This window comes from Pseudoalteromonas sp. SWXJZ10B (assembly GCF_015864475.1).
Taxonomy (GTDB): domain Bacteria; phylum Pseudomonadota; class Gammaproteobacteria; order Enterobacterales; family Alteromonadaceae; genus Pseudoalteromonas; species Pseudoalteromonas arctica.
On record NZ_JADYXD010000010.1, the window covers coordinates 57,672 to 115,342 of the forward strand.

Below are 57,671 nucleotides of genomic sequence, written 5' to 3' on the forward strand. Positions count from 1 at the left end.
TTGGCGAAGGTAAAGAAGCAGGCTACAAAGAAGGCTTAGAACAAGGTAAAACACAAGGTCTTGAAGATGTAAAACCATTAATTGAAGAGCAGTTAACAAGTTTAAAAGCCATTTTAGAGGGGCTAACTGCACCGCTAGATAAAGTGGACGAACAAGCTGAAAAGCAATTAGTACAACTTGCTAGCATGTTGGCGGAAGCTGTTATTTATCAAGAAGTAAAAACATCGCCTGAAGTGATTTTACATACTTTAAAGCAAAGTATTGATTCACTTAATGCGGAGCAAGAAAAAGTACGAATCCATTTAAACCCCGAAGATTTAGAACTCATAAAAGAGAGCTACGGCGAACAAACCATTATTGATAATAACTGGCAATTAATGGCAGAGCCCACTCTTGAGCGCGGTGGCTGTGAAGTTAAAACAGCGCAATCGTCACTCGACATGACCCTTAAAACACGTGTCAAAGAAACGTTGGATAGTTTTTTGCATAATAGTGGTATCTAACTATTTTATTGGCGTGTTATGTCAACTCAACGTGCACCTTTAAGCGAACGCTTATCTCAATATCAACAACATATTAAAACCCCGGCGCCTGCTGTGGCAGGTATTTTAACGCGTGTTGTTGGCCTTACCCTTGAGGCTAGAGGTTTACGTGCACCCGTTGGTAGCCAATGTAAAATAGAAACTATGAACGGCTTTGTAGACGCCGAAATAGTCGGTTTTAACGATCAAACTTTGTACTTAATGCCTAACGACCACATCTCTGGTGTATTACCTGGTGCGCGTGTTATTCCTCAAGTAAATAATTTAGGTTTACCTGTAGGGATGAGTTTATTAGGCCGCGTGGTGGATGGTTTAGGGCGACCGCTAGATGGCTTGGGTAAAATTAATGCTGAGCATCATTTAAAGTTTGCGCAAAATACTATAAACCCGCTTTCAAGAAGACCAATCACTAAGCCTATGGATGTAGGTGTGCGTGCTATTAACTCGGTTATCACAGTAGGGCAAGGCCAGCGTATGGGCTTGTTTGCAGGCTCTGGTGTGGGTAAATCAGTACTTCTCGGTATGATGACCCGAGGTAGCGAAGCTGATGTCATTGTTGTTGGCTTAGTCGGGGAGCGTGGCCGCGAAGTAAAAGAATTTATTGAAGAAATACTCGGTGTAGAAGGGCGCAAACGCTCAGTTGTTGTCGCAGCGCCTGCTGATTCATCACCACTTATGCGTTTAAAAGGCTGTGAGAGCGCCGTAACTATTGCAGAGTATTTTAGAGATCAGGGTTTAAACGTATTATTGTTACTCGATTCGGTAACGCGTTATGCAATGGCACAACGTGAAATTGCACTTGCTGTTGGCGAGCCGCCCGCTACAAAGGGTTATCCGCCTTCGGTGTTTGCTAAATTACCTGCGCTGGTGGAGCGTGCTGGTAATGGCGGTGAAGGGCAAGGTTCAATTACTGGCTTTTTTACGGTGTTGAGTGAAGGCGATGATATGCAAGACCCTATTGCTGATGCAGCGCGAGCTATATTAGATGGACACATTGTACTATCGCGTGATTTAGCTGACAGTGGGCACTATCCCGCTATAGATATTGAAAAGTCGATTTCGCGTGTTATGCCTCAAGTTGTTTCTGAGCCGCATATGCAACAAGCCCGAGTGCTTAAACAAGTGTATTCAATGTATCAACAAAACAAAGACATGATTACTTTAGGCGCTTATCAAAAAGGGACCGATCAAATGCTCGACCAAGCTATAAATATGATGCCAAGAGTGAATGCATTTTTACAACAAGGTATGCGAGATGTCATTAGTTACGATGATGGTCTGCAAGGACTTGCTCAGTTATTAGGACAAGCATAATGGCTAAAAACAAACTCGATTTATTGCTCAAAATTGAAAATGATAAAGAAGAAAATTTGCGCATGAGTTACTTACAAGCCAATCAAAACTTGCAAGCAAACCAACAAAAACTACAAGGTTTAAACAATTTTAGACTTGAATACTCTCAGCAGTTACACCTAAAAGGTAAGTCGGGTTTATCTAGTGCAGGGTTTGGGCAGTACCATGCTTTTATAGCTAAAATTGAAGAGGCAATTCGCCAACAAGCAAGTACCGTAAATACCGCTAAACAAGTAGTTACTCAACGTAAAACGCTGTGGCTTAAGCAGCAAATTAAAGCTAAAGCAGTCGCCAAATTAATCGAAAATCAAAAACTCAAAGCAAATGCGTTAATGGCAAAAAATGAGCAAAAAATGTTAGATGAATTTTCAGCTAATCAGTTTTTTCAACGTCGTAAAGCTTTGTAATTCAGGCACGTTAATTGCTTTATTACTTAGTGGAATTCAACTTTTGGCGGTATGCGGTGGCATATTGCCGTAATGGTATTAGGTGATTTATGGCGATGAATAACATTTCGTTTTTAGTTTCTTCTGAAAAAGATTCACTGTTAGCTTTTAAAGACAATAGCTTAGCTAATGGCGGAGAAAATTTAGGCGATGAATTTTTAAGTAAGCTAAACGAAGCGCATAACTCTATGGAGCCTTTGCTTAAAGGCAATAAAAATCCCGATGCCGAAAACTCTATTGCCATACCTAAGCATAAACAGCCAGAAGAAAATGAAAATCTGAGCGTAAAGCTAGATGAAGTAACAACAGATGAAGTTACTTTTGTGTCTGTTGAGATGCTTGATCAAATTAATTCAGCACAAGCAATGAGCACTTCGGTCAATAAGCCGTTCGATGCAACTAACAGTTTAGAATCAGAAAATGCAGAGCTAGAAGCTACACAAGCAGAGAATACCGAAATAGAAAACACAGAAATAGAGAATTCAGAATTACAAAGCACACCAATAATTGCATCCACTAATACAAGTGATGAAGTATCGGCTAAAGAAGCGAATACAGCCAGTGTAGTGCAAAATCCAATTGCCACTAATGTAGACTCTAAAACGGCTAAATTAACTGATTCAAAAAGCGATAACTTTAGCTCACCATCTTTGAATTCATTACCATTAAATGAAGGCAAGCATCGGAAAAGTGGTGTTGCTGAAGCTATTGAAGGGCCATTAAATTCTATAAATAAAAAGCCCGATGACAGCATTGGCCCTATATTAGAAAAACCTGAAGTTGTCTCAACCTCAATGAGTTCTAGAGAGCAAATAGGACAAAATAAGTCTGCTGATGAAAATAATATAGTTTTGCCAACACTCACCGACAAAGCGGGCGTTACTCAGTCTTCTTCAGCCGCAACTGAAGCTGATAATAATGCAGCAATAGATACGTTAATGACTAAAGATGAGAGCTTAATTAAAGCTAATGATGTTATTGCTAGTTTAACGCTGGAGCAGCGCTCACAACTTAACGCGCAAATTAAGGTATTAGAAAATACTGATTCAACCAGTAACGCAACTAGTAGCACTTCAAATCTTAAGCAAATGCTTGCGCAATTTATTACTGATAATGAAGAAGCACAGGGTAGCGTAGCTAAACACTCTTTTAGCGCAGAAATCAATTCACTTAATACAACTGAAAAACAAAGCTTATTAACGCAATTAAACGCTTATATTAAAACAGAGCAGCCTAAAGGCGAGCAATTAGCAGTGCTTAAGCAAACAGTTAATGAATTAAAAGCTTCAATTGAAATAGGACTTGCCGATACCGCTAAGGCAGACTCAAAAACGTTTGTAGCGTCAGAGACTCCTAACACAGTATATAATCCACAAAAGTTAAGCTTAAAGACATCAACAAACGAAGAGGCTGATTTAAATAAAGCCGTAACAACCTCAACTAAGCGTGATGATTTATTAAAATCACTTGAAGAATTACAAAAAGATGCCCTTAAAAAAATAACTGCAGAACAAACTCCTGTACGCGTGGCACAAGTATTTACGCAAATTACAGCTGCTTTAAATACTCAGCAAGTGAGCACATTAAGCCAATACGACTCATTAAGTTACGAGCAGAGCTTACTTGATACCCAAATAATACAAACTCAACAATTACAAAGTACATCGCAAGTTAAGCAAGTAAGTATTGATCCTGGTGTAATGCAGGCAATTAATATTGTTAAAAGTGATGCAGCTAAATTACTGCAAGAGCGCGTTAGCTCAATGCTGAGCATTAATAACAAAGAAGCAGAAATTCGCCTAGATCCTCCCGAAATGGGCAGTATGCAAATACGTATTCGTAGCGATGCAGAACAAGCGCATATAAACTTTGTAGTACAAAACCAGCAAGCCAAAGAAGCACTTGAACAATCAATGCCGCGCTTACGTGAAATGTTAGCGCAACAAGGATTAGAGCTTGGTGAAAGCACTATTTCTTATGGGCAATCAGGTGGCGAAACTGCTGAGCAAAGTGAGAGTGGACCCCAAGGTAATTTGGCTAATAATAAGTCAGTTAATGATGAAAACGACGAGCAAGCAAATAACACTGCACAAAGTTCTCGACAACAAACTTCATCATCAATAGATTACTATGCCTAAGTGCTGCTATTATAATAACTAAAACAAGCAAGTACCTTTGCGATTAAAGGAATCATGATGGCTGAAGAAACAAGTTTAGAAATTGAAGAAACCGGTAAAAGTAAAAAGAAACTAATAATAATCATAGTAGCTGTACTACTTATTGTAGGCGGTGCTGCAGGTTACTTTTTTATGTCGGGTTCGGATGCGCCAGTTGAAACCTTAGATGAAGAGACTGCGATGTCAGCAGATGCACCTTCTGCTGCAGTTGGTGATTCAGCTGAAATAGGCAGTGCTTTATATGTGTCAATGCCACGCCCATTTGTATTTAACGTGCCCGGTTCAAGTCGCGACAGAATTGTGCAAATTAAAGTACAGTTACTAGTACGTGGCGAAGTAAATGAAGAAACAGCCAAAAAACACATTCCACTAATAGAAGGGACGCTACTAAGCGTGTTTTCTACTACAACTGCTGATGAGTTAAGTACGAGCTCTGGTAAAGAAACACTTCGTTTTTCTGCACTTGAAAAGGTACAAAAAGCCTTAATGGATGTTGAAGGCAGCAAAGTAATTGAGCGGGTATTGTTTACCGGCTTTGTGATGCAATAAGGGGTTAGCGTGAGCGATTTATTATCCCAAGACGAAATTGATGCGCTATTACATGGCGTTGATGACGTTGAAGAGGAAGATATACACGAAGGTGAAGATGGCGGGGGAAGTACGCTTCAGTACGATTTTTCTTCGCAAGATCGGATCGTGCGTGGTCGTATGCCGACGCTGGAAATTGTTAATGAACGCTTTGCTCGTCATATGCGAATTAGCCTATTTAACATGATGCGCCGCACCGCAGAGGTGTCTATTAACGGCGTGCAAATGATTAAGTTTGGCGAGTATATTCATACTTTATTTGTTCCAACCAGTTTAAATATGGTGCGTTTTAGACCTTTAAAAGGCACTGGCCTGATTACCATGGAAGCACGACTTGTGTTTATATTGGTAGATAACTTTTTTGGTGGTGACGGGCGTTATCATGCAAAAATAGAAGGCCGAGAATTTACTCCAACAGAGCGCCGAATTGTACAAATGCTCCTTAAAATAATCTTTGAAGATTATAAAGAAGCTTGGGCACCGGTTATGGATGTATCGTTTGAATATCTCGATTCTGAAGTAAACCCAGCTATGGCTAATATTGTAAGCCCAACTGAGGTTGTGGTTATTAGTTCTTTCCATATTGAGCTCGATGGCGGCGGCGGCGATTTTCATATTGCACTTCCGTATTCAATGCTTGAGCCAATTCGAGAGCTGTTAGATGCGGGTGTTCAGTCTGATACTGAAGATACTGATTTGCGTTGGAGCAAAGCGCTTCGCGATGAAATAATGGATGTAGAGGTTGAAATATCAACTCAGTTGCTTGAAGTTGATTTAACCTTAAAACAAATTATGGAACTCAAAGCCGGTGATATTATTCCGGTTGAAATGCCTGAGCATATAACCGTATTTGTTGAAGAACTACCTACATTTAGAGCCAAAATGGGTCGCTCTCGCGATAATGTTGCGCTTCAAATTAGTGAAAAAATTAAACGACCTGATTCAGTTAAATCTGAGCTGCATGTATTTACCAAAGGCGGCAAGAAAATTGACTCAGATGCAGAATTAGCAGAACTAGAAGATGATTTACACCTCTCTGACGGTGTAGACTTAGACTGGTAATTGATTAAAAGGTTAAAAGTATGAGCGATGATCAAGACACAATGGATGAATGGGCAGCAGCATTAGCAGAAGCCGAAGCTCCAGATGATAGTAGCGAAGCACATGTTGCAGAGCTTGATGAGTTAAGTGATTCAAAACACGAAATGAGTGGCGATGAAAAACGAAAACTCGACACTATTTTAGATATCCCCGTTACTATTTCAATGGAAGTAGGACGCTCTAAAATTAATATTCGTAACTTATTGCAACTTAACCAAGGCTCTGTTGTTGAGCTTGACCGTGTTGCGGGCGAGCCGCTAGACGTGCTAGTTAACGGTACTTTGATAGCCCATGGTGAAGTAGTTGTAGTAAACGACAAGTTTGGTATTCGCTTAACTGACGTGATAAGCCAAGTAGAGCGGATCAAAAAACTACGATGAGCTTATTAGTTGCTTTAACGAGTTCCGTTTTTTCAAAAGCAGATGTGGCAACACCTACTGGAGATATACTCTCTATGGTGCTGTCGCTTGTAATGGTGCTAGTACTAATTATTGTGCTGGCATTTTTTGTTAAAAAGCTTAATCCAAATTTAGCAAACAGCGATGAATTTAAAGTAGTCAGAAGTCTACCTTTGGGTTCTCGCGAGCGTTTAATGGTTGTTGAGATAGATAATGCTCAGCATTTACTTGGTGTAACTCCCCACAGTATTAATTACTTACACAAGTTAGAAACCCCATTAAGTGAAAAAGAACTACCTGAACTCGCTAAACGATTTGGTAAACTTTTAAACCCGCAATCAAACCAAAATAAAAAGAATTAAACCTATGACAAAGTGGCTGCTTATTATTTTTGCCATGGTGTTTGTACCAAGTGTAAGCGCAGAAGGAATTGATGCGCTTACTATTACAACAAACGCTGATGGCACACAGGATTACTCAGTAACGTTACAAGTTTTAGCAATTATGACGGCGCTGAGTTTTATACCGGCTGCCATAATTATGATGACCTCCTTTACACGAATAATTGTTGTACTCGCCATTTTGCGCCAAGCAATTGGCTTACAGCAAACACCGTCAAACCAAGTGTTATTAGGGATGTCGCTTTTTCTAAGTATTTTTATAATGTCGCCTATTTATCAGCAGGTAAACGAGCGAGCTATAGAACCTTACTTAAATGAGCAGGTTACTTCAGTACAAGCTTTAGAGCTGGCTAAAGAGCCAATGAAAGCCTTTATGCTTTCACAAGTGCGTTTAAAGGATTTAGAAACGTTTGCTAAAATTGCCGGTTATGATCAGCTAGATTCGCCACAAGATACACCGTTAATAGTGCTTATACCTGCCTTTGTAACCAGCGAATTGCAAACCGCATTTATAATAGGGTTTATGTTTTTTATCCCATTTTTAATTGTTGATTTAGTGGTCGCCTCGGTATTAATGGCGATGGGTATGATGATGCTTTCACCCATGATTGTGTCCTTACCGTTTAAAATTATGTTATTTGTACTTGTAGACGGTTGGAGCTTAGTGATGGGGACTCTAGCCAAAAGCTTTGGTTTAGGGACTTAGTATGCAAAGCATTAACATGACCCAACAATAGGAGTACAACATGGAACCGGAAATTTTTGTTGATATCCTAAGTGACGCTCTTTTTTTAGTTATTAAGCTGGTGTCTGCAATTGTAGTCCCAGGCTTAATTATTGGTTTAGTTGTTGCTGTGTTTCAGGCCGCAACGTCTATCAATGAACAAACATTGAGCTTTTTACCTCGTTTATTAATTACCATTAGTGCGCTTATTGTGGGTGGGCATTGGCTTACTCAAGAGCTAATGGACTTTTTTACTCGCCTAGTATTACTTATTCCTGAAATTGCAGGTTAAACGTGGAATACCCCTTTGCTGTCGTTATTCAATGGTTGAGCGATTTTTTGTTGCCGCTGGTACGCATTAGCTCAATGATTATGATTATGGCTGGTTTGGGGGCTAAAAATGTTCCTACACGTATAAAAATGGGTTTATCGGTTGTTGTAACTTTTGTTGTAGTTCCTGTTCTGCCGCCAGCTACATTCACTAATTTATTTTCGTTTGAGATGATTTTAGTCGTTATTCAACAAATGCTGATTGGTGTTGCTATTGGTTTTGCATCTATACTTTTATTAAATACCTTTGTGTTAGCAGGGCAAATACTCGCGATGCAAACCGGTTTAGGTTTTGCTTCGGTTATTGACCCTTCTAATGGCGCGAGTGTGCCTGCTGTGGGCCAGTTTTTCCTTATTTTGGCCACCCTATTATTTTTTGCTTTTAACGGTCATTTAATGATGATTCAAATGGTGGTGCATAGTTTTCAAGTGCTACCCATTGATGGCACATGGTGGTCTGTAGATCATTACTGGGACATAGTGACCTGGGGTGGCTGGATGTTTACTACAGCACTTGTACTCTCACTTGCGCCGCTTACCGCGATGCTCGTTATTAATATGTCGTTTGGTATTATGACGCGTGCAGCACCGCAATTAAATATTTTCTCTATTGGTTTTCCGTTTACCTTGGTAGCGGGACTTATTATTATTTGGGCGACACTAGGTAACTTTGTTACTCAGTTTGAGTTTCAATGGTTAAAAATGGTTGAGCTAATGTGTACTTTAGTTGGTTGCTCACCTTAGGAGAAAGTCATGTCTGAAGACTCAGGACAAGAAAAAACAGAAGAACCCACATCCAAAAAACTTGAAGAATCTAAAAAGAAAGGCCAAATAGCGCGCTCAAAAGAGCTAGGCACCATGTTTGTACTTATTTTTTCGGCTATATCGCTTTTGATGTATGGGCCAGAAATTGGCAAAGGTTTATACAATGTAATGGGCCGAACCCTTAGCTTAAATCGCAACGAAGCCTTTGATACCACTAAAATGTTTGCCGTATGGGGAGAGGTTGCAGACGCTTTAATGTTTCCTATGGCTATGTTTGTATTAATTATAGTTTTGGCTGCATTTATTGGTAATACGTTATTAGGTGGTTTTAATTTTAGCTGGGAAGCCGCTGCACCTAAAGCAAGTAAAATGTCGCCAATGAAAGGCTTTAAACGTATGTTTGGCCCGCAAGCGGCTATTGAGCTTGTAAAGTCACTTTTAAAATTTGGTTTGGTTGCAAGTTTTGCTATATTTTTAATTAATACCTATTTTGATGAAATACTGCATTTAAGTTTAGAAAGTGCACCAGGTAATATTATCCATGCCTTAGAGATTTTAGGCTGGATGTTTTTAGGCCTTTCATGCACTTTAATTATTATTGCGGCTATTGATGCACCATTTCAAAGTTATAACCATAACAAACAACTTAAAATGACAATGCAAGAGATTAAAGATGAGTATAAAAACTCTGAAGGTGACCCACAAATAAAAGCGCGTATTAGGCAAACACAAAGGCAAATGTCGCAAAATCGTATGATGCAAGATGTCCCTGACGCTGATGTTATTGTTACCAACCCAACTCACTACTCAGTAGCATTAAAATACGATACAGAGCGCGCAGGAGCGCCAATAGTGCTTGCTAAGGGTATCGATGAAATGGCGATGCAAATTAGAAAAGTAGCAATAGGGAATGAAGTACCTATTTTAGAATCCCCTATGTTGACCCGAGCGCTTTATCATACGGCTGAAGTAGGAGAGCAAATACCCGATCAGCTATTTACTGCAGTAGCGCAAGTTTTAGCGTATGTATTTCAGCTTAAGCGCTTTAATAAAGGGCGCGGTAAACGTCCAACTAAGCTCAATAACAAGCTCCCAATCCCCGATGCCTACAAGTATTAAACCGTTAACTTAGTAACTTGGAATAGTTATTGCTAATTCTACGTAGTGTCAATTTTTTGAAATTGTAGAATTATGAGTTTTAAAGCGGTATTACAACAACTTAACAGAGACAAAAAAGACTATGCCAAAGGGGTAGGTACTCCTTTGCTTGTGCTTGCAGCCTTGGGAATGGTGATCTTACCGTTACCGCCATTTTTACTCGATATCCTTTTCTCGTTTAATATTGCCCTCGCATTAGTGGTTTTACTCGTGACTGTTTACACGATGAAGCCGGTTGAGTTTGGTATATTCCCCTCTGTATTACTAATCGCTACGATTATGCGTTTAGCGCTTAACGTTGCCAGCACTCGAGTTGTATTACTTGAAGGTCATAATGGTGGTGATTCTGCCGGTAAAGTAATTGAAGCGTTTGGCTCAGTTGTTATTGGTGGTAACTACGCAGTTGGTTTGGTCGTATTTTTAATCCTTATTATTATTAACTTTGTGGTAATTACCAAAGGTGCTGGGCGTATTTCTGAGGTATCTGCACGTTTCACCCTTGATGCAATGCCGGGTAAACAAATGGCAATCGACGCCGATTTAAACGCTGGTTTTATCAGTGCTGAGCAAGCGCGTGACCGCCGCGAGGAAGTAACTCGCGAAGCCGATTTTTACGGCTCAATGGATGGTGCGAGTAAATTTGTAAAAGGCGATGCCATTGCAGGTATTGTTATATTAATCATCAATATTGTTGGTGGTTTATTTGTCGGTATGATTCAACATAATTTGAGTTTTGGCAACGCAATGGAAGTATATACATTACTTACCATTGGTGATGGCTTAGTTGCTCAACTCCCTTCTTTACTGCTTTCAATTGGTACCGCGATTGTTGTAACACGTCAAAATGAGTCGCTCAATATGGGTGATCAATTTAAGAAACAACTAGGTAACGAAAAATCACTCTTTATTGCTTCAGGTATTTTGATCATCATGGGTTTAGTGCCTGGTATGCCGCATTTTGCTTTTTTAAGTTTAGGTGCGTTATTGGGTTATTTAGCTTACTACACACAGCAAACTAAGTTAAAAGCCGCTGCAGCAGAAGCCGAAGAAGCCGCCAGTGGCGGAAGCGCTGCAACAGGTATTGCCAATAAACAAGAGCAAAAAGAACTTGGTTGGGATGATGTTCAGCAGGTTGACGTAATTGGCCTAGAAGTAGGTTACAGATTAATTCCGTTGGTAGATCAATCTCAAGGTGGTGAGCTACTTAATCGTATTAAAGGTGTACGTAAAAAGCTTTCTCAAGAACTTGGTTTTTTAGTACCACCTGTTCATATTCGCGATAATTTAGAGCTTGATCCAAATGCTTACAGAATAACGCTAATGGGTGTTTCAACCGGTGAAAGCGAACTTAAACATGGCGACGAGCTAGCGATTAACCCAGGGCAAGTATTTGGTCCTATTAAAGGGGTTGAAACTAAAGATCCTGCGTTTGGCCTTGATGCAGTATGGATCAAGCCTGATCAAAAAGATGAAGCGCAATCACTAGGTTATACCGTTGTAGATTCAGCCACGGTAGTCGCCACTCATATTAGCCAGTTATTAACTAACAGTGCGGCGTTGCTACTAGGGCATGAAGAAGTTCAAAACCTGCTTGATATGCTTGCTAAAAGCCATCCTCGCTTAGTAGAAGGACTAGTACCTGATGTGCTGCCATTAACTGCAATTGTAAAAGTACTGCAAAATTTATTGAATGAAGGTGTAGCTATTCGCGATATGCGCTCAATTGTTCAAACCCTTGTTGAGTATGGTCCGCGTAGCCAAGACCCTGATGTATTAACGGCTGCAGTGCGTATTTCTCTGCGTAGGTTAATTGTTCAAGATGCGGTTGGTATGTCATCAGAAATCCCTGTCATAACCTTGGCACCTGAGTTGGAACAGATGTTGCATCAGTCATTACAAAATGCAGGCGATGAAGGTGCCGGTATTGAGCCTGGACTTGCAGAGCGACTTCAAGTGTCATTGACACAAGCGCATCAAAATCAAGAAATGGCCGGTGAACCTTCTATATTGCTAACGTCAGGAATGTTACGCACTGTGTTATCTCGTTTTGTTAAGTACACCATTCCAGGATTGAGAGTGATGTCTTATCAAGAGGTACCAGACGAAAGACAGATCAAGATTGTTAGCTCTGTAGGCCAACAATAAGATTTTAACAGGGGTTGAATCATGAAAATTAAACGTTTTTTTGCTAAAGATATGCGCACAGCACTTAAAGAAGTTAAAGATGAGTTAGGTGTTGATGCGGTTATTATGTCAAATAAGAAGCTGGCTAACGGTGTAGAAATTGTAGCGGCAGTTGATTATGACAAAGCAGCCCCTAAAGTAGCAGCGCAACCACAACGTACTGCAGAGCCGCGTGCTCAAGCACCACAGCAAAGTATGCATAATTTTGTAAAACCAGAGCCTCAGCGTGCCAAACCAGAGCCGCAGGCAAAAGTGGCTGACAGCCTACAGGCTTTGTTAGAGCGCCAATCACCGCGTCCTCGCTCCCCTGAACTTGCATCAATGTTTTCACAATCAGGTATTGATACTACCGATAACTATCAAGAACCAGTTATGGAACAGCGTACTAAAAATATGTTTGCTCCTGAAAATGCAGCGCCAGTTCGTCCACAAACTCAAGCGGATAGCTTAGGTTTTGATGATTTAGACAGCGACTTTGATGATTTAGATAGTCCAGTAACGGCTCGCCAACAAACACCCAATAATGAAAGCGAAGAAATGACAACAATGCGTGAAGAAATGAACGCAATTCGTCAATTACTTGAGCATCAAGTATCAGGCTTAATGCAGCAAGATATGGCGCGTCGCGATCCAACACGCGCTTGCATGGTTGACCGCTTAGTCGGTATGGGTATTGATAAAGAAGTAGCGCAACAAATGGCATGTTTTGTACCTGATGATGTATCTCGTAAGCAAGGCTGGAAAGCGTTGTTAACGATGGTCGAAGATCAAATGCAAACAACCAATAATGAAATACTTCGCCAAGGTGGTGTATATGCGTTAGTGGGTCCAACAGGTGTTGGTAAAACAACAACAGTTGCTAAGCTTGCAGCTTTAGGCGCACAAAAATATGGCGCTGATAAAGTGGCCTTAATAACCACTGATACATACAGAATTGGTGCTTATGAACAGCTTGCTACTTACGGCCGTATTATTGGTTGTGGTGTAAAGCAAGTTAAAGATGCTAATGAATTAGCTGAAGTTTTATATCATTTACGAAATAAACGTCTAGTATTAATTGATACAGCAGGTATGAGTCAGCGAGATTTACGTTTAACTGAGCAGTTAAACACGTTAATGCGTAACCAACGTGTGGATATTCGCAGCTACTTAGTACTAAGCGCGACGGCACAAATTAATGTATTACAAGAAACAGTACGTCACTTTAAAAAAGTACAGTTAAGTGGTTGTATTTTCACTAAGTTAGATGAATCATTAAGTTTGGGTGAGATTATTAGTATTGCGATTCAAAATCGCCTTCCAATAGGGTATCTTACTAACGGTCAACGAGTGCCAGAAGATATTCGTGTTGCAAATGCTGAAAAACTAGTGAAAAAGGCTGAGCAGTTATATTTAAAAAGAACAAAAGCACAACATTCAAGGCACCAAGCAGTGGCGCCAAGTACAGTAGGGATGTATGATTAACACAGTATTAGATCAAGCAAGCGGCCTGCGCAAAATGAGTCAAAACAATAACAACGGCGTAAAAGTTATCGCTGTAACCGGTGGTAAAGGTGGGGTGGGGAAAACAAATGTTTCTCTAAATACCGCTATTGCACTAGGGCAACAAGGTAATAGAGTATTAGTGCTGGATGCTGACCTAGGTTTAGCAAACTGTGATGTGATGCTTGGTTTACGTGTAGAGCGCAATTTATCACACGTTTTGTCAGGTGAATGTGAGCTTGACGAGATTTTAGTTGAAGGGCCTGCTGGTATTAAAATTGTACCTGCTACATCGGGCTCGCAAAGTATGGTTGAATTATCGCCATCTGAGCATGCCGGGCTAATTCGTGCATTTAGCGAATTGAATACCGAATTTGATATTTTAATTGTAGATACAGCCGCTGGTATTTCAGACATGGTGCTAAGCTTCTCACGAGCAGCACAAGATGTAATGGTTGTAGTGTGCGATGAACCAACATCAATAACCGATGCTTACGCACTTATTAAAGTATTAAGCCGCGAGCACGGTGTTTATAAGTTCAAAATTGTTGCCAATATGGTCCGCAGTATGCGTGAAGGCACTGAATTGTTTGCAAAACTATCTAAAGTTACCGATCGCTTTTTAGATGTTTCAATGGAGCTAGTAGCAACGGTTCCTTATGACGAAAATATGCGCAAAGCAACACGTCGCCAAAAGGTGATTGTTGAGCTCTTTCCAAGTTCGCCAGCCGCTCTCGCGTTTAAAGCGCTGGCGACAAAAGCAGTTAAATGGCCAATACCAAATCAACCATCTGGGCATTTAGAGTTTTTCATTGAGAAACTAGTAAACGGCTAATTATGACAACATTGGTGAATAGAGCTATGGGATATCAATCAACACAAAACTTAAATGTGATTGTTGAGAAACATGCATCACTTGTTAAAAAAGTGGCATGTCATCTAATTGCTCGATTACCACCTAGCGTTCAGCTTGATGATTTAATTCAATCAGGAATGATAGGTTTAATAGAAGCTTCAAAAAACTTTGATGCAACAAAAGGCGCAAGCTTTGAAACCTTCGCCGGTATTCGTATTCGCGGGGCTATGCTTGATGAAATGCGCCGTGGTGATTGGGCTCCTCGTTCAGTACACCGTAAAAGCCGACAAGTTGCAGAAGCAATTACTGGGCTCGAAAGCAGTCTGAATCGCGAACCAACAGATACAGAAGTTGCTGAAAAACTTGAAATTTCACTCAATGAGTACCATCATATTTTAAATGATGTTAATACCAGTAAAGTATTAGGTATAGAAGACCTTGGTGTAGATGAGGATGTTATTACTCCCGTAGGCCAAGATTTAGCGCTAGACAAACCTTTTAATAATGTTAAAAATGATCGGTTTAATGAGTCTTTGCTAAATGCAATAAAGTCATTACCAGAGCGTGATGCAATGGTACTTTCTTTATACTATAACGATGAAATGAATTTAAAAGAAATAGGACATATACTCGATGTAAGTGAATCGCGTGTAAGTCAGATACATGGTCAGGCGATGATTAAGCTTAAAGCTAAAATCAATGACTGGATAAACTAGTAGTAAGTAAACTAAGGTTAATACCTCACTGGGGGATGTTTTGGATAAAAACATGAAAATTCTTGTAGTTGATGATTTTTCAACGATGAGACGAATTATAAAAAACCTATTACGTGACTTAGGTTTCACTAACGTTCAAGAAGCTGATGACGGGTCTACAGCTCTGCCTATGTTACAAAATCAAGTATTTGATTTTGTGGTTACAGATTGGAATATGCCGGGAATGCAAGGTATTGACCTTCTAAGAGCAATTCGTGCAGATGATAAGTTAAAACATATCCCTGTATTGATGGTAACGGCAGAAGCTAAAAAAGAACAAATAATTGCTGCAGCGCAAGCTGGCGTTAATGGTTATATTGTTAAGCCATTTACGGCTGGAACATTAAAAACTAAATTAGAAAAAGTATTTGAACGCTTAGGCTAATGATGGGGGAGAGGCTTATGTCAGCACCAGCTGCGCCTCAAATAACGTTAGAACAAGCTCGTCAACTCGTCATTTATTTAGAAAACGATGAGCAAGATAAAGCTAATCAGTTGATTTTAGAGACAGCTTCGCAAGAGCAGTCTAAATTATTTGCTGAAGTTGGGAAGTTGACTCGTCAACTGCACGAAGCACTTAAAAGCTTTGAGCTTGATACTCGCTTAACTAACATAACGACAGATGCGATTCCAGATGCTAAAAAGCGGCTTAATTATGTTATAGAAATGACAGAAAATGCGGCTAATAAAACAATGGATGCTGTTGAGGCTAGTTTACCTATAGCTCAGCAACTTGCAGATGAAATATCTCATATCAAACCGACATGGGATCGTTTAATGAGCCGGGAGATTGAGCTTGGTGAGTTTAAACAACTTTGCCATAGTATCGATAAGTTTATGAATAACTCTCATCATAAAACGGATGAGCTTCAAAGCTTAATGACAAATGTACTAATGGCTCAAGACTATCAAGACTTAACAGGTCAAGTTATTCGCCGTGTTATAGAACTTGTTAGAGAAGTAGAAGAAAGCTTACTTCATCTTTTAACAGCGTTTGCTGAACAAGATGACAGTGACAACACAGCGAATAAAGTAGAACAACAAAAAATAAAAGAACCAGTTGCCACACAAACTTTAGCAGGTCCTGAAGGCCCTATTATTGATAAAGAATCGCGTAATGATGTTGTATCTGATCAAGATGAAGTCGATGATCTTTTATCAAGTTTGGGCTTCTAAGAGGAGAGTAACTGCATGTTTGAAGTCGATGAAGATATTTTACAAGACTTTCTTGTAGAGGCAGGAGAAATCCTAGAGCTTTTATCTGAACAGTTAGTTGAACTGGAAAATAATCCAGAAGATACCGAGTTACTAAATGCCATATTTAGAGGCTTTCACACTGTAAAAGGTGGTGCAGGCTTTTTAGCTATGACAGAACTTGTTGATGCTTGCCACGGCGCTGAAAACGTATTTGATTTACTACGTCAAGGCGTGCGAACGGTCAATTCAGAGTTAATGGATGTTATTTTACAAGCGCTCGACACCATTAATGAAATGTTCGCGACTATCCAAAATAGGGATAAGCCAGAACCAGCAGATCCTGAGTTACTTCAAACCCTCCACATTTTGGGCCTACCTCCAACAGAAGCCGAGCTTAACGGAGTCGCTTCAGAAACTGACGTTGAACAACCTCTTGATGAAGTAGTTGATACGCCAATAGCTGATGAGGAAGATCCATTTGCATTTGATGAAATGTTTAGCGGAACTCCTTCGGTTAGTGATGCTGAAATAAACGAAATCACTGAAGATGAATTTGAAAACTTACTTGATGAACTACACGGTAAAGGACAAGGTCCTGCAGTTGAAAAGCCAGTAGCAAGTAGTAGTGATTTTAATGGTGATATTACTGATGATGAATTTGACAGCTTATTAGACGAGTTACATGGAGTTGGCAGTTTTGGTGAGGTTGCGAGTAAAGCACCTGAGCAAAGTAGTGTAGTTAAAGCACCTGTAGAACCAGCTAAACCAGCGTCAAATACTGCTAATTCATCAGATGATGAAATTAGTGATGATGAATTTGAAGCGCTTCTTGATGAACTTCATGGTAAAGGCACTGCACCTAAATCAATAGAAAGCACTCCAGCTGTGAAACAGCCCAATATCCCAGCTAAACCAGCTGCAAAAGCGAGTGTGCCTGTAAAAAAACCAGAACCTGTAAAAGCACCCGCTTCTAAACCGGTAGAAAAACCGGTTGCTAAAGCAGCGCCAGCAACGCCTAAAAAATCAGCGCCACCAGCAGCAGAGACGACAGTTCGCGTAGATACAAAACGACTTGACCAAATTATGAATATGGTTGGTGAGTTAGTACTTGTGCGAAATCGTTTGGTTAGTTTAGCGACCAATTCAGACAGTGAAGCAATGGGTAAAGCAATCTCTAACTTAGATGTAGTGACTGCTGATATTCAAGGCGCGGTTATGCAAACGCGAATGCAACCAATTAAAAAGGTATTTGGTCGTTTCCCTCGCGTAGTACGCGATTTAGCACGCAGCTTAAACAAAGACATTGACTTACAACTTGTAGGTGAAGAAACCGATTTAGATAAAAACTTAGTGGAAGCACTAGCCGATCCGCTTGTGCATTTAGTTCGAAACTCAGTTGACCACGGTATTGAAATGCCAGCTGTTCGTGAGGCTGCCGGTAAGCCTAGAACAGGTAATGTTACTTTATCAGCGTCTCAGGAAGGCGACCATATTTTGTTGACCATTAAAGATGATGGCGCTGGTATGGATGCTGAGAAACTGAAAAAAATAGCAATTAGTAAAGGCGTGCTCGATCACGATCAAGCGAGTCGACTTTCTGACACTGAAGCATACAACCTAATTTTTGCACCTGGCTTTTCTACAAAAGAAGAGATATCTGATATTTCAGGTCGTGGTGTTGGAATGGATGTGGTGAAAACTAAAATCACCCAATTAAACGGCTCTGTAAGTATTCAATCTGAGTTAGGTGTAGGTACTATTTTAGAGATAAAAGTACCACTTACCTTAGCCATATTACCGACCTTAATGGTAATTGTTGGCGCACAAACATTTGCGTTACCACTTGCAGGTGTTAGTGAAATATTCAACTTAGATTTAACGAAAACAAATGTGGTTGATGGGCAATTAACAATTATTGTGCGTAAAAAGGCAATACCGTTATTCTACCTCGAGCACTGGTTAGTTAAAGGCTCAGATCGTTCACAGCGAAAAGCAAAAGGCCATGTAGTTATTGTGCAAATTGGTACGCAGCAAATTGGTTTTGTTGTTGACTCATTAATTGGCCAAGAAGAAGTAGTGATTAAGCCGCTTGATGCGTTACTTCAAGGAACACCAGGTATGGCAGGTGCTACAATAACTTCGGATGGTGGCATTGCACTGATTTTAGACGTTCCAAACATGTTAAAACATTACGCAGGCTAATAATAAAGTAGGTATATATTTAATATATACCTACGCATAAATTTAATAAGAGAGCTAAATGGCCGTTAAAGTTTTAGTTGTTGATGATTCAAGCTTTTTTCGCCGCAGGGTAAGCGAAATTCTTGAGCAAGATAGCGACATACAAGTTATAGGCTTTGCTGTGAATGGCAGAGAAGCTGTTGAAAAAGCAGCTCAGCTACGTCCAGATATGATCACTATGGATGTCGAAATGCCTGTGCTTGATGGTATTAGCGCAGTTAAAGAGATAATGGCGAGTAATCCAACGCCTATCTTAATGTTTTCATCACTAACACGTGATGGCGCAACAGCAACGTTTGATGCGCTAGATGCTGGAGCAATGGATTTTTTACCGAAAAAATTTGAAGACATCGCTCGCAATAATGAAGACGCTATAAAGCTTTTACAAAATAAAGTGAAAGATATAGGGCGAAGACGTTTACCGCGAACGTTTAAGGCTGCAACACCACCTAAGCCAGTAATATCAACTAAACCGATAACAAGCTCACTTTCGCAAAGAACAAACACACTAACGCCTTCGATAAAACAACCCGATAGAAGCTTTCAAAGAGCAGCCCCTACAACATCGTCAGGTTCAAATATTGCCTCAATGCGAGCAAGTGGAAAGCAATACCAGCTTGTGGCTATTGGCACTTCTACAGGTGGCCCTGTTGCACTACAAACTATACTGACTCAATTGCCAGCTAATTTCCCTCACCCTATTTTACTTATTCAGCATATGCCTGCGGCTTTTACACCTGCTTTCGCAGCACGCTTAAATGGTCTGTGCCAAATAAAAGTGAAAGAAGCGCAACAAGGTGACCGCTTACAACCAGGAACGGCTTATCTAGCGCCTGGCGGACAGCAGATGATGGTAGAAGGGCGTGGTGCAAATAGAACACTGCGCGTATTTGAAGATCATAGCGAGAGAATAAGTTATAAACCGAGTGTAGATGTAACGTTTGCCAGTGCAGCAAAAACGTATCAAGGCGATGTGCTTGCTATTGTTTTAACAGGCATGGGCGCTGATGGACGTGACGGTGCAAGAATGTTAAAGCAAACGGGTGCAACTATTTGGGCACAGGATGAGAAAAGCTGTGTTGTTTATGGAATGCCTCAAGCCATTGCTAATGCGGGGCTTTCGAGTGAAAGCTTAGCATTAAGCGATGTTGCAGCACGTATCAAGAGAGAGGTAGGTTGTGGATAAACTCTCAATATTTGGACTATTTGTAGCACTGGGTGCAATAGGTCTAGGTTACTCTTTAGAAGGCGGCGTTGTTTCTGCTTTATTTAATGGTCCTGCCCTTATTATTGTATTAGGCGGCACGCTTGGCGCTGTTATGTTACAAACATCAGCAAGTACCTTTAAAAAAATGCTAAATATGAGCTCTTGGGTTTTTGTTGCGCCACAATATGATATTGAAGATGCAATAGAGCAAGTTAAGCGATGGTCTCATAAGGCACGTCAAGAAGGTTACTTAGCGCTTGAAAACGAAGCGCTAGCTCACCCAGATGCATATGCAGCAAAAGGTTTAAGCTTGCTTGTAGATGGCTGCTCAGAGCAAAAAATACGTGACACGCTTGAAATTGATTTACTGCTAGAACGCGATCGCTTGCTTGAAGCCGCATGTGTTTATGAAGCGATGGGGGGCTACAGTCCTACCATTGGTATTTTAGGTGCTGTGCTTGGTTTAATACAGGCAATGTCGTTTATTACCGATCCACAAATGCTTGGTGCAGGCGTTGCAACGGCATTTATCGCGACCATTTATGGTGTTGGTTTAGCTAATTTATTGTTTTTACCTATGGCAAATAAGTTAAAACAGCGTGTAGAGCAAAAAATGCTTTACCATGAAATGCTTGCCGAAGGTGTGATTGCGATAAGCGTTGGCGAAAGCCCAGTAAATATAGAATTAAAGCTTGAAGCCTACCGTGTAGAGCGTCCTAATTTAGTGGACGAATAACATGCTACGCCGACGACTTCGTCACTCTGCTCCAAAAAATCAACATACAGAGCGTTGGCTTGTATCGTATGCCGATTACATGACCATTATGTTTGCTTTTTTTGTGGTGCTGTATGCGATAGCGATCAACAAAGAAGAACAATTTCAAATATTGTCAGACTCCCTTGAACACGTTTTTGATAAATCTGCCCGCCAGCACTCCCAGCAAGGTGAGGGCGTCAATGGTAATGGAATATTGACTGATAGAGTGACACCTGAACAAGAAGTTCTTTATGGTGAAAGTATTTTAAAAGAAGAACAAGGTCCAGAGTTACTCGATGGTCAAAGTGATACAAGTAACATACAACAGAAATATTTAGGTAAACCACTTGATAGCTTACTTACTAAACTGCAGTCAGCGCTTATTGATGAAATTCGTGATGGAGAAGCCAGTTTAGAGCTTAATCAAGATTGGCTGATTATAGAGCTAAGCTCAGGTATGTTATTTTCAAGTGGTAGCTCAGTTGCACACTCTAGGGCAAAGCAAGTCGTCAAAATTGTTAAAGATATTATTGCTCCAGTAGATAACTATATTAGGGTGCGTGGCTATACTGATGATGAAAGTATTCGCAATGAAATATTTCGCTCAAATTGGGAACTCTCGGTTGCTAGAGCAACATCTATTTTAGTAGAGCTGGAAGCATTAGGTATTAACTCTGCCAGAATGGCGATAGAGGGTTATGGTCAATATTCACCTTTTGTAAGTAACGATACAGAACAAGGGCGAGCAGAAAATCGTAAAGTTGTTATTGCACTTTCTAAGTATGGTTTACCATCAATACAAGACATTAAAGGTGATGAACAAGCTGTTAAGCCAGTAGCGGAAGAGCCTGAAATTGAGCTCCCTTCAGATGACGATACAATAAAAATAATTCGTTTGCCTCATGGTGGTATTCGCATAACAACGCGCAATGAACAGTAATTAGGATGTAATGTGAAGATTTGGACTGTCGCAAATCAAAAAGGTGGTGTTGGTAAAACAACAACAGCAGTGAGCCTTGCTGGTATTTTAGCTTTGCAGGGTAAGCGTGTGTTGCTTATTGATACAGACCCTCATGCATCACTCACTTATTACTTTGGCATTGACTCAGAAGATTTGGAAGTCAGTGTATATGATATTTTTGCGCGTGGCACGAGCATGCAAAGTGAAGAGATACTTCAAGCTTTATGTCCATCAACACTTGAAAACCTAGATATTTTACCTGCAACAATGGCGATAGCCACGCTTGATAGAAGCATGGGTAATAAAACAGGTATGGGATTAATACTAAAAAAAGCGCTTGCAAAAATCAGTGAACATTACGATTATGCCATTTTAGATTGCCCCCCAGTTTTAGGGGTGTTAATGGTTAATGCGCTTGCAGCAAGTGAGCGAATTTTAGTGCCAGTGCAAACGGAATTTTTAGCACTGAAAGGGCTTGATAGAATGATGCGCACTATGGAATTAATGCAAACCTCTCAAGCGAAAGATTATCAATATACTATAATCCCTACTATGTATGATAAACGAACAAAAGCATCGTTAGAAGCATATAAAACACTGCAAAGTACGTATGGTGATAAAGTCTGGCCAGGTGTGATACCGGTAGATACTAAATTTAGAGATGCAAGCTTTGCGCAAAAAGTGCCTGTAGAGTATTGTCCTCGTTCGCGTGGTGTATACGCATATAAAGCACTGCTAGAATATTTAATTGAACAAGGTTAATGAATGAGTAAGCAATTATTTGCTAATGAAAAAGTAATGAAACAATACCTAGGGGCTTTGTTATGTGAAGACGAGCCTGTAGATAACCTTGAGCCAGTCGCAAAATTACTTGAGCAAATGCCACACGACTCGCAGCAAGAACATATTCATTTAAAACCAAAAGAACAGATAAAAGCGGCAGAAAAAATATTTGATCAAGATTTACTTAATTCTGAAATTAAGCCAATAGTTGAACCGATTTTTGAAGCCGCAAAAGTTAATAAAGCCATTGACGATGAAGTAATAGAGTCGATAAGTACGACTACAGAAGAACCAGAACCACAGATTATAACCACCAGCCAATCTGACTATTTTGATGGTGAATTTCAGGCATTATTTTTTGAAGTTGCTGGTTTAACATTGGCTGTGCCATTAAAAGCATTAGGCGGTATACATCAATTAGGTGAAGTAAATCATTTATTTGGTAAGCCAAAGTGGTTTAAAGGCGTTATGCTCAACAGAGAAGAAAAGCTTAATGTTGTTGATACTGCTCGTTGGGTAATGCCAGAAAAGTATGATGATAAATTAGAGGCGTCTTTAGATTATCAGTATTTAATTACCTTAGGTGATAGCCAGTGGGGCTTATTAGCTGAAAAGTTGATAAATAACATTACATTGAGTAAAGAAGATGTAAAATGGCGTACAAATAAAAGTAAGCGCCCATGGCTTGCTGGTGTTATAAAAGAAAAAATGTGTGCTTTAATAGATGTAGATAATTTAAATATATTATTAGAGAAAGGCTTAGATAGCCGTCAGTAGTAACGACCATTACGGGGTAATAGCATGAATCAAGATAAATTACTGTCAGCAAATAAAAACGCAGATAATAATGATGAAATTTTACAGTGGGTTACGTTTAAGCTAGAGGAAGAAACCTACGGCGTAAATGTAATGCAAGTACAAGAAATACTTCGTTATACAGAGATAGCCCCTGTACCAGGTGCACCTTCTTACGTTATTGGTATTATTAACTTACGCGGTAACGTTGTAACTGTTATTGATACTCGTGCACGTTTTGGTTTGTTAGCTGCTGATGCAACCGATAATTCTCGTATATTAATTATTGAAGCTGAAGAGCAAGTTATCGGCATTTTAGCCGACAGCGTATCTGAAGTCGTTTATTTACGCAGCTCTGAGATCGATAGTGCACCAAATGTTGGTACTGAAGAAAGTGCTAAGTTTATTCAAGGCGTTTGTAATCGTGATAATGAGCTACTGATTTTAGTCGATTTAAACAAGTTACTCAGCGATGATGAATGGGATGAGTTAAGCGATATATAAGCTTTACCAAATAAATTATGCTGTTACTTAGTATAGCTATATCAGCGTTAGCGGTAGGACTTATATCGCTTGCGCTAATAATTGCATTAAAAAACAAACAAGTGAATGAAGTTAATGCTGTATTACAGCAGCTTAAAGATAGCTCAGAGCAAACTCATATTTTGCGAAGTGAAATTTCAGAGCTTAGAACAGGGCTTTTAAGTATTGGTAAGCGAGTGCTTGAGGTTGAGCAACAAAATCAAGATTTAATACAACAACAAGCTGCGCAAAAATACGATGACCCTGATGCTAAAATTTACTCTCGTGCAGTAAAAATGGTTGAGTTAGGTGCGGACCTCGATGAGGTGATACGCGAATGCGAATTACCGCGAGCAGAAGCCGAATTACTATTTTCACTACATAAACAAAAAGGCGCTTAGCGCCTTTTTAGTTATAAGCGTGTAAATAATCTCACGCTTTAATATTTAACTTACCTTGAAAGTCTTGCCAGCCTGGCGGAAATTGACCTCTTAATACATACGAAAACGCAATAAGCTCTGCAATTACATAATAAAGCTCTTTAGGGATTTCTTCCCCTAAGCTTAAATGCGACAACGTTTTAGCAAGCGCTGCATCTTCGTGGATCATAATTCCTTTTAATTTTGCCGCTGCAATTATTTCGTCAGCTAACTCACCAAACCCTTTTACGCTTACAGTGGGGGTGTTGCCAGCTTCGTATAAAAGCCCAATGGCTGACTTATTAATAGGTGTATCACTCATTACTAAACCTTAATATTAATAATTGCATGAGATTTATAAAATGCCTGATTATTTGCATCGCCTCGCTTTAAGTTGAGCTCTCCAACCTGTAAACCATGCTTAGCTAGTTTGGATCTTAAATTATCTAAGTGAGGGTGAGCAATTGCGCTTACTTCTTGGCTTGAGGCTAATAGCTGGCAATCGAGTGCTTTATCCATTAACTCAGCGGTAATCTGTAATTGCCCAATCTGTGCATAATCAAAGTTTAGCCTGACAAACCATACATTTTTATCTTCTAATTTATCTGCGCTTGGCTTTTTATATTGCCCCAATGTTATTTCTGTTTGGGCGGCCTCAGGCGGCAATTTCATTGGTAATAAAAATTGTGCAAGCGGGTTTGTGTCTGGTTGTTGACTTGGTGTTGAAACACTTACTTGGGTAAGTGTGTTTTTAACTTGTACGATTTCGCTAGCCAATGCTTGAACTTGAGCTTGCTGCAGTTGCTCAAGTATTTTTGCTCCCGCGTTTCCTGTTTTAAAAGTAGGTATGAGTACTTGTAAAAGTGCATCTAAGCCAGTTTGGTTATTAAAGCTTATCGGTGTTACTGATTGGCTAATTATAGGGGCTGCTAAAATACTCACTGCAACTTGTTCAAGTCCTTTAGTGAAGCTACTTTGTAGTGTATCACCCGTTAATTGAGATGGTTGTAAGGTGGCTAATACTTCACGCTGTATGGTCGCAGGGTTAACATTATTACTTGAGACCATGCGATTAAATGCTTGGTTAATTAAGCGAGTTAAATCGGGCGTGTCTTTTGTTGCTCTATTTGTAATGTCAGTAATTTGACTACTTAAAAGCTGTTTGTTACCAGCTAATCTATCCGTAGGGATTGTGGTATCAGGAAGCTTTAATAATGTGCTTAATAGCTTTGCTTCTATTGGTTGTAGCATTTGACTACGAGAGGCAATATTAGATAACGGCTCTGCTAATGGGAGAATGTTTTTAATCGTGGCTGAGTTTGCACTGTTTTGATTGTTGCCGTTTATTACTGGTTGCACTGAAGAGGTTATTTGCCCTTTAGTAACAATTTCACTTGTAGGCTTAATTAACGTATCAACTTTACTGTTAGTACTAATATTCAGAGCACTCAATTGACTCGCGTTTAAATTACTTGGCTTAGCGCTCGCCACTCCATTTTGAGTAATATTATTTGGCGTTGGCGTTGGCGTGTTAGCTGTTGTTATATTTGTAGATGATTGCCAAACACTAACACTTCCTTTTATTTGCTGAGTTAATTGTACAAGTGGCGGAAGTCTTGAAAAGTGCTCTGGTAAAGTATTGCTCGTATTACTATTTAACGCAGTACTTACATTTTGGGTGATATTCACTCTATTCAACGGTGATACTGTTAATTGCATAACTAAGCTCGGCCTTTGTATCGCAGATGATGCAGACGGCGGCATTAACTCAGATTTATTTGCTGCTGCAAAGGGCTTACTTTCAAAATATTTAACTGCATCATTAATTCGCGTTTTTAAATCACTAAAGCTATTTTGTAGCCACGATTTTATTGGGCTATTAGGTGTAAGCAGTGGGCTTGCTTTAATAGTGGACGCAGAAAAAGGTATTTCAGGGACACTGCTTTTTTGAGCTAAAAGTAACTCGTTAAACGGTTTAGAAAATGAGTTATTAAGCGTCACTTTTATATTATTAGTATCGGTTTTAATAAGTAATTTATCAGCCTGATTTATTAAATTTACCTTAATGGGGGTATTGGGTAGTTCACTAACTTGTTGATTAGTAATAGGCGTTGTAAACGAACCTGACTTTTGAGGATGGGTCAAAATAGCTAGTTTAGGTGTTGCTTGAAGTTGCGCACTAGGTAATAAGGCCACGAGTAATTTAGTAAGTTTAGTTTGGCTAAGTGGTTGCGTATGAATTGTATCTGCAAAGCGATTAATAACATTAAGCTGTGCGCCTTTGTTAGTAGTACTAACAACTACTTTTAAAGGCTGCTCGGTTAAAAGTAACTGCGCTACGTCTTTATTTATGGCAATACTGGCGTTAAGTTTATCAATTACTAATTTTGGGGTAGGGGACATAACCACTTGTAAATCCATTGGTTGGCTTTGTACCTCAGTGCCCGTGCTTACATAATTTAATAAACGCTGTAATTGTACTGGTTGATTTAAAGTAAGGGTTGTAGTGTTTGGCGTGATGTTGAGCTGTTTGCCATCGGGATTAAGTTGTATGTTAGCACTGGCTATTTTTTGTAAATTTTGAGGTGCGCTTGTAGTGCCAAGTCTTAATGTCTGCCAATGTTTATCAATAAATACATCAAGCGTAATCGAGTCTTTCGAAAATTGAATGTTTTTAGCCGCAAGTACCTCATTAGGTAATTGCGATAACTCATTGGTTTGAGGGTTCGTCGATTGATTGATAACCAATGAATTAGATAATGTTATTTGCGTTGGCGTATTCATTATTTTAAATCAAGTTTTCTCTATTTTAAGTGAATCGATTTTAAAGCAATATTCGTATTACCCTATCATTATGGTAGACTAACGCCTAATTTTTGGCAGAGAGAATCGTCATCTTGTTACACATTAAGTCCGTCACCTGCATCAAGCAAGATCGTTGTTTGTTTGCGGATCTTAATTTTAGCCTTAATAGCGGTCAAATCATGCAATTAGCGGGCCCTAATGGGGCTGGTAAAACATCGCTATTGCGTATTATCGCAGGCTTTTCTGTGCCTGATGAAGGAGCTGTTTTATTTCAAGAACAGCCTATATCTAAGTATTACGAAGAGTATGCCAGAGAACTACTCTTTATAGGCCACAAAACAGGTGTAAATACTCAGCTTAGTGCCGTTGAAAATGTTCGTCATTGGTTACAAATTAATGGCTACATAAACCAGCCTGACTTGTATCCCATTTTAGCGCAACTTGGCCTTGTTGGACTTGAAGATGTACCGGTTAGAATGTTATCTGCTGGACAACAAAGACGTGTAGCTTTGGTTAGGCTTTGGTTAAGTGATTCTAAATTATGGGTACTTGATGAGCCATTTACCGCGCTTGATAAAAGCGGTGTTGCTTTTTTGCAGCACCGATTTACTGAACACTTACAAAGCGGTGGTGCTATTTTATTAACGACTCACCAAGACTTAACGACCCATTTTAGTAACTTGCAAACGGTTACACTGGAGTATCGTCACTAATGACTCGTCAACATTCTTATTGGTTGCTATTTAGTGCGGTATTTACCAAAGATGTAAAACTTGCGTTTCGCCAGCGCGCTGAAATTGTAAATCCTATTTTGTTCTTCTTAATTGTAATTTCATTATTTCCGTTAGCAATCGGGCCTGAGCCTGGTTTACTAGCGAGAATGGCACCGGGAATTATTTGGGTTGCCGCATTACTTTCTACCATGCTGGGCTTGGATAAACTGTTTAGAGATGATTTTAATGATGGCTCATTGGAGCAGTTAATTGCATCGTCTTACCCGTTATCGTTAACCGTACTTGCTAAAGTGGCTGCTCACTGGGTGGTAACAGGTTTACCGCTTGTATTAATGACGCCGCTATTTGCATTGTTGTTAAACCTAGAAAGTACGGCGTTAACAGCGACTGTTTTAACATTATTATTAGGCACTCCACTATTGAGCTTTATTGGCGCAATAGGCGCAGGGCTTACTGTAGGATTACAAAAAGGGGGTATTTTGATGAGTTTACTCGTACTGCCTTTGTATATTCCTGTTTTGATTTTTGCAACGTCGGCTATCGATACCAGCTCTATGTCGCTGGATTATAGTGGGCAGCTTGCCATCCTTGGTGCAATGTTACTTATTGCTATTATTAGCGCACCAATTGCCATATCGTCAGCTTTAAAAGTGAGTGTAAGTTAATGTGGAAGTGGTTACATCCCTATGCTAAAGCAGAGCGTGCATACCAGTTATGCAATACGTTACTGCCTTATTTTACCGTAGTTACTGTAGTTAGTATGATTGTTGGATGGGTATGGGGGCTTGGTTTTGCACCTGCCGATTACCAACAAAAAGACAGCTACCGTATCATTTTTATTCATGTTCCTTCCGCCATTTTATCTATGGGCGCTTACTCATCAATGGCTATTGCAGCTGTTGTTGCACTTGTATGGCAACTACGAAATGCCGAACTTGCCGTTATTGCTATAGCGCCTGTTGGTGCTTGTATTACAGCTATAGCGCTTATTACTGGCGCTGCATGGGGTAAACCTATGTGGGGTGCTTGGTGGGTATGGGATGCGCGTTTAACGTCGGAACTTATTTTATTATTTTTATATCTTGGCGTGCTTTCGCTTTATCATGCATTTGAAGATAAGAAGTCAGCAGGGCGTGCGGCTTCTATTTTAGCTATTGTGGGCGTAATCAACTTACCTATTATTCATTACTCAGTTGAGTGGTGGAATACGCTACACCAAGGCGCAAGCATTACAAAACTAGACACCAAAGCAATAGACCCAAGTATGTTTTGGCCACTTATGGTTAATATTTTAGCCTTTGCTGCTTTTGTAGGAACAGTAACTTTAATTCGTCTTAAAAATGAAATTTTGCAACGCGAAAAGCACCGACCGTGGGTGCGTTTGTTGTTAAATAAGGGGTAATTATGCAGTTTGACTCTTTTTCTGATTTTATTGCAATGGGAGGCTATGGGTTCTATATCTGGCTTTCTTTTGGTACATGCGCTCTTATTTTACTTGGTATTTTAGTGAACTCTTTAAGAGATACTAAACGTATTATGGCTTCAGTTGAGCAACAAATAATACGTGAAGCGCGAATTAAAAAAGCTAAACAGGAACAAGCCTCATGAATCCAAGACGTAAAAAGCGCCTATTGGTAATTATTGCCGTACTGTTTGGTATTGGTGGATCAATTGGTTTAGTGCTTTATGCACTTCAAGAAAATATTAATCTTTTTTATACGCCAAGCGAACTTATTGATGGCAAAGGGCCTAATAAAGAAAAACCATTCATTGGCCAAAAGCTACGTATTGGTGGCATGGTTGTACCAGGCACGGTTGAGCGTAATGAACAGAGCTTACAAGTAAGCTTTAAGCTAATTGATACAGGTCCATTAGTGACCGTGCGTTATCAAGGCATATTGCCAGACTTGTTTCGTGAGGGGCAAGGCATTGTAGCGCAGGGCGTATTAATCGAACCTAATGTTATTGAAGCATTTGAAGTACTTGCAAAGCATGACGAAGAATATATGCCAGCAGAAGTTGCAGAGGCAGTTAAAGGTATTAAGCACGAAAAACCAAAATACAACTTAGATAGTGGTAATTAGCTATGATCCCAGAAATTGGTTATTTTTCTTTAACGCTTGCCATGGTGCTAAGCGTTTTACTGTGTATTTTTCCTCTTTGGGGCGCGCATACCGGTAATCTTCGATTAATGCGTGCAGCTCCCTCTTTAGCAATTGGGCAATTCGCTTTTGTTTTAATCTCTTTTGCAGCACTTATTTACGCCAGTGTAACGGATGATTTTACCGTATCATATGTGGCATATCATTCAAGTAGTACACTGCCTTGGTATTACAAAATCACCTCTACATGGGGCGGCCATGAAGGCGCTATTTTACTGTGGTTAGTAATGCAAGCTGGTTGGACTGCCGCTGTCGCTGCGCGTTCTAAATCATTACCTTGGGTGCTACGTGCTCGCGTATTGGGCGTACTTGGTTTTTTAGGTGTAGGTTTTATGATGTACACCTTACTACTTTCAAGCCCGTTTGAGCGCCTACTCCCTTATTTCCCTGTTGAAGGGCGTGATTTAAATCCGTTACTTCAAGATCCGGGCATGATTATTCACCCGCCATTACTGTACATGGGTTATGTAGGGCTATCAGTTGCTTTCTCTTTTGCTATTGCTGCGTTGTTAACCGGTAAGCTTGATAACACATGGGCTAAGTGGTCACGTCCGTGGACAATGACTGCATGGGGCTTTTTAACTCTAGGAATCACAATTGGTAGCTGGTGGGCATATTCAGAGCTTGGCTGGGGCGGCTGGTGGTTTTGGGATCCAGTCGAAAACGCATCATTAATGCCATGGCTTGTAGCTACAGCATTACTACACTCATTAAGCGTAACCGAAAAACGTGGTGTATTTAAATCGTGGACCGTACTACTTGCTATCGCAGCATTTTCATTAAGCTTGTTAGGCACCTTTATTGTGCGCTCGGGTATTATTGTATCGGTGCATGCTTTTGCAACAGACCCTGATAGAGGCTTATTTATACTCGCCTTTTTAGGCATCGTTGTAGGTGGTGGCTTAGCGTTATATGCACTGCGTGTATCGCAAGTACATAGTGAAGGCCGATACAAGTTTGTATCACGCGAAGTGGCGTTATGGCTCAATAATATATTTTTAGTAGTTGCTACATTAATCGTATTGCTGGGTACGTTATTACCTATGGTTCATAAAGAAATGGGCTTGGGCAGTATTTCTATTGGCGAACCATTTTTTAATAAGATGTTTGCAATAATTTTAGTACCATTTGCTATTTTGATGGGTATAGGACCATTTTTACGCTGGAAGCAAAATAAATGGGCTTTCTTACAAAACAAAATATTAATGGGCGTATTAGCCAGTGTAGTGATTACCTGTGCTTGGTTGTTTTCAAGTTACGATTTAGTAAAACCACTTACGCTACTGGCCACTACGCTTGCGGTTTGGATTGCAATATCAACTGGGATCGACATTTACACTAAAGCCGCAGTGCATGGCACCTTAAAAGAAGGTTTAAAACGCTTAGGTGTAAGTTACTGGGCTATGGTGCTTGGGCATATTGGTATTTCGTTTGTTATTGTAGGTGTAACGCTTACATCGGCGTATTCAGTTGAGCGTGACGTATCGATGAAGCAAGGCGATACAGTTCAGCTTAACGAGTATGAATACCGTTTTGATGGTGTTAAAACTATTCGCGGGCCGAACTACAGTGGTCATGCGGGTGTTGTATCGGTGCTTAAAAACAATGAGCTAGTAACACGCTTACATGCCGAAAAACGTAAGTATGATATTGGTATGCAGTTTATGACCGAGGCGGCCATAGATGCAGGCTTTACACGTGATTTATACTTAGCGTTAGGTGAGCAGTTGAGCCAAGGTGCATGGTCACTTCGCATTTATCATAAACCGTTTGTTCGTTGGATGTGGATTGGTGGTGTGCTTATTTCCCTAGCTGGATTTATGATTTTATTTGATAAACGCTACCGCACATCAGCTAAAACAGCGCGTAGAGCTGCATCGGAGAATGTTTTATGAACCGTAAAATTTTAGCTATTGCGCCGCTTTTAGTATTTGCTTTTGTATGTGTATTTTTATACCAAGGCCTTTTTGCTAATCCTCGTGAAATTCAAACGGGTCGGTTAGGTCAAGAAATGCCAGCATTTAATCTACCTGATTTAATGCAAGATATTAAGCCGTGGACCAACGAGTCTTTAAAAGGCGAAGTTTACTTACTAAATGTATGGGGTACTTGGTGCCCAACATGTTTAGTTGAACTTGGTTATTTAACTAAGTTACGTGAGCAAGGCGTTAAAATTATTGGGCTTTATTACGTACAAGGTTACGATGCTGACTTTGATGGCCCTTTTGATATGCAATCACTTCGCAGTGAAGTGAGCGATATGCTGCAACGTGCGGGTGACCCATATCAATTTAATATCTTAGATTTACATCGTACTTTGTCGTTGGATTTAGGTGTTTCAGGTGCGCCTGAAACATTTTTAGTCGATAAAAACGGCACTATTTTATTGCATCACACGGGCGATATAAACCCGCGAGTATGGCGTGCTAAATTTGCGCCAATTATGCAGGAGCTTAAATAATGAAATGGTTACTACTTACGCTTAGCCTTTTTGTAAGCATCTGTGCGTTTGCAGAGCAAGATCGCTATCAATTTGATAACAACAAACAAGCAATATTGTTTGAAGAGCTAACTAAAGAGCTGCGCTGTCCTAAGTGTCAAAATCAAAACATTGCGGACTCTGACGCTGTGGTTGCTAAAGACTTGCGCGATAAAGTACTCGTATTGGTTAAAGAAGGTAAGAGCAAAGACGAAGTGATTGATTACATGATTGACCGCTTTGGCTATTTTGTTCATTACGACCCACCAGTTACACCAGCGACTTTAGTACTTTGGGTATTACCTGTATTAATTGTCATAGTCGGCTTTGGTTTTATTGTTATTCGCCAGCGAAAAGCATCAGTAAAACAAACGTGGAGCAGTGACGACGAAATGTTGTTAGCTAAGCTAATTGAACAAAATAAACGTCAGGAGCAAAGTTAAATGATTTTAATGTGGGCGTGTTTTGCTTTACTCACACTGGTTGCTCTTGGGTTTGTGATGTTGCCTTTTTTAAAAAAAGAGCGCGTTCAAACAATTACTCATAACGCCAATGCTGAGTTAATTAGCATTTATGAGCAGCGTTTAGTTGATTTACAAACCGATTTAGACAATCAGCGTATTGATACCGTAAATCATGCAGAATCAATTATTGAATTAAAACGCCGTTTATTGAATGAGTTATCACCAGAAAAATCACTAAACAGCAAAGGTAATAATCGTATTTTTGCTTTAACTGGTGGCGCATTTGTTCTTGCTCTAACAGGTGTTTTTTATGGTTTAACGGGTAGTCAGCAGCAAATTTCGGCTTGGCATGATGCAATGGATAATTTAGCTGATTACGGCGAGCGTGCTGTAATGCAAAAAGGTGAGCCGCTTAGCCAAAATGAGCTGCAGGCTTTTGCATTGGCACTTCGTACAAAGCTTAGCCGCTCAGGTGATGATGAAGTTGCTTGGATGCTACTTGGACGAGTTGCTATGTCGCTTAATGAATTTGACATGGCGCAGCAGTCATTTGATAAAGCACTTCGTATGAATCCTGATAATATGCAGGTACTTATTAGTTATAGCCAAGTTTTATTACTAGAAGGTAGCGAAGCTAATATGACTCGTGCGGCAGGTATGCTCTCAAAAGTACTAAAAGTTGAGCCTACCAATTTAGATGCAATTTCGTTATTAGCACTCATTGCTTATGAACGTAAAGATTGGCCTCAAGCCAAAGCTGCATTTGAAGTTTTACTTGCGAGTATGGAAAAAAATGATTCTCGTTATAGCATGATCTCTGAGCGTATCGCTGATATAGAGAAGCAAATGCAAACGGAAGGCTCTGTTATGCCAGTTACTACAACGGGTGCTATTGCAGTTACAGTCGACATTGCAAAAGAGCTTATAGATAAACAGCCAAAAGACGGTATCTTGTTTATATTTGCAAAAGCAGCAAGTGGTTCGCCAATGCCATTAGCTGCTGTTAAACTCGCTAATTATTCATTTCCAATTACAGTTGAGTTGAGTGATAGTAGTGCAATGGTTGCAGGGCTTAACTTATCTAGTGCAGAAAATATTATTATTTCGGCGCGTATTTCTATAGATGACTCGGTTATGCCAAGTTCTGGTGAGCTAGAAGGTCATTCAGAGTCGTTAAAGCGTGAAAGTGTAAGTGACTACCAACTTCAAATTGATACATTAATACCTTAAGGACGTTAGATGTTAAAACACAGTTTTACTTTTTTATGTTTATTGATACTAGCCGGGTGTGCTCAAGTACCACAAAGCAAAGTAGATGACAGAGATCCGCTGCAAAGTATTAATCGTCCGTTATACGACTTTAATATGGATGTACTGGATGCTTATTTATTGCGCCCAGTTGCTGTAGGTTATGTTGAAGTAACGCCTGTACCGGTAAGAAACGGTATTGTTAATTTTACAGGTAATATTACAGCACCTGTCGATATGATTAATGCGGGTTTGCAAGGTAAACCGGGTAATGCAAGTGTGAGCTTAGCGCGTTTTTTAGTTAACTCTACGGTTGGTATTTTTGGTATTTTTGATGTAGCCAGTTCACTTGGTCTTGAAATTGTAGATGAAGACTTTGGACAAACGTTAGGTGTATGGGGCGTGGGTGATGGTGCTTATTTAATGCTACCTGGCATGGGTCCTACAACAGCACGTAACCTGACCGGTGATGTAGTCGACAACTTTGTATTACCTGAAGTTGCGCTAACGACTCCACAAACTATTCTAGTGTTTGTTTTAAAAGCAGTTGAGGCGCGTGCATCATTAATCCCACAAGAAGGGTTATTAAATGATTCACTTGATCCGTACTTATTTGTAAAAGATATTTACTTCCAGCGTCAGATTTATGAGCTGTACGATGGCAACCCACCAATAAAAGAAGAGCCAGCTGATTTTGATGAAGACTTTTTAGAAAGTTTATAATTGAAAAGCCACTCATAAAAACGCCAGCTAAATGCTGGCGTTTTTATTTGCTGTTTATATATTTAACCTGAACTCTGGATAATAAATCTATCTCGAGCAGTTATTTTCAGCGCTAACTACGTTGAATTTACTTGCAATAGGCTAACTATTGACGCGTAAGTTCGCCTTGTTTTCACTGAAAATCTCTGGCTAGAGAAAAATAAATTTAAATATCATTATGATTTAATATATTAGTAAATATCTTAACCAGAGTTCAGGTAGTTTATTTTTCGTTCACTACTAACTGCATTTGTTCATTAACCCAAGCTAGCGCTTCATGATAAGCATCGGGAACTTTTTCACCTAGATTTAGCTCTTTCGTTAGCTCGTTTGCAGCTGACCAGTTTGCTTGTTCGTAGTATTTAACTAAGTTTAAATATTTTGCTAGCAAGCCTTCATCGTTTAATAGCGCTGCTTTTATATCATTAGAAAGTGGAAGCTTTTTCATTACGCTTTCCATACTCTCATCTAAAATAGCATCCATTAGCGACATCATACCGGTTAAAAATGCCATGCCGGTATCTTTAAACTGCCCATGGGATATAGCGAGCAATTCAGCAAATCGAGCGCGCGTAAGCGATAGCCTAATTAGCTCTACAGGTTTGTCTGCTGATACTTGTGCTGCAAACAGTAGTGACAATAGCTTTTTAATTTCATTGGCGCCAAGCACTATAAGAGCTTGCTTAATGGTACTTATTTCTGCGCGTCTTGCAAATGCGGCAGAATTTGAATACCTAAGTAATTTATAAGATAGGTTTACATCACGTTCAAACACATCAGTGATTTTCTTAAGATCCATATCAACACTTGATGTTTCGTAAAGTAATTCAGCTAATGCCATTTCTGAAGGTGGTAGAGCCTTACTTTGTACCATTTCAGGTTTTGAGAAGAAAAATCCTTGGAAATAATCAAACCCAAGCTCTAAAGCTTGTTGGTAAATTTCATAGGTTTCTACTTTTTCGGCAAGTAACTTAATATGTGAGTGCGGTTTTAAATCGTTTAGAACCGTTTTTATTGTATCTATATCGGATGCTAAAAAGTCTATTTTAATAATATCAATAAATGGGTAAAAATGACGCCATACAGGTTGATGAATATAGTCATCAAGAGCAATAGTGTAACCTTTATCTTTTAAATCTTTAACGATAGCTAATAAACGCTTACCAGGCTGGATAGTTTCAAGTATTTCTACAACTATAGTGTCTTTACCTAGTAGTGTAGGGTAACCCTTTGATAGTGTTTCTAGGGTGAAGTTTATATAGGCAGGTTTATTGTCAGTTAAATCTTCTAAACCAAAATTAAACTGGCTACCCTCTATAAGTCGTGTTGTTGCTTCGTCACCATCTATATCGGGAAATACGTTATCAACGCCATCACGAAATAAAAGCTCATAACCGATAAGTTTTTTATCTCTATCTAAAATCGGTTGACGTGCAGCGTAAAAATACATAAACAGTTCCGTAAGAGTGATGTAATTGGGTATTGTAATAATATATGGCAAAAGATTCAAAATAGCATTACGTATATTTGCATGATTAATAAATTATCATTATAAATTAAGGTGTTTCTTCTATTTAATTCATTATATTTTACCAATTCGCTTTAAAATTATTCAACATGAGTATTTTTGTATCAGCTGGAAGCAACAAGTTGGAGATTTTATTGTTAGGCATGATATAGTCAGCGAGAATGGTTTTTATCCTAATAGTGTCTTTATTATAATATTTTAAGAGTCAATATTCGGATCAAGAGCCTGTTATTAATAATTATGCGGAGGCTAATTTGGAAACAGGAATGATTATTTCACTAGCATTATATTTTGTTGTAATGTTAGGTATCGGACTATATGCATATAAGCAATCTACTGGCGATGTATCAGGTTACATGTTAGGTGGACGAAATCTATCACCAAGTGTTGCTGCACTATCTGCAGGTGCATCTGACATGAGTGGCTGGATTTTAATGGGCCTACCTGGTGCGATGTTTGTTACTGGTTTTAGTAGTACATGGATAGCAATTGGTTTGGTGATTGGTGCTTGGTTAAATTATCTGTTAGTTGCACCTAGATTACGTGTGTACACTGAAAAAGCAAATGACTCTATAACAATCCCAGATTACTTCTCAAATCGCTTCAATGATAAGTCAAACTTATTACGTGTTGTATCAGCTGTTGTGATTATAGTCTTCTTTACTCTTTACACGTCATCTGGTGTTGTAGCCGGCGGAAAATTGTTTGAAAGCTCATTTGGTTTAAGTTATGAAGTGGGTTTATACATTACAACGGGTGTCGTTGTTTTATACACTTTGTTTGGTGGTTTTTTAGCGGTTAGCTTAACTGATTTCGTGCAAGGTTGTATTATGTTCATCGCACTGATTCTAGTGCCTACTGTTGCATACTCTTTACTTGAACAACCTCTAGAATCTACTTTACATAGTGTAAATCCAGATATGCTTAACTGGATTGGAGCAGGCTCTGCATTGGGTATTATTTCTGCAATGGCATGGGGTTTAGGTTATTTTGGTCAACCACATATCATCGTTCGTTTTATGTCGGTACGTAGTGTTAAGGATATGCCTAAAGCTCGCCGTATTGGTATGACATGGATGATTGTTGCTGCCCTTGGTGCTGTTGGTACTGGTATATTTGGTGCTGCTTATACTTATGAAAATAATATTGTAGTTGAAGATCCTGAAACGATTTTCCTAATTCTTTCTGAGTTATTGTTCCACCCACTTATTGCTGGCTTTTTACTAGCTGCAATTTTGGCTGCTATCATGAGTACTATCTCATCGCAATTGCTAGTAAGCTCAAGTTCATTGACTGAAGATTTATATAAAACATTTTTACGTAAAGATGCTAGCGACTTTGAATTAGTTACTGTTGGTCGAATTAGCGTTGCCGTAGTGGCTATGTTTGCTATTTACTTAGCTTACGACAGAGATAGCTCTATTTTAGACCTAGTAAGTAATGCATGGGCAGGCTTTGGTGCTGCTTTCGGTCCATTGGTACTGTTCAGCCTTTACTGGAAACGTATGAATTTTGCCGGTGCGTTATCGGGTATGTTAGTAGGTGCGTTTACAGTGCTTGTTTGGGTTTATGGTCCGTTTACTATTAATGGTGAAAGCTTAAGTAGCTTTATGTACGAAATAGTACCTGGCTTTATTTTATCTAGTATCGCAATTGTTGTTGTTAGCTTAGCTACAAAAGAGCCAGAGCAAAACATTACCGCTTTATTTGATGAAGTAGAAAAAGAGCTTTAAATAGCAATTACTACTCATTTTTGAATGAGTAGTAATTAATACCAATCCGCAATAATACTTAATCATTTTGCGGGGCTAATGTGTCGCTACTGGCGTTAAAAAATTATCATTTAGAACAACTAAATATCGAATTTTTTGCCTAGCTATCAACACGTTTTTTTACCCTCAAAATAGATCACTTAATTAAGTGAATTGGTATAATAAAAAAGGGAGCAACTTAGTTGCTCCCTTTTTTATTTAGTTTGTCCCGTCCGAGGAAAGGGCAATCTACGAATTAACTTGCTTTTTTATCGTTGCTATCTTCAATTGATGCAACATTATCTGACTTTTTACTTTTTGTTGGCGCTTTGGCAACAACGGGATCTTTGCCGCCCTTTAATATAGTCATAAAGTCATCTTTGCTTTTCGCTATTTCTAAAGCAAGTGATTCAATTTGTTGCTCACTAAGCGGTACGTCTACCTTTTCTAGCATTAGCTCAAGTGATTCTGCTATATCGAGCATCTTGTCATAAGCATCAGCTTCTTTTTTGGTAGTAAACGTCATACGCTCGACTCCGTTTCGTTCTACAACATATTTAACAACAACAGCCATGATTTCTCCTGCAAAATTGCTTGGCACCGTGGTTTGTAAAAACCATTAGATTACTGTTTTTATGTACAGTAATGGTTTGTAAGTAAATTTGCAAGCGTGAAGTATTAATTTTTAGGTGTCTTAAATTTGACAAAAAACGGTAACTTTACTTTAGTTAAGCAATCACTTGTTGTACCAGCTGCATTTTCAGGATTTCGGATCATAGTGATAATGCGCTTAGGTACACTTTAAGTGATGAACTTTACAGTTCCTTATTTATTGATTTCCTGAGCAATACTCAAAATTAAGAAAAGAAGAATAAGGGCAAGTTTAATGAAAACGTTAAAAAATTTACTCATCATAAGCTTATTATGCTTACTACCTGCAACTACCGTATATGCACAACTATCGGAAGTAACCAAGCAAATGCCTCAAGTTGAGACAATTAGTATAAATAATGCTGATGCAGATATGCTTGCTAAGCTACCGGGTATAGGTAAGAAAAAAGCGCAGGCAATTGTGGATTATCGTGAAGAAAACGGTGAATTTAAAAGCGTCAGTGATTTATCGCAAGTTAAAGGAATTGGTAAAAAACTATTAGCTAAATTAGAGGGGAAAATTTCACTTTAAAGCTATTAAGTAATAATCAGGGCGCTATGCGCCCTGATTAAATTGTTTTAATGCATCGCTTAAGTGCTTTTTAGCAAAGTTAATTTCAATAGGTGTTGTTAATAGCGGATAGCAAAGCCCACCAAGTATCAAAAACGGGATTAATATCCAACCTTTAAATACCGTGAATATTAAAAATAGTGGACTTAGTAATATTAATTTAATAATACGTAGTAACACTTTATCAGTTGGCGATAACATACTTAACGAAAGTGCTATTACGTCCTGGCGCTTGCGCACTTTTAAGTATTTAAGATCATCTAATTGGCTTGAAAAAAAGGTAAACATATTAAATCGATTTTTTTGTTATTAAGCGGCTAATCACTAAAGCAAACAAAGTGATTGAGAATAGCGCAAATATAATTTCCATCCAAGCAGGCATGCTCAAACCAATAAACTGCCAATCTATATTTCCACAATCCCCGGTCGCCTGAAAAAAGCTAGGTATCCATTCGTGTAACGGCATAAACGATGGGAAGTTTGGTTCAAACTCACAGCTAAATGCAAAAGGGTCTGTGGTGGTTTGCATATCAATATGCTCGCGAGCTATAAGGTATCCCCAAACACTCGATACACCCCAAATTACATACGCTAATATACGAACTGCTTTGCTCTGTGGTTTAGTCGAACCTACAATGCCTGCACCTAATAAACCCAGTACAGCGGTACGTTGATATATGCACATTATGCAAGGCGCCAATCCCATTTGGTATTGAAAGAAAAGGGCGGTCACTTCAAGTAAAAAAACGATAGCTGTAAATAAAAGCCACGGGGTACGTTGGGTGGGTAATTGCGCAAGCCAGTTCATAAAAATTCCGCGTTTAAATAAGATGTTAGATTATGACCTAGGATAATGTATGCGGCAACAAAAAGGAAAAAAAAGCTACCGAAGTCGCTTTTTATAAGATGAAATTATTGACTACTCAATACAGCCTCAGCAGAGGTTACATGGCGCTCTACTTAGTTCCCATTGATACATAAGCTAAGTTATATCGCTTACTTATACAACATTGGTGCATTGCCTAATCACTTCTTTAAAGTTGCTGTTAGAACGCTCTGTTGCATAGGTGTTCCTTTTTAATTTACTTATGTGTATTAAGTTGATTCAGCTAAGTATGGTGTAAATAAAAATACCAATAATTACAATGTACCTACAATGAATATTGCTCTGTATATTTATACATTGTAGCGATATTAGAAAAACCTAAATTTTATTATTTATTAATCTTTAATTTCTACTCATTTGCTTATTAATATATCTGACTTTACTTGTTAGTTATGCTTCGTCTGGTACAATCAGTCAGTTATTCGTGTAAAACGATGAGTGTTGATTAATTCGAGTGGGAACTGGATGAGAATTTTTAAAGCGAAAAGCCCAGCAGGATTTGCTGAAGAATATATAGTTGAATCTATTTGGAACGGCGATTTCCCTCCAGGTTCAATTCTACCTGCCGAGCGAGAACTTTCAGAGTTAATTGGTGTAACAAGAACGACCTTGAGAGAAGTATTACAGCGTTTAGCACGTGATGGTTGGTTAACAATTCAGCATGGTAAACCAACAAAAGTAAATAACTTTTGGGAGACGTCTGGCTTAAATATTCTTGAAACACTAGCGCGCTTAGATGAAGACAAGATGCCAGAGCTGACAGATCAGCTTTTATCTGCACGTACTAATATCAGTGCTATTTATACACGTGCTGCAATTAAGTTAAATCCTGAACGTGTAATTGAAATTTTATCACAAAGTCATGAGCTAGAAGACACTGCGCAGGCATTTGCTGACTACGATTATAAAGTTCATCACGAATTAGCCGTTGCGGGTAATAACCGTATTTATGTATTAATACTCAACGGTTTTAGAGGCTTTTATTCAAAGATTGGTTGTCATTACTTCTCTGATGCCGGAACTCGTGAACTTGCTCGTCAGTTTTATAAAGATTTAACAATCTTGGCAGAAAATAAAGAGCACGATGGTGCTATTTCGATGATGCGTAAATACGGTCATCAAACAGGTGAGATTTGGCAAAAAATTCGAGGCGATATGCCCTCAGATATAATGGATTAAATTTAAACGAGAAACCTGCATTTGCAGGTTTTTTTGTAGCTGTAAAAATTAATACCGCATTATATGAATTTTTAAACAATTTAATGTATTAAGCTTTCTTCAGTAACGTCAAAAGTTCTATCTAATTACAACGCAATTTACACTTCAAAATAGACCTATTATTCAAGCAGATTAGTGCAAGTTGTAAGTGTTCGTTATTTTCGATTGCTCACATCGTTAAATGCGATTGTTCTTTTGTAGTGAATAACTTTAGAATGCCAATTAATTATATGTGTTCGCTATTGGTTTTTAATTTTTAGCGCCCATATAAGTACCAGCATTGCGAAAGCAATTGAAAACAAACTCAAAATATTTGGAGAATAAAATGGGTGTATTAGTAGGCCGCCAGGCACCAGACTTTACCGCTGCAGCTGTTCTTGGTAACGGTGAAATTGTAGATAGCTATAACCTTCATGAAACAATTAAAGGTAAAAAAGCAGTTATCTTCTTTTACCCACTAGATTTCACGTTTGTATGTCCTTCTGAACTTATTGCATTTGATAAGCGTTTTGAAGAGTTTCAAAAGCGTGGCGTAGAAGTAATTGGTGTTTCTATCGATTCACAATTCTCACATAACGCATGGCGTAACACTGCTGTTGCAGACGGCGGTATTGGTAAAGTTCAATACGCACTAGTTGCAGATGTTAAACACGAAATTTGTAAAGCGTATGACGTTGAGCATCCAGAAGCAGGTGTTGCATTTCGTGGTTCATTCTTAATCGACGAAGAAGGCAATGTACGTCACCAAGTAGTGAACGATTTACCACTAGGTCGTAACATCGACGAAATGCTTCGCATGGTTGACGCGCTAGCGTTCCACACTGAACACGGTGAAGTATGTCCTGCTGGTTGGACTGAAGGTAAAAAAGGTATGGACGCAAGCCCTGAAGGCGTTGCTAAGTTCTTATCTGAAAACGAAGGCGAGCTATAATTTAGCCCTTAGTTTTAAATAAAAAAACCGCCAATTGGCGGTTTTTTTGTGTCTTTTATTTAGAAAGAAAAGCTTACTTTAGTGTACAAGTAGCGGCCACGAGGATTATGCACAGCTGATGCATAACCGTATAAATCGCCATCGCCATCACCAATTGCAAATGGTGGCTCTTCATCAAATAAGTTATTAACACCTAAAGATATTTTAGCTGATTCAGTAATACGGTACGACGTTTGTAAATCAACAAGCGTTTGCGAGTCAATCATACGTGAAGTATTGCTATCAAAGTCTAAATTGCCATCAAAGTCGATATCAGGCGTATCTTCAAATTCGCCTACATAACTGATATTTACATTGGTGTTAAACTCACCAATTTCCCAGTTGGTTGAGAAAATAAAGCGATGCTCTGGGTAGCCATATTCACCCGTGTAATCACGACCATCTTTTTCAAACTTATCTTGATATGCCCACTCTAAATTAAATTTAAGTAAACCTAAGTCATCAAGAGAGTGGTTATAGTTTGCTGAAACATCAACACCAGACACTTCTTGCGATGATAAATTTTTAAATGTGCTGTGTATTTTTTGTATTGTGCCTAAGCTTGCTCCGCCTGTAGGAGCTAAACGAACACATACGGTACTATTTTGGTTACCACATTCTGCAGCATAAATAGGACCAAATTCTTCTTCATCGATTTTATTATCTTGAGTAATGCTCCATACATCAACACTTAAACCAAACTCAGCTGTTGGTGCCCAGATAACGCCCACGTTCCATGATTCTGACTCTTCTGCTTGTAAATCAGGGTTACCAGAGAACTCAATGTTGTAATCAAGTGCTTGGCAATCTAATCCTGTTTGTTCACAGCGCTGTGTATCAACAAAAAATTGGCTTTTTTGTGATGGACCTAAGCCTATTTGCGCTAACGAAGGCGCTCTAAAGCCTTGCGCCCAAGAACCACGAACCGTTACTTCATCAGTCGGTGCCCAGCGCAGAGCTATTTTTGGATTTGTTGTTGTACCAAAGTCGCTATAATCATCGTAACGACCGGCTAATTGTAGTTCGAGGTTTTCAGCAAGTGGGATTGAGAACTCAACATATGCAGCGTATTGTTCACGATCAGCAGAAGCTGATACTGATTCAGTACCAAATATTAAGCCACGTTGAAATTGATCATCAGGGATATCATTTACATCTTCTTCACGGTACTCAATACCGGCGGCCATCATTACAGCTTCGCCACCAAAACTAAACGCTTCACCTGTAATGTTAGCGTCAAAAGAGGTCATATGAGACTCACCGCGACGCACTAAGCTAGTTGTGATTCTGTCAATTACAGCTGGGTCGTTATATGTGCCACCGAATGGATTATAGTTACCGGCATCAATTTCTTGTTGTAAGAAATCGGTGCGTACCCAGCCTTGTGTACGATCGCCTGTTTGTAGTGATTTACTGCGACCTTTTTGTACCGCTGTCTCCCAGCTCCAATCGTTTATTTCGCCTTTTAACCCTGCAACAAAGCGTAAGGTGTCTGACTCAATGTCCCATTGGCGAGCGCCTGCATCTACTGTACGGTAACGACCAATTTGAATGTCTTCACCAAATGGATTGTTTGGGTGATTAGCGGGTACCGTAAGGCCTGCATCTTCATCAAGTGGTGTTGGTGCACCTGCAGCGACAGAGCTGTTATGCTGAACAGCCATTTCTAAAAAGCCAGTAATGCCGTTATCAAAGCGGTATTCAAATTGTGAAATAGCGCCTACACGCTCAGATGCTGGGGCAACATATCCATATGGGCCGTAATCAAATAAACAGCTACCACTTGAAGTTGCATTTTCAGCAGGACAGGCAGGGTCGATTGTTTTAACGCCATCCACATAAAAGTAGCCTGGGAAACCACGAGATGAACGGAAATCTTCACCACCATAAGGTGCTTGGTTTGCAGTGCCAAGGCTGCCCATTTCATCAGAAGAAAGAGATGTGTTTTTAAAGTAATCGATAATAACAGATGCACTACTTTTTTCGCTTGTTGTACCCCAAACTAGGCTTGCTGTTGTTTCTTCATAATTTGGACCATCCGTACCGCCATAGCCTAGGTTAATCTCAACACCATCAATATCTTTCTTTAAGATAACGTTAACTACACCCGCTACTGCATCTGAGCCATAGATAGCTGAAGCGCCATCTTTTAGTATGTCGATACGCTCAATAGCAGAAACAGGAATACTGTTAATATCTACAAATGAGTTGGTGATACCTTCAGCAAAGGCACTAATTGATACACGGCGACCATTAATTAATACCAGTGTTGCATCGGCTCCTAAGCCACGTAAGCTTACTGCAGCTGAACCGTTAGCGGTTGAATCTTGGTTGTTACCACGAGTAGAGAAAGTACCGCTACCTGCTACAGGCATTCTTTCTAGAAGTTGCTGTAAATTATCGTAACCCATGTTTTCGATTTCAGCTCTACCGATTGATTGTACCGGAGAAGGCCCTTCAATATCAGTTCGCTTAATACGAGAACCAGTAACCTGAATTCGCTCTACTTTTTTAGCTTCTTCTGCTGCGTAGGCTGTTGTTGTAAAACCTGCTGATAATGCGAGTGTTGCGCCCACAATAATGCTTGGTGTAAATGCAGTTGATTGCTTCATCCTTAAGTCCTTGTTGATATATTATAAAATTATTTGCTTAACAAGCGCGGGTATTAATATCATGTAACTTAAGTGTTAGCAATTAGCTTAATTTGTGATTTAAGTATTAGTTTCAATGCTTTTTTGTGGGTTTTATGACCTTATTTATACTTTGTTTTCTAGGTGAAACTAAGCGTGAATAGGACATAGGGTTAATAATTGTCATATAGCTACATGAAGCCATGTGTGGAATAGCTAATGATAGAAATAATTTGTAATAATTTATTTCTATAAATTAAAACTTATGTTTGTTTTTATACTTTTAATTTATTCAATTATGTAATACCAATTCGCAGTAATACTTAATCAATTTGAGGGGTTAAAGTTGATGCTAAAGGCATTGAAATTTTCTGATTTACGACTGCTAGATACAGGAGGTGGGGTAATGCAGGAGTAATTGCTGATAATGGCTAAGTAATACCAACCTGCATAAATCTTTGATCAATTTAACGAATTAAATTGCACTATAACGTCGTTAAAAATTTTTTATTTAGAACAACTAGATATAAAAATTTTTGCCTAGTTCTAGCGTAATTTTCTTAACGTTAAATAGACCCCATATATAAGCAGATTGGTATAACAAGTTTTGTCTTGTTATCGATACGATTTTCTTATTTCAAAGTAGATTATTTAATTAAGAGAATTGGTATTATTTGAGCTTTTATATAGGTGAAATTAAAAACGCCTAATAAATTAGGCGTTTTTAATTATGCTTTATGCTTCATTAAGCGTTCTTTTTCACGCGACCAGTCTTTATCTTTACCGTCTTCGCGTTTGTCGTGTAATTTCTTACCTTTTGCCAAATGAAACTCAAGTTTTACCCAGCATTTTTTCCAGTACATCGCTGTAGCTATTAAAGAATAGCCATCGCGCTCTGTTGCACCGAATAAACGGTCAAGTTCGCGTCTGCTTAATAGCAATTTACGATAACGTAGCGGGTCGCAAATTACATGGGTCGATGCACTTATAAGTGGCTGAATTTGACTGCCAAGTAAAAATGCTTCGCCATTTTTAAGATGAATATAAGTTTCTGTGATATTTACTTTACCAGCTCGGATACTTTTAACTTCCCAGCCTTGTAGTTCAACACCCGCTTCAAACTTATCGTGTAAAAAATACTCATGTCGCGCTTTTTTGTTTAGCGCGATGGTATTACTTGTCGATTTTGATGAATTTTTCTTAGCCATAGTGCCCTATAATATACGTAATGTGAGATGTTTTACATCGATTTTTTAATAATGCTTTTAAAAATTTAGCTTTAATTTAAGCAGCATGAAAATTTGGGGAAACGCGCAAAGCTTGCTAAAATTCGCCCACACAGTTGGGAGTGAGTATGCCACAAATAGAAAAAAGTGCGCTGGTTATGTACAGCACTAAAGAGATGTTTGATCTAGTTAATGATGTAGAAGCTTATTCACAGTTTTTACCAAATTGCTCAGACTCAAAAATTGTTTCACAGCACGATAATAACATGACCGCGAGTTTAGAAATATCTAAGGCGGGTATAAAAAAGTGGTTTACCACCGAAAACACCTTTGTTGATGAGCAAACCGTGTTACTGCGCCTTGTTGATGGCCCGTTTAAGACCTTAAAAGGGCGCTGGCATTTTCAAGAGCTTGACGCCAAAGCATGTAAGGTTCATTTGCACCTAGAGTTTGAATTTTCAAGTAAGTTAATAGAGCTTGCCTTTGGAAAGATTTTTAACGATGTAGCAAAAAATATGGTGAGTGCATTTACTCAACGTGCAAAACAGGTTTATGGAGCGCGAGTATGATTAATGTTGAAGTGGTCTTTGCATTACCGACCACGGCCACGTGTTTATCAATTGAAGTGCCACAAGGGACTACAGTCGAGCAAGCTGTTATTCAGTCAGGTATTATAGAAATGTGCCCAGAAATAGATGCCACATCGCTAACGTTAGGTGTGTGGAATCGAACTGTAAAAGCTAACTATGAATTAAAAGACGGTGACCGTATAGAAATATACCGTCCACTAATTGCAGATCCTAAAGATGCCCGCAGAAAACGTGCAGAAAAAGCAAAAGAAGAGGGGCGTGCAAATAAAATAACGGGTGGTCGCCCACTCGAGAAGTAATACCAATCGGCATAAACTTCGAACAATTTAACAGATTAAATCACACGCTAACGTCTTTTAAAATGGTAAAAGCTTTTTAAGTAAACCAATAAAAAAGGTGAGCCATGCTCACCTTTTTTACTACCTGAGACGTTTATTGCTCTAGCGGTGTAGTAAAGTTTTCAGGTTGGTCATAATCACCTGAGATTGAAACTAACTTTTCATTTTCAAAGTTAATTACTAACTCTTTATTTTGTTCGTTTTTACGGCCTTTATTAAAGCTGTAAATATAGCGCCAAGTATTGTTATCAAAGGCGTCCTCGGCAATAGGTCTACCTAATACATAAACAACTTGCTCTCGGGTCATATTTACACGAAGTTTTTCAACATCCGATTGCTCTAAAAAGTTACCTTGTGGAATGTTAATTCGGTATACCCAGCTAGAGCAACCTGCTGCTGAGCTAAGTGTTAAAGCGACGATAAGCCAAAGAGAAAAAGTTTTTAACGACTGCATTGTTAGTTGTGATCCTTATTTTTTATAATCTGCATGATACCGATTAGTCACTGAAGGTAAAACCCTTTTAAGCAATTGTTTTATGTTAAGGGCGTTAAGGTAATGTTTTGACCACTGATAATGAAAAAAGTTTACAGCATATTGAAACGAATATTTTAAAAACTGAGTCTACTTGGTTTTTATATATAGTTGAAACACGATTTGGTCATTGGTACACAGGGATCACGACTAATGTTGAAAAACGCTTTGCAACTCATCAAGCTGGTAAAGGGGCTAAAAACCTTAGAGGAAAAGGGCCTCTTTTACTTATCCATCAACAACAAGTAGGTAATAAAAGTGAAGCAAGTAAGCTTGAGTATCAATTAAAAAAGCTCCCTAGAGCTAAAAAGGAAGCGTACGTTTTAGCATTTAATACTGGCGATAGCAAAAGTACTTAGTTTGTGTAAATTAAGCATATTCGTTATGAGCAAAAACTATCTTCGAATATAGCTTATGCTCATAGCTGGCGTGTAATATCAGAGCTGCTTAGCGATGCTGTTCAAAGGTAGCTACAAGCGCATCAAGTGTTTGTGCACTGTTGGCTAAGTCGCGAATCGCTTGCTCTGTATTGATTTGTTCGCTCATTGCTTTATCGCTAATTTCGCTAATTTGCTCAATATTACGACTTACATCGGCAACCACATTACTTTGCTGCTCAGTTGCAGTCGCTATAAGCGTAGCCATATCGTTTATTTGATTTGCTGTTTCGGTTATCGTATCAAGTAATTCAACAGAGCTTTGCATTGCACCAACGCTTTGCTGAGCTTTATCTTTCGATTGGCTAATATCATTAACTACATCATCAGATATTTTTGTAAGCTCTTCAATCATAGATTGAATTTCGGTGGTTGATTGCGATGTACGGTTTGCCAGTGCACGTACTTCATCAGCAACAACAGCAAAGCCGCGTCCGTGTTCACCTGCGCGAGCAGATTCAATTGCAGCATTTAAAGCAAGTAGATTAGTTTGATCCGATATGCCTCTAATTGAGTCAACAATACTTGCAATATCAACCGTTTTTTTAGAAAGCAAAGTAACTTGCTCTGTTATGCCATCAATATCGCTGGCAAGGGCTGATATAGTTGCTTGGCTTTGGAGTACTTGTTTATGGCTTTGAATAGTATTTTCGCGGCTGTTATCGGTTAACTTAGCTGTATTTGCTGCGCTTTGCGCTATTTCTTGTACTGTAGCGCCCATTTCGTTGATTGCTGCTGCGACAGATATTGTTTGTTCTTTTTGGTTGTCTATTGCTTGGGAGTTCCGTTTTGCTTGTTCAAATACATGATCAGAGCTTTTTCTAATATCGTGACTTTCGCTCGCAACTTGAGTAATCGCTGTTTCTATTTTATTTATAAACTGGTTAAAGCCGTTACTTAGATTGTTAAGCTCTGGTTGGCTCGATTCTGGTAAGCGGTATGCTAAATTTGCATCGCCAGAGCCTAAGCGTGAAAATAACTCAGCCATTTTAGAAAGTGGAGATGAAAGTGAGCGAGCAAGCAAATAACTGATTAAACTCGCAACCAATGCTGTAATTACCGTAAAAGTAAATATTTGCCATTGCAGGGTGTTTACGCTTGCGAAAACTTCACTTTTTGGCACTTGGGCTACAACATATAAATCGGTGTTTTTAATAGGCATAGCAGCTACAAGTGTCGGTTCGCCATTTAAATTAATTTCTTCTAGTGCAAAGCCATTACTATTAAATAGTTGGCTGTGAATATTTGCAGTATATAAATCATCAATGTTTGCTTTAGCTACTTTACTTGCATCTTTATGAAGCTGAATCAATCCACTTTTATCTGCAATGAATACAAAGCCTGTTTGCTCAATTTTAAATTGCTGTAATAGCTTTTGCATATCAGTGATGCTTTTTGCAAGACCTGCTAAACCAGTCCCATTAGCTTGCTGATGATTTACAAACATTTTCACATCATTGGCTGACTCTTGATAAATACTGATAGAGTAAGGTTGTTTTGATTGCTTAAAAGCAAAGAACCAGCCATCGGCTGCATCGTTTTTTAACACACGCAAAAACCCATTCTGGTTCCAGTACTGTGCAGTGTCTCTATTTGCCCAAGATGCTGTGGCTAAATCGTATTGCTGGGCAACGCGATTTAATTCTTTTAATAGTAATGTATCGTCTTGGTTGTTTGATTGAGCCCATTGTAAAATAAATTCGTTTGATGATAGTTGCTGAGCAGCACCGAGTAACTCGTTGATTTCACCGCCTATGTGATTACTGATTGTTTGCAGTTTACTAGGGAGCTCTGACTCAATCATACGTCGCTCAATAATATCCTCTGAGCTGTGTAGGGAAGTCAAACCAATCAGTGCGGCTACGCATATAGCAATAACACTGCCTAAAGCTGTGATTTTTTGAGTGATCGAAAGATTTTGTATCGTCATGATATTAATTAATTTTACAACTAAATAGAAAAACATATTAGCACATTATTTATTTGGAACTAAATATTGGCTAAGCAGAATAGGCAAAGATATACCAGATTGATTAAAGTTTTATTAACAGGCATAAAAAAGCCCACATGCAAAAAGCATACGGGCTTGGTTTCTAACAAGCGAAACATTTATTGTTTAGGGTTAAACAATCTTTTTCATTGCTGACATGTAGCCACGTAATTTAGCACCTACTTTTTCAACTGGGTGTTCGCGCAATGCAGCGTTAATTTGAATTAATGTTTGGTTATCAACTTGGTTACTGTGCTCGCCAAGGCCTTTACCGATAATGTCTGTATCAACGTTTTTCATAAAATCAGCAAGTAATGGTAAACATGCATGGTTATATAAATAACAGCCGTATTCTGCAGTATCAGAGATAGTACGGTTCATTTCAAAAAGCTTTTTACGCGCAATAGTATTGGCGATTAATGGCGTTTCGTGTAATGACTCGTAGTAGGCCGACTCTTCAATAATGCCGGCTGCTGTCATGGTTTCAAATGCAAGTTCAACACCTGCTTTAACCATTGCTACCATTAAAATACCGTTATCAAAAAATTCTTGTTCAGAGATTTCTACATCGCCAGCAGGGGTCTTTTCAAAGTTAGTTTCTGCTGTTTCTGCGCGCCATTTAAGTAAGTTTACGTCATCGTTATTCCAGTCTTCCATCATAGTGCGTGAGAAAGTGCCGTCGATGATGTCATCTTGATGCTTATTATAAAGCGGGCGCATAATTAGTTTTAGCTCTTCACTTAGTTCAAACGCTTTTACTTTTGCTGGGTTTGAAAGGCGGTCAAGCATGTTAGTAACGCCGCCGTACTTAAGTGCTTCGGTAATTACTTCCCAGCCGTATTGAATTAGTTTTGATGCATAACCCGCATCAACGCCTTTTTCTACCATTTTATCAAAACATAAAATAGAGCCAGTTTGTAACATGCCACATAAAATGGTTTGCTCGCCCATTAGGTCAGACTTAACCTCAGCAATAAATGATGATTTAAGTACACCTGCGCGATGTCCGCCAGTACCCGCTGCATACGCTTTAGCTTGTGCTAAACCAAGGCCTTGAGGGTCATTTTCTGGGTGAACTGCGATCAGAGTTGGCACACCAAAACCGCGTTTGTATTCTTCACGTACTTCAGAACCAGGACACTTAGGTGCAACCATGATTACAGTAATGTCTTCACGTACTTGCATGCCTTCTTCAACGATATTAAAACCATGAGAGTAAGCAAGTGTAGAGTCTTTTTTCATAAGTGGCATAATTGCACTTACTACAGCGGTATGTTGTTTATCTGGTGTTAAGTTAAGTACTACGTCAGCGGTAGGAATTAATTCTTCATAAGTACCAACAGTAAAGCCGTTTTCAGACGCATTTAAAAATGATTGGCGACGCTCAGAAATAGCTGAAGCACGTAATGTGTAAGAAACATCTAAACCAGAGTCACGTAAGTTTAAGCCTTGGTTTAAACCTTGTGCGCCACAGCCTACAATAACTAGTTTTTTACCTTTAAGTGCGTCAACGCCATCGGCAAATTCGCCTGCGTCCATAAATTCACATTGCGCTAATTGCGCTAATTGCTCGCGTAAAGGTAAGGTATTGAAATAATTCGCCATTGTTAGTGTCCTATAAAGTCATGTTTGTTAGATGCGCAATGTTTATTGCGCTTACAAACACCATATGTAAAATCGTTGCTTGCGTAAAATGATATATTTGAATTAAAGTGTTTCATAATATGAAATACTGGGTTTGGCATGGATCATAAACATTTAAACTACTTTTTAGCACTGGCTAAAACACTTCATTTTGGACGCGCAAGCGAGCTTTGTCATATAAGCGCACCCACTTTGAGCCGCAATATAAAACACTTGGAAGAAGAGGTAGGTGTTGCATTATTTGTACGCGATAACCGCAGTGTTAAATTAACGCGTGAGGGTGAGTCATTTATTGATTACGCCACAGCAACGCTTGCTAATTGGCAGCGTTTTAAAACGAATGTGAAAGACCCACAGCAACATATTTACGGCAAAGTAAGTATCTATTGCTCGGTTACTGCATCTTATAGTTTTTTACATCAAATATTAGAGCAGCTTCGTGCGCAGCATCAGTATATAGAAATAACATTAAATACAGGCGACCCTGCACTTGCTATAAACCGTGTGTTAGATGGGCATGAATTAATGGCTATTGCAGCTAAGCCAAATAAGTTACCGACGCAAATTGCTTTTGTAGATATAGGGCACTCTCCGCTTTTATTAATTGGACCAAAAATTCAATGTCCGATCACAGAAAAATTAACACACAATAGTGATGACATTAATTGGTCTGATTTAGAATTTATTGTGCCAGAACAAGGTTTTTCTCGCCAAAGGTTAGAACACTGGTGGCGCAAAAATAATATTCACGGGAAAATTTACGCACAGGTTGCTGGGCACGAAGCAATGGTATCTATGGTGAGCTTAGGATTAGGTGTCGCAATGGTCCCTAAAATAGTGCTAGATAACAGCCCGCTGCAAGATAAAGTACAAATACTAACACCAAAAATGCAAGCGCCTGATGGGTTTGATATTGGTTTGGCAGTATTAAGGAAAGAGTTAAATGACCCTGCAATCAGTGCTTTGTGGAATATTGCGCAAACTTTAGATGCAAAAGCGATTTAATGCGCGCAGAGAATAAGCAAGTTAGTTAAATAGTATGAATATAGGTTGCGTATAAGTTTACTATTACTTAACATTGAGCGCTAATAATAAAAACAATGACGCTTGAGAGTTTATTTATGAACCACGCCGTATCACTTGCTCATTCTGCTCAATGCCTAAAAAAGGCGATTCCTTTGATGGTAAAATACCGAATGCCGGTTACACCCATCAACTATGCAATTTGGTACTGTTATATTCAAGGAAACAAACCTTCATTAAATGCTGAGTTAGACCATGTTATTGCTCTGCAACAAACATGTTCACAAGACAAAGCAAAAGAAATTTTTGATAAACATTTAACGCAAGACGATCTCGTTTTTTTTCAAGAAATGACTGAAAAATTTCATACAACTATGGAGCAAGTTCAGCAAGATATAAGCACAACGCTTGATCACTCTAAAAGCTTTACGACGAGTTTAGTTGACTCACAAAATGAATTAAATATGCTTGTTGATGTAAACTCTTACAATGAGATACTAGGTTGTGTTGAGCGTTTAACCGACGATTCTATTGCAATGCAAGATTATGCTCGGGAGTTTCAGACTAAATTAGCCGTTGCCTACAATGAAATAAAAGATTTAAAAGAAGCACTCAATATTTCAAAGGAAGCAGCCGATACCGACACGCTTACGGGTTTTTATAATCGAGGTAAGTTTGATTCTGATATTGTAAACTTTTGCCTCGAATACTCAGAGCAAGCGCAAGAAGACTCTCTTGCCGTACTCATTATGTTTGATATTGATCATTTTAAGCGCTTTAACGATGATTTTGGCCATCAAAAGGGTGATGAAGTGCTTAGGCTAGTTGCTAAAAAAGTGAGAGAAAATACAACTGAAGCTGCAAATGTGTATAGATACGGTGGCGAGGAGTTTTGCATAACAGCCTACTTTGACACTATTAACGATATAATAGCATTTGCAGATTGTATTCGTTTAGCAATAGCAAAATTGGCGATTCGTAAAAAGCATGATGTAACTGCAAAACGTGCTATTTCAGCAAGTTTTGGCTTAGCAATTTTACGGCCATTTACAAATAGTACTGTTTTAGTTGAGCGTGCAGATAGAGCCTTATACATTGCCAAAACACATGGACGAAATCGTATAGAAATAGCCCCTGATATTTAATAAGTGCCAGAGGTTTTTGATTTATTTGGGTTAAAGCCGCTCAATTTAGGGCGATTTAATCCAACTTCAGTTTTGGTAAACAAGCAGGTAAAACCCAATAGAGCTGTAGCGAGTTAGCTCTTAGTAATTTTTTATTTGAATAATTGCATTTGCTACGTTGTGCCTCATTTTCAAAGTATCTTAAAGTACTATTAGTCAAAAACTACACAAGCAACTCAAAGTACAATCCTTAGACACAACTACCTTGAAAGATAAATAGTCCGAAAAGCATAAAGTTAACATTTTTGTATACAAATTGTGAATAATTGTAACCAGCTAGAGCTAGTTTAAAAAGACCTTGCTAGTATGGGGAACTCACTTATTTTGATACTTTGATTTACGCTGATGCGGTATGCCTTCTCATTATTAACAGCTCTATGTTTTAGCACTTTGTTTATTTGCCTTTCGGTGCAAGCAACACAGGCAAGCAAGCATGCTGACGATTATACAGAGCAAGATATAACAACCGATCGTCTGCATTTGAGTTTAAGCGTGGGGGCTGGAGTTATAACCAACCCTTTGCATGGTGGAGATAATATTCCGCTCGTGCTTATTCCTCAAGTTGCGTTTTATGCAGAGCAATGGTTTTTTGATAATGGCCGTCTTGGTTATTCATTTTTGCAAACCCCTAAGCATCACTTTAATCTAGTTGGTGAACTCAACTCTGAGTCTCGCTTTTTTATAGACTGGCACCCTAAAAATGTATTTACACTACAAAGCAGTGCTCTCAACAATCAGTTCGTAATGCAAGATGAAGCCTCGTCCTCTCGCTATGTTGATATTGATAATTTACATAAACGGCAAATTGCACTGGATGCGGGTATTGCATATCACTATGTAAATGAAGACCATGTTTTTTCGGTTCAGGCTCTGCATGATATAACCGATGTTTATCGAGGTGTACGCGCAGCATTACAGTGGCAGTATCATACTGTGATAGGAAAGCTCAAAATAAAGCCAACACTTGGAATAAACTATAAATCTGCGGAACTAAATAGCTATTTTTATGGACTTAATGAGGGTGAAACTCAATTTGGCAAAATAGACGTTGGTAGTAGTTGGCAACCTTATGCTAAAATCGATGCCCGTTGGCCTCTGAGTAAGGCTGACTCTCTTCGTTTTCATGTAGCATATTACGACTATTCGGCTATGGATGGCAGTCCGCTCTTCGAACGTACTTATTCAATGACTGCATTTATAGGATTCGATCGTACTTTTTAATATGAAGTATTTAATATTAGTTGTCTTTATTACCACTTTTTTTAGTGGTTTTAGTGTGGCACAAACCCCTTTTTTTAGCGTTTCTCCAAAAGTCTGCGTTGTCTCTGAACAGCAGGGTTTTTGCGATCTTGATTTACAATTTAAATGGCAATTAAACACCTACAGTGATGTCTGTTTGTATCAGCAAGAGCAACGGCTTCAATGCTGGGAGCAACAACTTTCTGGGCAATTTAATTATAAAGCGCGTGTTCAGGTGGAGACCATATACTCCTTAATCAATCCTCATACGGGTGTGTTAATAGCAAAAACACAGGTTGAAGTACAAAGCGCCCATGCTAAAAAAAATAGGCGTAGGCTTCGCTCTCCGTGGAGCTTTTTTTAATTTAGGAGCAACTAATGCCAAAAATTTTACTTGTTGAAGATGATCTCGGTTTACAACAACTAACAAAAGATTACCTTGAACATAATGGCCTTGAAGTCGAAGTATTAGACCGTGGTGACGAAGTGTTTAATTACTTAGAAAACAATACACCCGATTTAATGATTTTAGACGTTATGCTGCCAGGTAAAGATGGCTTTAGCGTTTGCCGCCAAGTAAGAGATAAATTTACTCTACCAATTTTAATGTTGACTGCTAAAGGTGAAGATTTCGACCAAGTACTTGGCTTAGAGCTTGGCGCTGATGATTATGTAATAAAACCAGCAGAGCCACGTGTATTACTAGCGCGAATTAATGCATTACTGCGTCGTGGACAACCCATGGTAAAATCAAGCGAAGAGCTCCAGTTTGGTGATTTAGTCATTGATAAAACAAGTCGTATTGTAAAACTAAGTGATTCGGAGATTGTATTAACTTCCCACGAGTTTGAGTTACTATGGCTATTAGCGTCAAATGCGGGTGAAGTACTAAGTCGAGAACATGTGCACCAGCATATGATTGGCCGCCAATACGATGGACTTGATAGAACTGTGGATGTACGCGTATCACGAATTCGTAAAAAATTAGGCGACAACAGCGATAAGCCATATCGTATAAAAACTGTATGGGGACAAGGCTACTTATTTGTTTCTGATGCATGGGATCTTTAGAACTATTTAAGGTTAGTCGGCTTTAATGGGAAAACTGTTTACCAGCTTATATTTATATATCATCGTTTCTTTGTTTGTAGTAAGCGGTGTTATAGAGCAATTGTGGCCTTACGAAGAGTCGCAACAACAGGTCTTCTTAGATGATGAGTTTGGGCAATCACTCTGGTTGCTCTCACAAACTCCAAATGGTCTTAAAAAATTAAAGCACAACTTTGAAAGTAAAGTGATTGAACGACGTGATTTAATACTCCCTCAAAAACAACAATCGCAGCTCAACCAAAACCACTACTTATACTTATACGATAAGCAACAACGCATTGTTTGGTATGTAGATCTCGGTAATGATTCATTACTTCAAGTAGGACCGGTAGGTGTATTAACGCAGGAATCATCTTCTGTTTGGCCGTATTTATTACTACTTATTATTGTAGGTATACCTGTTGGGCTGTGGAGCTTTTTACTATGGCGCGACTTTGCAAAGCTACGTAAAGCGTGTGAAGCGGTAGAGGGTTTGCAAGACTTTCAACTAAACGACTCTTCTAAGTCTTTCTTTTTACCTATTACTGATACATTAAAGGTAATGCAGCAACGTATTGAGTTTTTACTTAGTGCGCAGCAAGAACTTACCTCTTCGGTGTCGCATGAGTTTAGAACACCACTAGCACGTTTAAAGTTTGCAATTGTAATGCTGCAAGAACAAATGCTTGACGAAAAAGGTGAGAAATACTTAACAAACATGCAAACAGACATTAGCGAGCTTGAGTCACTAGTTTCTGAAATGCTCGAATACGCGCGATTAGACTCTCAACAACCTAGTTTACAGCCAATAAACTGTGACTTAGCTGGGCTGGTAAAAACAACTGTTGAAAAGCTAAACTTTGAAGCCCGAACAACGCTCTCCGTAAACCTCCCTGAGCGTTTAAGTTATTACTGTGATAGTCACTTTATGGCGCGAGTATTTCAAAATTTAATTGGCAATGCGCTCAAATACACTCATAAACAAGTTAAAATTTCATTGCTACAAGAGACAAAACACATCGTATTGATTGTTGAAGATGATGGTGAGGGGATAGCTCCCGCTGAGCGAGAAAATGTATTTAAACCTTTTACTCGACTAGATAAAAGTAGAGGCAAGGATACCGGTGGTTTTGGTTTAGGACTCGCTATAGTTGCTAAAATTGTGTCGTGGCACCAAGGAGAGTGTAAAGCAGAAAGCTCAAGCTTAGGTGGTGCTAAATTTATTGTATATTTACCCCTCAAATTAAAGACATAAAAAAAGCGCCTAGAGGCGCTTTTTTTGCGGTTAAAAACCAAAATCAACAAGTAGCAATACAATAGACCGCAAGTACTTAAAAAAGTTCTCAACTATTTTTATTTTTTTCAAGTAATGGCATTA

At 39.0% G+C, this 57,671-nt stretch carries 61 protein-coding genes (2 of these 61 cut by a window edge); 49 read left to right on the top strand and 12 right to left on the bottom strand.

The genetic code is table 11. The features are described from left to right. From fliH to I6F54_RS11185, 26 genes are all read left to right on the top strand, one after another. Positions 1–503 carry the 3' portion of a flagellar assembly protein FliH gene (gene fliH / locus I6F54_RS11060; protein ID WP_024592741.1) on the top strand. 304 nt of this gene lie to the left of the window's left edge, so the window shows 503 of its 807 coding nt (coding positions 305–807); its start codon lies beyond the left edge, outside the window; its stop codon occupies positions 501–503. Between the two features lie 18 nt (positions 504–521). Beyond that, positions 522–1,856 (top strand): flagellar protein export ATPase FliI, encoded by a 1,335-nt coding sequence (gene fliI / locus I6F54_RS11065; RefSeq protein WP_024589949.1) that lies wholly within the window; start codon positions 522–524, stop codon positions 1,854–1,856. Next, positions 1,856–2,302 (top strand): flagellar export protein FliJ, encoded by a 447-nt coding sequence (gene fliJ, locus I6F54_RS11070; protein WP_002959337.1) that lies wholly within the window; start codon positions 1,856–1,858, stop codon positions 2,300–2,302. The genes fliI and fliJ overlap by 1 nt, the downstream gene beginning before the upstream one ends. A gap of 89 nt (positions 2,303–2,391) precedes the next feature. After that, positions 2,392–4,479: a flagellar hook-length control protein FliK gene (locus I6F54_RS11075; protein ID WP_197141413.1), complete on the top strand. Its 2,088-nt coding sequence runs from the start codon at positions 2,392–2,394 to the stop codon at positions 4,477–4,479. Between the two features lie 57 nt (positions 4,480–4,536). Next, positions 4,537–5,067 carry a flagellar basal body-associated protein FliL gene (gene fliL, locus I6F54_RS11080; protein ID WP_007585800.1) on the top strand — a complete coding sequence of 177 codons (531 nt, stop codon included), beginning with the start codon at positions 4,537–4,539 and terminating at the stop codon, positions 5,065–5,067. 9 nt (positions 5,068–5,076) lie between these two features. Then, a complete protein-coding gene (gene fliM / locus I6F54_RS11085; protein WP_007585802.1) occupies positions 5,077–6,168 on the top strand; it encodes a flagellar motor switch protein FliM in 1,092 nt (363 codons plus the stop codon). A gap of 20 nt (positions 6,169–6,188) precedes the next feature. Further along, positions 6,189–6,587, top strand: coding sequence for a flagellar motor switch protein FliN (fliN, locus tag I6F54_RS11090; protein WP_007585803.1), 399 nt, complete (start codon positions 6,189–6,191; stop codon positions 6,585–6,587). Further along, positions 6,584–6,967 (top strand): flagellar biosynthetic protein FliO, encoded by a 384-nt coding sequence (gene fliO / locus I6F54_RS11095; RefSeq protein WP_007377952.1) that lies wholly within the window; start codon positions 6,584–6,586, stop codon positions 6,965–6,967. The genes fliN and fliO overlap by 4 nt, the downstream gene beginning before the upstream one ends. Positions 6,968–6,971: 4 nt before the next feature. Continuing rightward, on the top strand, positions 6,972–7,712 hold the full coding sequence (gene fliP, locus I6F54_RS11100) for a flagellar type III secretion system pore protein FliP (protein ID WP_007585804.1): 741 nt from the start codon (positions 6,972–6,974) through the stop codon (positions 7,710–7,712). A gap of 40 nt (positions 7,713–7,752) precedes the next feature. Continuing rightward, positions 7,753–8,022, top strand: a complete 270-nt coding sequence (fliQ, locus tag I6F54_RS11105) for a flagellar biosynthesis protein FliQ (RefSeq protein WP_002959325.1) — start codon at positions 7,753–7,755, stop codon at positions 8,020–8,022. Between the two features lie 2 nt (positions 8,023–8,024). Beyond that, positions 8,025–8,804, top strand: coding sequence for a flagellar biosynthetic protein FliR (fliR, locus tag I6F54_RS11110; protein WP_007585805.1), 780 nt, complete (start codon positions 8,025–8,027; stop codon positions 8,802–8,804). A 9-nt stretch (positions 8,805–8,813) separates the two neighbouring features. Next, positions 8,814–9,944 (top strand): flagellar biosynthesis protein FlhB, encoded by a 1,131-nt coding sequence (gene flhB, locus I6F54_RS11115; RefSeq protein WP_007585806.1) that lies wholly within the window; start codon positions 8,814–8,816, stop codon positions 9,942–9,944. 72 nt (positions 9,945–10,016) lie between these two features. Continuing rightward, a complete protein-coding gene (flhA, locus tag I6F54_RS11120) occupies positions 10,017–12,128 on the top strand; it encodes a flagellar biosynthesis protein FlhA (protein WP_010553901.1) in 2,112 nt (703 codons plus the stop codon). A 21-nt stretch (positions 12,129–12,149) separates the two neighbouring features. Continuing rightward, positions 12,150–13,631, top strand: coding sequence for a flagellar biosynthesis protein FlhF (flhF, locus tag I6F54_RS11125; protein ID WP_007585808.1), 1,482 nt, complete (start codon positions 12,150–12,152; stop codon positions 13,629–13,631). Continuing rightward, the gene (locus I6F54_RS11130) at positions 13,624–14,484 is read left to right on the top strand and encodes a MinD/ParA family ATP-binding protein (RefSeq protein ID WP_007585809.1); all 861 of its coding nucleotides are present in this window, start codon (positions 13,624–13,626) and stop codon (positions 14,482–14,484) included. Before flhF ends, I6F54_RS11130 begins: the two co-directional genes overlap by 8 nt. Before the next feature lie 26 nt (positions 14,485–14,510). After that, positions 14,511–15,221, top strand: coding sequence for an RNA polymerase sigma factor FliA (locus I6F54_RS11135; protein WP_007585810.1), 711 nt, complete (start codon positions 14,511–14,513; stop codon positions 15,219–15,221). A gap of 40 nt (positions 15,222–15,261) precedes the next feature. After that, positions 15,262–15,645, top strand: coding sequence for a chemotaxis response regulator CheY (gene cheY, locus I6F54_RS11140; RefSeq protein ID WP_008132609.1), 384 nt, complete (start codon positions 15,262–15,264; stop codon positions 15,643–15,645). A 17-nt stretch (positions 15,646–15,662) separates the two neighbouring features. Then, the gene (locus I6F54_RS11145; protein WP_007585814.1) at positions 15,663–16,436 is read left to right on the top strand and encodes a protein phosphatase CheZ; all 774 of its coding nucleotides are present in this window, start codon (positions 15,663–15,665) and stop codon (positions 16,434–16,436) included. A 15-nt stretch (positions 16,437–16,451) separates the two neighbouring features. After that, positions 16,452–18,659: a chemotaxis protein CheA gene (locus I6F54_RS11150; RefSeq protein WP_165721591.1), complete on the top strand. Its 2,208-nt coding sequence runs from the start codon at positions 16,452–16,454 to the stop codon at positions 18,657–18,659. A 58-nt stretch (positions 18,660–18,717) separates the two neighbouring features. Continuing rightward, complete coding sequence (locus tag I6F54_RS11155) at positions 18,718–19,884, top strand: protein-glutamate methylesterase/protein-glutamine glutaminase (RefSeq protein ID WP_165721592.1); 1,167 nt, start codon at positions 18,718–18,720, stop codon at positions 19,882–19,884. Further along, the gene (locus I6F54_RS11160) at positions 19,877–20,641 is read left to right on the top strand and encodes a flagellar motor protein (protein WP_197141415.1); all 765 of its coding nucleotides are present in this window, start codon (positions 19,877–19,879) and stop codon (positions 20,639–20,641) included. Before I6F54_RS11155 ends, I6F54_RS11160 begins: the two co-directional genes overlap by 8 nt. Before the next feature lies 1 nt (position 20,642). Further along, positions 20,643–21,602 carry a flagellar motor protein MotB gene (locus I6F54_RS11165; protein WP_197141417.1) on the top strand — a complete coding sequence of 320 codons (960 nt, stop codon included), beginning with the start codon at positions 20,643–20,645 and terminating at the stop codon, positions 21,600–21,602. A gap of 12 nt (positions 21,603–21,614) precedes the next feature. After that, positions 21,615–22,385: a ParA family protein gene (locus I6F54_RS11170; RefSeq protein WP_007585827.1), complete on the top strand. Its 771-nt coding sequence runs from the start codon at positions 21,615–21,617 to the stop codon at positions 22,383–22,385. Positions 22,386–22,388: 3 nt separating this feature from the next. Continuing rightward, entirely contained in the window at positions 22,389–23,183 is a 795-nt protein-coding gene (locus I6F54_RS11175; protein WP_165728703.1) for a chemotaxis protein CheW, read from the top strand. Positions 23,184–23,207: 24 nt separating this feature from the next. Beyond that, positions 23,208–23,705 (top strand): chemotaxis protein CheW, encoded by a 498-nt coding sequence (locus tag I6F54_RS11180; RefSeq protein WP_002959294.1) that lies wholly within the window; start codon positions 23,208–23,210, stop codon positions 23,703–23,705. 17 nt (positions 23,706–23,722) lie between these two features. Further along, the gene (locus tag I6F54_RS11185; RefSeq protein WP_024589935.1) at positions 23,723–24,124 is read left to right on the top strand and encodes a DUF2802 domain-containing protein; all 402 of its coding nucleotides are present in this window, start codon (positions 23,723–23,725) and stop codon (positions 24,122–24,124) included. A gap of 31 nt (positions 24,125–24,155) precedes the next feature. Here the strand turns inward: I6F54_RS11185 and I6F54_RS11190 are convergent, their stop codons facing one another. After that, a complete protein-coding gene (locus tag I6F54_RS11190; protein ID WP_024589934.1) occupies positions 24,156–24,464 on the bottom strand; it encodes an EscU/YscU/HrcU family type III secretion system export apparatus switch protein in 309 nt (102 codons plus the stop codon). Positions 24,465–24,466: 2 nt separating this feature from the next. Then, positions 24,467–26,926 carry a flagellar hook-length control protein FliK gene (fliK, locus tag I6F54_RS11195; RefSeq protein WP_197141419.1) on the bottom strand — a complete coding sequence of 820 codons (2,460 nt, stop codon included), beginning with the start codon at positions 26,924–26,926 and terminating at the stop codon, positions 24,467–24,469. 113 nt (positions 26,927–27,039) lie between these two features. Between fliK and ccmA the strand changes: the two genes are divergently transcribed. The 10 genes from ccmA to I6F54_RS11245 are packed head-to-tail and all read left to right on the top strand — an operon-like array spanning position 27,040 to position 34,757. After that, complete coding sequence (gene ccmA / locus I6F54_RS11200) at positions 27,040–27,660, top strand: cytochrome c biogenesis heme-transporting ATPase CcmA (protein ID WP_165728705.1); 621 nt, start codon at positions 27,040–27,042, stop codon at positions 27,658–27,660. Next, a complete protein-coding gene (ccmB, locus tag I6F54_RS11205; protein ID WP_024608159.1) occupies positions 27,660–28,346 on the top strand; it encodes a heme exporter protein CcmB in 687 nt (228 codons plus the stop codon). The genes ccmA and ccmB overlap by 1 nt, the downstream gene beginning before the upstream one ends. Continuing rightward, positions 28,346–29,083 carry a heme ABC transporter permease gene (locus tag I6F54_RS11210; protein WP_197141421.1) on the top strand — a complete coding sequence of 246 codons (738 nt, stop codon included), beginning with the start codon at positions 28,346–28,348 and terminating at the stop codon, positions 29,081–29,083. The genes ccmB and I6F54_RS11210 overlap by 1 nt, the downstream gene beginning before the upstream one ends. A gap of 2 nt (positions 29,084–29,085) precedes the next feature. After that, a complete protein-coding gene (gene ccmD / locus I6F54_RS11215) occupies positions 29,086–29,289 on the top strand; it encodes a heme exporter protein CcmD (protein ID WP_007585846.1) in 204 nt (67 codons plus the stop codon). Beyond that, the gene (ccmE, locus tag I6F54_RS11220; RefSeq protein ID WP_007585848.1) at positions 29,286–29,765 is read left to right on the top strand and encodes a cytochrome c maturation protein CcmE; all 480 of its coding nucleotides are present in this window, start codon (positions 29,286–29,288) and stop codon (positions 29,763–29,765) included. The genes ccmD and ccmE overlap by 4 nt, the downstream gene beginning before the upstream one ends. A gap of 2 nt (positions 29,766–29,767) precedes the next feature. Continuing rightward, on the top strand, positions 29,768–31,738 hold the full coding sequence (locus tag I6F54_RS11225) for a heme lyase CcmF/NrfE family subunit (protein WP_197141423.1): 1,971 nt from the start codon (positions 29,768–29,770) through the stop codon (positions 31,736–31,738). After that, positions 31,735–32,304 (top strand): redoxin family protein, encoded by a 570-nt coding sequence (locus I6F54_RS11230; RefSeq protein ID WP_165728706.1) that lies wholly within the window; start codon positions 31,735–31,737, stop codon positions 32,302–32,304. Before I6F54_RS11225 ends, I6F54_RS11230 begins: the two co-directional genes overlap by 4 nt. Further along, positions 32,304–32,765 carry a cytochrome c-type biogenesis protein gene (locus tag I6F54_RS11235; RefSeq protein WP_165739534.1) on the top strand — a complete coding sequence of 154 codons (462 nt, stop codon included), beginning with the start codon at positions 32,304–32,306 and terminating at the stop codon, positions 32,763–32,765. Before I6F54_RS11230 ends, I6F54_RS11235 begins: the two co-directional genes overlap by 1 nt. After that, positions 32,766–34,016: a c-type cytochrome biogenesis protein CcmI gene (gene ccmI / locus I6F54_RS11240; RefSeq protein ID WP_197141425.1), complete on the top strand. Its 1,251-nt coding sequence runs from the start codon at positions 32,766–32,768 to the stop codon at positions 34,014–34,016. A gap of 9 nt (positions 34,017–34,025) precedes the next feature. Further along, on the top strand, positions 34,026–34,757 hold the full coding sequence (locus I6F54_RS11245) for an MlaA family lipoprotein (protein WP_007585858.1): 732 nt from the start codon (positions 34,026–34,028) through the stop codon (positions 34,755–34,757). A 262-nt stretch (positions 34,758–35,019) separates the two neighbouring features. On the opposite strand, the gene I6F54_RS11250 is transcribed toward I6F54_RS11245, so the two are convergent. Beyond that, a complete protein-coding gene (locus tag I6F54_RS11250; protein WP_007584100.1) occupies positions 35,020–36,246 on the bottom strand; it encodes an EAL and HDOD domain-containing protein in 1,227 nt (408 codons plus the stop codon). A gap of 332 nt (positions 36,247–36,578) precedes the next feature. Here I6F54_RS11250 and putP point away from each other — a divergent pair, with 332 nt between their 5' ends. Beyond that, complete coding sequence (gene putP, locus I6F54_RS11255) at positions 36,579–38,057, top strand: sodium/proline symporter PutP (protein WP_165728709.1); 1,479 nt, start codon at positions 36,579–36,581, stop codon at positions 38,055–38,057. A gap of 274 nt (positions 38,058–38,331) precedes the next feature. Here putP and I6F54_RS11260 read toward each other — a convergent pair whose 3' ends face one another. Next, positions 38,332–38,649 carry a YebG family protein gene (locus I6F54_RS11260; RefSeq protein WP_165742291.1) on the bottom strand — a complete coding sequence of 106 codons (318 nt, stop codon included), beginning with the start codon at positions 38,647–38,649 and terminating at the stop codon, positions 38,332–38,334. Between the two features lie 312 nt (positions 38,650–38,961). Here I6F54_RS11260 and I6F54_RS11265 point away from each other — a divergent pair, with 312 nt between their 5' ends. Beyond that, positions 38,962–39,258, top strand: coding sequence for a ComEA family DNA-binding protein (locus I6F54_RS11265; RefSeq protein WP_165728711.1), 297 nt, complete (start codon positions 38,962–38,964; stop codon positions 39,256–39,258). Positions 39,259–39,282: 24 nt separating this feature from the next. Here I6F54_RS11265 and I6F54_RS11270 read toward each other — a convergent pair whose 3' ends face one another. Both I6F54_RS11270 and dsbB read right to left on the bottom strand, forming a co-directional pair. Then, positions 39,283–39,585: a DUF6170 family protein gene (locus I6F54_RS11270; RefSeq protein WP_197141427.1), complete on the bottom strand. Its 303-nt coding sequence runs from the start codon at positions 39,583–39,585 to the stop codon at positions 39,283–39,285. A gap of 1 nt (position 39,586) precedes the next feature. Beyond that, a complete protein-coding gene (gene dsbB / locus I6F54_RS11275) occupies positions 39,587–40,105 on the bottom strand; it encodes a disulfide bond formation protein DsbB (RefSeq protein WP_165728713.1) in 519 nt (172 codons plus the stop codon). A 543-nt stretch (positions 40,106–40,648) separates the two neighbouring features. Here dsbB and fadR point away from each other — a divergent pair. Further along, entirely contained in the window at positions 40,649–41,362 is a 714-nt protein-coding gene (fadR, locus tag I6F54_RS11280) for a fatty acid metabolism transcriptional regulator FadR (protein ID WP_004335692.1), read from the top strand. A 364-nt stretch (positions 41,363–41,726) separates the two neighbouring features. Continuing rightward, on the top strand, positions 41,727–42,332 hold the full coding sequence (locus tag I6F54_RS11285) for a peroxiredoxin (RefSeq protein WP_007378637.1): 606 nt from the start codon (positions 41,727–41,729) through the stop codon (positions 42,330–42,332). A gap of 59 nt (positions 42,333–42,391) precedes the next feature. Here I6F54_RS11285 and I6F54_RS11290 read toward each other — a convergent pair whose 3' ends face one another. Together I6F54_RS11290 and smpB are read right to left on the bottom strand one after the other, a co-directional pair. Then, on the bottom strand, positions 42,392–44,983 hold the full coding sequence (locus I6F54_RS11290) for a TonB-dependent receptor (protein WP_024608153.1): 2,592 nt from the start codon (positions 44,981–44,983) through the stop codon (positions 42,392–42,394). A gap of 746 nt (positions 44,984–45,729) precedes the next feature. Further along, the gene (gene smpB / locus I6F54_RS11295; protein ID WP_010553883.1) at positions 45,730–46,209 is read right to left on the bottom strand and encodes an SsrA-binding protein SmpB; all 480 of its coding nucleotides are present in this window, start codon (positions 46,207–46,209) and stop codon (positions 45,730–45,732) included. 146 nt (positions 46,210–46,355) lie between these two features. Here smpB and I6F54_RS11300 point away from each other — a divergent pair, with 146 nt between their 5' ends. Next, positions 46,356–46,796 (top strand): type II toxin-antitoxin system RatA family toxin, encoded by a 441-nt coding sequence (locus I6F54_RS11300; RefSeq protein ID WP_007584120.1) that lies wholly within the window; start codon positions 46,356–46,358, stop codon positions 46,794–46,796. Beyond that, on the top strand, positions 46,793–47,116 hold the full coding sequence (locus I6F54_RS11305) for an RnfH family protein (RefSeq protein ID WP_197141429.1): 324 nt from the start codon (positions 46,793–46,795) through the stop codon (positions 47,114–47,116). The genes I6F54_RS11300 and I6F54_RS11305 overlap by 4 nt, the downstream gene beginning before the upstream one ends. A gap of 133 nt (positions 47,117–47,249) precedes the next feature. Here the strand turns inward: I6F54_RS11305 and I6F54_RS11310 are convergent, their stop codons facing one another. Continuing rightward, entirely contained in the window at positions 47,250–47,609 is a 360-nt protein-coding gene (locus I6F54_RS11310; RefSeq protein ID WP_004335706.1) for an outer membrane protein assembly factor BamE, read from the bottom strand. A gap of 107 nt (positions 47,610–47,716) precedes the next feature. On the opposite strand from I6F54_RS11310, the gene I6F54_RS11315 reads away from it, so the two are divergent. Continuing rightward, positions 47,717–48,046, top strand: a complete 330-nt coding sequence (locus tag I6F54_RS11315) for a GIY-YIG nuclease family protein (RefSeq protein ID WP_165728714.1) — start codon at positions 47,717–47,719, stop codon at positions 48,044–48,046. Positions 48,047–48,134: 88 nt separating this feature from the next. Here the strand turns inward: I6F54_RS11315 and I6F54_RS11320 are convergent, their stop codons facing one another. Together I6F54_RS11320 and ilvC are read right to left on the bottom strand one after the other, a co-directional pair. Beyond that, on the bottom strand, positions 48,135–50,054 hold the full coding sequence (locus tag I6F54_RS11320) for a methyl-accepting chemotaxis protein (protein ID WP_197118732.1): 1,920 nt from the start codon (positions 50,052–50,054) through the stop codon (positions 48,135–48,137). 192 nt (positions 50,055–50,246) lie between these two features. Next, positions 50,247–51,719 (bottom strand): ketol-acid reductoisomerase, encoded by a 1,473-nt coding sequence (gene ilvC, locus I6F54_RS11325; protein ID WP_024589917.1) that lies wholly within the window; start codon positions 51,717–51,719, stop codon positions 50,247–50,249. 138 nt (positions 51,720–51,857) lie between these two features. Here ilvC and ilvY point away from each other — a divergent pair, with 138 nt between their 5' ends. The 6 genes from ilvY to I6F54_RS11355 all read left to right on the top strand — a co-directional run bounded on the left by ilvY (position 51,858) and on the right by I6F54_RS11355 (position 57,548). After that, a complete protein-coding gene (ilvY, locus tag I6F54_RS11330) occupies positions 51,858–52,763 on the top strand; it encodes an HTH-type transcriptional activator IlvY (RefSeq protein ID WP_197141431.1) in 906 nt (301 codons plus the stop codon). A gap of 116 nt (positions 52,764–52,879) precedes the next feature. Further along, on the top strand, positions 52,880–53,926 hold the full coding sequence (locus tag I6F54_RS11335; RefSeq protein ID WP_193371818.1) for a GGDEF domain-containing protein: 1,047 nt from the start codon (positions 52,880–52,882) through the stop codon (positions 53,924–53,926). 447 nt (positions 53,927–54,373) lie between these two features. Next, positions 54,374–55,186, top strand: coding sequence for a MipA/OmpV family protein (locus I6F54_RS11340; RefSeq protein ID WP_024608151.1), 813 nt, complete (start codon positions 54,374–54,376; stop codon positions 55,184–55,186). Position 55,187: 1 nt separating this feature from the next. Next, the gene (locus tag I6F54_RS11345; RefSeq protein WP_007584132.1) at positions 55,188–55,568 is read left to right on the top strand and encodes a DUF3019 domain-containing protein; all 381 of its coding nucleotides are present in this window, start codon (positions 55,188–55,190) and stop codon (positions 55,566–55,568) included. A 14-nt stretch (positions 55,569–55,582) separates the two neighbouring features. Next, positions 55,583–56,275 (top strand): response regulator, encoded by a 693-nt coding sequence (locus I6F54_RS11350; protein WP_007584133.1) that lies wholly within the window; start codon positions 55,583–55,585, stop codon positions 56,273–56,275. A gap of 25 nt (positions 56,276–56,300) precedes the next feature. Further along, on the top strand, positions 56,301–57,548 hold the full coding sequence (locus I6F54_RS11355) for an ATP-binding protein (protein ID WP_197141433.1): 1,248 nt from the start codon (positions 56,301–56,303) through the stop codon (positions 57,546–57,548). An 88-nt stretch (positions 57,549–57,636) separates the two neighbouring features. Here the strand turns inward: I6F54_RS11355 and I6F54_RS11360 are convergent, their stop codons facing one another. Continuing rightward, positions 57,637–57,671, bottom strand: the 3' end of a protein-coding gene (locus tag I6F54_RS11360) for a DUF3820 family protein (RefSeq protein ID WP_007586607.1). It continues 190 nt past the right edge of the window; 35 of the gene's 225 nt are visible here — the last part of the coding sequence; its start codon lies beyond the right edge, outside the window; it ends in the stop codon at positions 57,637–57,639.

Coding starts and splice junctions, on each gene's coding strand:
- I6F54_RS11245 (WP_007585858.1), top strand. CDS start 34,026: ATGTTAAAACACAGTTTTACTTTTTTATGTTTATTGATACTAGCCGGG.
- fadR (WP_004335692.1), top strand. CDS start 40,649: ATGAGAATTTTTAAAGCGAAAAGCCCAGCAGGATTTGCTGAAGAATAT.
- I6F54_RS11135 (WP_007585810.1), top strand. CDS start 14,511: ATGGGATATCAATCAACACAAAACTTAAATGTGATTGTTGAGAAACAT.
- fliL (WP_007585800.1), top strand. CDS start 4,537: ATGGCTGAAGAAACAAGTTTAGAAATTGAAGAAACCGGTAAAAGTAAA.
- I6F54_RS11355 (WP_197141433.1), top strand. CDS start 56,301: ATGGGAAAACTGTTTACCAGCTTATATTTATATATCATCGTTTCTTTG.
- smpB (WP_010553883.1), bottom strand. CDS start 46,209: ATGGCTAAGAAAAATTCATCAAAATCGACAAGTAATACCATCGCGCTA.
- ilvY (WP_197141431.1), top strand. CDS start 51,858: ATGGATCATAAACATTTAAACTACTTTTTAGCACTGGCTAAAACACTT.
- fliP (WP_007585804.1), top strand. CDS start 6,972: ATGACAAAGTGGCTGCTTATTATTTTTGCCATGGTGTTTGTACCAAGT.
- I6F54_RS11350 (WP_007584133.1), top strand. CDS start 55,583: ATGCCAAAAATTTTACTTGTTGAAGATGATCTCGGTTTACAACAACTA.
- fliI (WP_024589949.1), top strand. CDS start 522: ATGTCAACTCAACGTGCACCTTTAAGCGAACGCTTATCTCAATATCAA.
- ccmE (WP_007585848.1), top strand. CDS start 29,286: ATGAATCCAAGACGTAAAAAGCGCCTATTGGTAATTATTGCCGTACTG.
- fliN (WP_007585803.1), top strand. CDS start 6,189: ATGAGCGATGATCAAGACACAATGGATGAATGGGCAGCAGCATTAGCA.
- ccmD (WP_007585846.1), top strand. CDS start 29,086: ATGCAGTTTGACTCTTTTTCTGATTTTATTGCAATGGGAGGCTATGGG.
- I6F54_RS11145 (WP_007585814.1), top strand. CDS start 15,663: ATGTCAGCACCAGCTGCGCCTCAAATAACGTTAGAACAAGCTCGTCAA.
- I6F54_RS11250 (WP_007584100.1), bottom strand. CDS start 36,246: ATGTATTTTTACGCTGCACGTCAACCGATTTTAGATAGAGATAAAAAA.
- I6F54_RS11230 (WP_165728706.1), top strand. CDS start 31,735: ATGAACCGTAAAATTTTAGCTATTGCGCCGCTTTTAGTATTTGCTTTT.
- flhF (WP_007585808.1), top strand. CDS start 12,150: ATGAAAATTAAACGTTTTTTTGCTAAAGATATGCGCACAGCACTTAAA.
- ccmB (WP_024608159.1), top strand. CDS start 27,660: ATGACTCGTCAACATTCTTATTGGTTGCTATTTAGTGCGGTATTTACC.
- I6F54_RS11270 (WP_197141427.1), bottom strand. CDS start 39,585: ATGTTTACCTTTTTTTCAAGCCAATTAGATGATCTTAAATACTTAAAA.
- I6F54_RS11155 (WP_165721592.1), top strand. CDS start 18,718: ATGGCCGTTAAAGTTTTAGTTGTTGATGATTCAAGCTTTTTTCGCCGC.
- I6F54_RS11175 (WP_165728703.1), top strand. CDS start 22,389: ATGAGTAAGCAATTATTTGCTAATGAAAAAGTAATGAAACAATACCTA.
- I6F54_RS11235 (WP_165739534.1), top strand. CDS start 32,304: ATGAAATGGTTACTACTTACGCTTAGCCTTTTTGTAAGCATCTGTGCG.
- I6F54_RS11285 (WP_007378637.1), top strand. CDS start 41,727: ATGGGTGTATTAGTAGGCCGCCAGGCACCAGACTTTACCGCTGCAGCT.
- fliJ (WP_002959337.1), top strand. CDS start 1,856: ATGGCTAAAAACAAACTCGATTTATTGCTCAAAATTGAAAATGATAAA.
- I6F54_RS11310 (WP_004335706.1), bottom strand. CDS start 47,609: ATGCAGTCGTTAAAAACTTTTTCTCTTTGGCTTATCGTCGCTTTAACA.
- I6F54_RS11305 (WP_197141429.1), top strand. CDS start 46,793: ATGATTAATGTTGAAGTGGTCTTTGCATTACCGACCACGGCCACGTGT.
- flhB (WP_007585806.1), top strand. CDS start 8,814: ATGTCTGAAGACTCAGGACAAGAAAAAACAGAAGAACCCACATCCAAA.
- I6F54_RS11190 (WP_024589934.1), bottom strand. CDS start 24,464: ATGAGTGATACACCTATTAATAAGTCAGCCATTGGGCTTTTATACGAA.
- flhA (WP_010553901.1), top strand. CDS start 10,017: ATGAGTTTTAAAGCGGTATTACAACAACTTAACAGAGACAAAAAAGAC.
- I6F54_RS11180 (WP_002959294.1), top strand. CDS start 23,208: ATGAATCAAGATAAATTACTGTCAGCAAATAAAAACGCAGATAATAAT.
- I6F54_RS11210 (WP_197141421.1), top strand. CDS start 28,346: ATGTGGAAGTGGTTACATCCCTATGCTAAAGCAGAGCGTGCATACCAG.
- I6F54_RS11150 (WP_165721591.1), top strand. CDS start 16,452: ATGTTTGAAGTCGATGAAGATATTTTACAAGACTTTCTTGTAGAGGCA.
- fliQ (WP_002959325.1), top strand. CDS start 7,753: ATGGAACCGGAAATTTTTGTTGATATCCTAAGTGACGCTCTTTTTTTA.
- I6F54_RS11225 (WP_197141423.1), top strand. CDS start 29,768: ATGATCCCAGAAATTGGTTATTTTTCTTTAACGCTTGCCATGGTGCTA.
- I6F54_RS11335 (WP_193371818.1), top strand. CDS start 52,880: ATGAACCACGCCGTATCACTTGCTCATTCTGCTCAATGCCTAAAAAAG.
- I6F54_RS11345 (WP_007584132.1), top strand. CDS start 55,188: ATGAAGTATTTAATATTAGTTGTCTTTATTACCACTTTTTTTAGTGGT.
- I6F54_RS11265 (WP_165728711.1), top strand. CDS start 38,962: ATGAAAACGTTAAAAAATTTACTCATCATAAGCTTATTATGCTTACTA.
- I6F54_RS11260 (WP_165742291.1), bottom strand. CDS start 38,649: ATGGCTGTTGTTGTTAAATATGTTGTAGAACGAAACGGAGTCGAGCGT.
- I6F54_RS11075 (WP_197141413.1), top strand. CDS start 2,392: ATGGCGATGAATAACATTTCGTTTTTAGTTTCTTCTGAAAAAGATTCA.
- I6F54_RS11185 (WP_024589935.1), top strand. CDS start 23,723: ATGCTGTTACTTAGTATAGCTATATCAGCGTTAGCGGTAGGACTTATA.
- I6F54_RS11290 (WP_024608153.1), bottom strand. CDS start 44,983: ATGAAGCAATCAACTGCATTTACACCAAGCATTATTGTGGGCGCAACA.
- I6F54_RS11320 (WP_197118732.1), bottom strand. CDS start 50,054: ATGACGATACAAAATCTTTCGATCACTCAAAAAATCACAGCTTTAGGC.
- dsbB (WP_165728713.1), bottom strand. CDS start 40,105: ATGAACTGGCTTGCGCAATTACCCACCCAACGTACCCCGTGGCTTTTA.
- I6F54_RS11130 (WP_007585809.1), top strand. CDS start 13,624: ATGATTAACACAGTATTAGATCAAGCAAGCGGCCTGCGCAAAATGAGT.
- I6F54_RS11165 (WP_197141417.1), top strand. CDS start 20,643: ATGCTACGCCGACGACTTCGTCACTCTGCTCCAAAAAATCAACATACA.
- fliK (WP_197141419.1), bottom strand. CDS start 26,926: ATGAATACGCCAACGCAAATAACATTATCTAATTCATTGGTTATCAAT.
- fliO (WP_007377952.1), top strand. CDS start 6,584: ATGAGCTTATTAGTTGCTTTAACGAGTTCCGTTTTTTCAAAAGCAGAT.
- ccmI (WP_197141425.1), top strand. CDS start 32,766: ATGATTTTAATGTGGGCGTGTTTTGCTTTACTCACACTGGTTGCTCTT.
- I6F54_RS11300 (WP_007584120.1), top strand. CDS start 46,356: ATGCCACAAATAGAAAAAAGTGCGCTGGTTATGTACAGCACTAAAGAG.
- ilvC (WP_024589917.1), bottom strand. CDS start 51,719: ATGGCGAATTATTTCAATACCTTACCTTTACGCGAGCAATTAGCGCAA.